The following is a 56,475-nucleotide window of genomic DNA, read 5'->3' on the forward strand; positions in this document are numbered from 1 at the left end:
GGCGACAACGTGACCATGGACGTGGTGCTGATCGTGCCGGTGGCCATGGAAGAGAAGCTGCGCTTCGCCATCCGCGAGGGCGGCCGCACCGTCGGCGCCGGCGTCGTCGCCGCCATCAACGACTGATCTTTTTTGAGATTCGGCGCACGGGCCTCGCTCGTGCGCCTGCCTCGAACGATCGAAGCGAAGGGCCGGCGCGATGCCGGCCCTTTTTTCGTGCCGCTATCGATCCGGGGTTTTCCGAACGACGCGCCGCCATGCGATGATCGCGTCCGCGGAGTTCGATCGACATGCACGACACCGGCGACGGCCACATCCATCCCCCTGAGGCCCACGATCACGACGGGGAAGCGGCCGGGCGTTGGAAGCACGACGGGGTGCGGGTGATTCCCGGCGACCGGCTCGACCCCAACACCGCCCAGACGCCCGGCATGTTCCGGCAGGCGGCGGTCAATGCCGCCCGTGTGGGTGCCCAGAAAATCTGGGCGGGCACGGTGGCGATCGAGCCCGACGCGAAGACCGGCGTCCATCACCACGGCGCCCTTGAGAGCGTGATCTACATCGTCTCCGGCCGCGCCCGGATGCGCTGGGGCGAACGCCTCGAATACGTCGCCGAGGCGGGGCCCGGCGACTTCATCTTCGTGCCGCCTTACGTCCCGCACCAGGAGATCAACGCCTCGACCGACGAGCCCCTGCACTGCGTGCTGGTACGCTCCGACAACGAGGCGGTGGTGGTCAACCTGCCCGACGTCGAGGCGGCCGAGCGGCCCGAGACCGTCCACTGGATCGATCCGATCCACAAGCGACCGTGAGGCGTCGCCGCGGTGACCGGCCGGCGATAAGCGCTCCCCGCTGATGGGGGAGAGCGCGCGGTCCGAGCGGGTCGCCGCGGTGCCCGACGGCCTCATCCCGATGCCGCTGCGAAGGGATTGCGCCGGCGTCAGGCGCCAGTGCATGTTCCGTCGCACCCGAGCGAGCGCACTCGCAGCCCGCCCCTTCGACGCCCTCCATCCACGGCCCCGCGTCGGAGGGAGGCGATCCGGTCGCTGGGGACGTCGCCGACCGCGTTCCCCGTCGCGTCGGGCCAGCGATCCCGGCGCCTCCGGCTTCTCGTCGCGCGGATGCCCGGAACATGAGCACGGAGCGCGCGTTCACTGCGCAATTCTTCAACAATCACTCGCCAACAAGGCAGTCACATGCGCGACCTCAACAAGTCGAACGGCCGTGCTATGCTCAATCGACGCAAGCGTAGCGGCGAAACGGCCTCCGCGATGGGCGTTACGGGACGGGCGCCATCACGGCCCGTCGAGACCGCCACCCACACGCCGCACGGGCCGTCGTGCTCGCCCGTCAAACGGATCGCGCCGACGAGCGATTTCGAGGGTTTCGGCTCATTTTCGAGCTGAACGCCCGTCATCCGCAGCCATGCGGCACGGGACGCACCCCATCAGGACACCGGATCGAAACAATTCTATAGAACAAGAAAAATCCCGCACCTTTCGAAAAGGTACGGGATGGAAACTTTAGAAGACCAACGATCTCACCTATTCGGAGATCAATTGGTGCCCAGGAAAGGACTCGAACCTTCACCTCTTGCGAGACTGGTACCTGAAACCAGCGCGTCTACCAATTCCGCCACCTGGGCGCCGGGCCGTTTCCGGCTGGCGATGGGGTTCGTTTAGGGGGCGGCGGCCAAGGCGTCAATCGCTGTTTCGCCGCCGCCCGCCAAAAATCCCGAAGCGGGCTGGTCGCGCGGCGCGGGCGCAACATGCCCGTGCCGCGGATCAGGCGCGATCGCCTCAGCCGCGCCACTCGCGGATGTCGACGAAGCGTCCAGCCACCGCGGCGGCGGCGGCCATCGCCGGGGAGACGAGGTGGGTGCGGCCGCGCGGGCCCTGGCGGCCCTCGAAGTTGCGGTTCGAGGTCGAGGCGCAGCGCTCGCCGGGCCGCAGCTTGTCCGGGTTCATGCCCAGGCACATCGAGCAGCCGGGCTCGCGCCAGTCGAAGCCCGCATCCTTCAGGATGCGGTCGATCCCCTCGGCTTCCGCCTGCGCCTTCACGAGGCCGGAGCCCGGCACGACCATCGCCGAGACGCCCTCATGGACCTTGCGGCCCTCGACCATCCGGGCGACGATCCGCAGATCCTCGATCCGGCCGTTGGTGCAGGAGCCGATGAACACCCGGTCGAGGGTGATGTCGGTCATCCGCATGCCCGGCGTCAGGCCCATATAGGCCAGCGCCTTCTCCTTGGACTGGCGCTTGTTCTCGTCGGCGATCTGCGCCGGGTCGGGCACGGTGCCGAGAATCGAGACGATGTCCTCCGGGCTCGTGCCCCAGGAGACCAGCGGGGGAAGGTTGGCCGCATCGAGCCGGATCTCGCGGTCGAAATGCGCGCCCTCGTCGCTGACGAGGCTCTCCCAGTAGCGGCGGGCGGCGTCGAACGCCGCGCCCTTGGGCGCCTTCGGGCGGTCCTTGACGTAGGCGTAGGTCGTCTCGTCGGGCGCGACCATGCCGGCGCGCGCGCCGCCCTCGATCGACATGTTGCAGATCGTCATCCGGCCCTCCATCGAGATGGAGCGGATCGCCTCGCCGGCATACTCGATGACATGTCCGGTGCCGCCGGCAGTGCCGATCTCGCCGATGATCGCGAGCACGATGTCCTTGGCGCTGACGCCCGGCGGCAGAGTGCCGTCCACGGTGACGCGCATGTTCTTGGCCTTACGCTGGATCAGCGTCTGCGTAGCGAGCACGTGCTCGACCTCGGAGGTGCCGATGCCGTGGGCCAGCGCGCCGAAAGCGCCGTGGGTCGAGGTGTGGGAGTCGCCGCACACGATCGTCTGGCCGGGCAGGGTGAAGCCCTGCTCCGGTCCGATGATGTGGACGATGCCCTGGCGCCGGTCGAGCGCGTCGTAGAACTCGATGCCGAAGTCGCGCACGTTCTCGGCGAGCGCCTCCAGCTGGGTGCGGCTCTCGGGATCCTCGATGCCCTTGGAGCGGTCGGAGGTCTGGACGTTGTGGTCGACCACCGCCAGCGTCTTGTGCGGGGCGCGCACCTTGCGGCCGGCGACGCGAAGCCCCTCGAACGCCTGGGGGCTCGTCACCTCGTGCACGAGGTGGCGGTCGATGTAGAGGAGGGCAGAGCCATCCGGCCCAACATCGACGACGTGGTCGTCCCAGATCTTGTCGTAGAGGGTGCGCGGCGCGGTCATGATGCGACTATTCTGACGGGTTGAAGGCTCCATCGCGGAAAACGCCCCGATCGGGCCGCGAGACACCGTGCGGCCGGATCGCGGGGAATATCCGGAAGAGGCTCCTGTGTAATGCTCCTCGGGCGATTTCGGAAGGGCGGCAGCGCACATGCGGGACGCATGACACTTCTGCCACGGGCTCGCCCCGCCGGCCGGCCGCGGCTGGACCGGGGCGCGGCGCGGCATTACTCCCGATCCAACCTTTGTTGACCGCTCCTCCATCGACCTTCGGGAGGCCGTGAGCCGGTGCCATCCCAGACGCCCGAGATCCTGCTGATCCGGCAGACCCGTCCCGACGTGGCCGGACGGCTCGCCGAGCGCTTCCGCCTGCACCGTATCGAGGAGGCGCCCGACCGCGAGGCGCTGCTCGACGCGGTGGGGCCGCGCATCCGGGCGCTCGCGGTCGGCGCGATGTGCCCGGTCGACGCCACCCTGTTCGACCGGCTGCCCCGGCTGGAGATCGTGGCGAGCTTCGGGGTGGGCTACGACACGATCGACGTCACGGAGGCGGCGCGCCGCGGCATCGTCGTCACCCACACGCCGGACGTGCTCTCCGACGAGGTGGCCGACCTCGCGCTCGGCCTGCTGCTCGCCACCCTCCGCCGGATCCCGCAGGCAGACCGCTACCTGCGCGCCGGGCGGTGGCGGGAGGGGAGCTTCCCGCTCACCACGAGCCTGCGGGAGCGCCGGGTCGGAATTCTCGGGCTCGGGCGGATCGGACGGGCCATCGCCCGGCGCCTCGAAGGGTTCGGGGTCGCGATCGCCTATCACGGCCGGACGCCCCAGGGGGACGTGCCCTACGCCTACCACGACAGCCTTCTCGGATTGGCGCGGGCCGTCGATACGCTGATCGTGGCCGCCCCCGGCGGGCCGGGCACCACCGGAATCGTCGATGCCGGGGTGCTGGCGGCGCTCGGGGCGGACGGCATCGTGGTCAACATCGCCCGCGGCAGCGTCATCGACGAGGCGGCGCTGATTGCAGCGCTCCAGTCCGGGACGATCCTCGGCGCGGGTCTCGACGTGTTCGAGAACGAGCCGCAGGTGCCGCAGGCGCTGATCGATCTCGATCAGACGGTGCTGCTGCCGCATGTCGGCTCGGGCTCGCACCACACCCGTGCGGCGATGGGCCGGCTGCTCACCGACAATCTGTTCTCCTGGTTCGACGGCGGGGGACCGGTGACGCCGGTGCCGGAAACGCCCTGGAAGGGCCGTCGATGAAAGGCCCGGCGATGACGCGCACGGCATGGGCCGGGATTTTCGCCGGAACTTTGGCCGCGGCCCTGACCGCGCTGGCGGCGAGCGCGGCCCCGGCGCAGGAGAGCCCGCCCGTCCCGGAGCCGCCCGCGACGGCACCGGCGGAGAACGGCGGAGCGCCGGCGGGGCTCGCGCCCTCGAGCACGACCTTGCCCACGACCTTGCCAACCACCCTGGCGGGCGCAGGGGGCACCTGGGATCTCTCGCTCGAAGGCGGGCGGCGGCGCTGCGTGCTGACGCTCGCCATGGAGACCGGTCCGAGCGGGCGCGCGGCACGTTTTCCCGCCGGCTGCCGCCGGGCCCTGCCGCTCCTGGCCGGCATCGGCGGCTGGCTGTTCACCGACGAGGGGCTGCGCCTCGTGGACCGGAACCTGCGGCCGGTGCTGGCCTTCGCCCGAAGCCCTGACGGGATGAGCCTCGGCGCCACGGCGGAGAACGGCGAGCACTACAACCTCGTGCCGCTGCAGATCGCGGCGATGCAGCCGCCCGCCGCCCCCGGCACGGCCACCGCCGCCGCGGCGCAGGGCGATCCTTCCCCGGCCGCCGCGACGGAGAAGCCGAACGAGCCGCCGGCTCCGGGCCCGGCCCCCGGCCTCTACGCCCTCGACCGCGCCGAGCAGAAGGACCTCTGCCGCCTCGAATTCGCGCTGTCCCTCGAGGCCGGGAAGGACACGGCTCCGGTGCGGGTGCTGCCGGATTGCCGCGACAGCGGCATCACGGTGTTCGATCCGGTGAGCTGGCGCTTCGCCAACGGCCACCTGACGCTGAAGGCCCGGCGCGGCCACGCGGTGAACCTCGTCGCGATCGGGGAGGGCCGCTGGCGGCGCGACCCGGAGATCGGCGCGCCCCTGATGCTCAGGAAGGTCGAGCCGTAGGGCGCTTGCTTCAGAACAGCGGCCGCAGAACCAGGTGCAGCCCGAGGCCCAGCAGGCCGACGAAGAAGCAGCGCCGGAACACCCGCTCGCTCACCCGGCCCCGGACCCAGCCGCCCAGCGCCATCCCGAGCAGGGCCGGCACGAGGGCGATGAGGGACGTGCCGGCGACGCCGAGCGAGAGCGCGCCGCCGCCGGCCAGGGCGACGGCCAGCGCCACGGTGGAGACGGTGAAGGAAAGCCCGAGCGCCTGGATCAGGTCGTCCTTGGTCAGCCCGAGCGCGCCGAGATAGGGCGCGGAGGGGAAGGAGGAGACGGCGGTCGCCGCCGTCACCAGCCCGGTCGCGGCGCCGACGAGCGGCCCGAGCCAGCGCTCCGCCGCCGGCGGAACGTGAAGCCGCAGGGCGGCCAGCCCGACCACGGCGTAGGCGATCAGGGCCAGGCCGAGGAAGACGGTGGCCTCGGCGCCGTAGTTCCCGTGCAGGATCCCCGCCGCGACCAGGGTGCCGACCACGCTCGCCGCCAGCATCGGCCAGAGCCGGCGCAGCAGCGTGCCGAAGCGCGGGCCCGCGGCGAGTTGCCAGACATTGGTAACGAAGGCGGGCACGACCAGCAGGGCCGCGGCCTGGACCGGCGCCATGACGAGGCTGAGCAGGCCCATGGCGACGGGGGGCAGACCGAGCCCGACCATGCCCTTGACGAAGCCGGCGAGCAGGAAGGCCGACGCCGCCACGGCAAGGGAGAGGGGATCCATGGAAAAGGACATGGGCCTGTACGGATGAGGGGAGGGCGCGGGTCAATCGTGGAGCAGCATGTCGCGCAGGATCGCCTGCCGGGCGGCCTCCGCCTCGTCAACCTGCGCCGGCGCCGCGACGGGCGCGGCGGCGGAGACCGGGCGCGGGGTTGCCGACGGCCTGTCGTGCTCCCGCGCAGCGCCGTCGGAGCGGGCGATGGCGACCACGGCCGTCAAAGCCGCGAGGAGGAGGGCGACCGTCTCGAGCCGGGCGTCGCCCGGGCGGGTCCTGGTTCGTGCGTCCCATGCCATGGGCCGAATGTGACAGCCTGAGCGCGCGCGACAATGCGGAACTGGCCCGTGCCAGCCTTCGGCTGAGACGAAGCCTTTGCCGACAGAAGACCCTTGCCGACAGGAGCCCGTCCGCCGACGATGCCGCCATGCGCTTCGACCTGACCGACCTGCGTCTGTTCCTCCACGTCGTCGAGGCGGAGAGCATCACCCGGGGCGCCGAGCGCGCGGGGCTGGCGCTCGCCTCGGCGAGCGAGCGGATCCGCGGCATGGAGGCGGATGGCGGCGTGCCGCTGCTGGAGCGCCACGCCCGCGGCGTGCGCCCGACGCCGGCGGGGCTCGCGGTGACGCATCACGCCCGGCTGGTGATCGGCCAGCTCGAGCAGATGCGCGGCGAACTCGGCCAGTACGCCCACGGCCTGCGCGGCCATGTCCGGCTGCTGTCGATCACCGCGGCGGTCGCCGCCTTCCTGCCCGACGCGCTGTCCGGCTTCCTCGCCGCGTATCCGAGCGTCGACATAGATCTGGAGGAGCGCACCAGTCGCGAGACCGTCGATGCCCTGGCCGGAGGGCTGGCCGATATCGGCATCGTTGCCGACACGACCGATCTCGGTGCGCTCGAAACCGTGCCGCTCCACCTCGATCGGATCGTGCTCGTGGTGCCGGCGGGGCACGCCCTGGCCCGGCGCAGCGGGGTCGCGTTCCGGGAGGTGCTGGACGAGCCCCTGGTCGGCCTCGGCCATGGCCGGGCGCTGCAGGCGCATCTGGCGACCCACGCCGCCCGCGCAGGCCGGCCGTTCAAGCTCCGGGTCCGCCTCAACGGTCTCGACGCGGTCTGCCGCATGGTCGAGCGCGGCGTCGGCGTGGCGATCGTGCCCGAGGCGGCGGCGCGGCGCGCGGCCGAGACGCTGGCGATCCGCGCGATCGCGATCGACGAGCCCTGGGCGCTACGCCGCCTGAGCCTCTGCGCCCGCAGCTTCGCGGCGCTCCCACCGCACGCCCGTCAACTGGTCGAGCACCTCGTCGCGCATCTCAGCGCGACCGAGGATTCAGGTTTCGAAAGGACGAGTCCTTTCGCGGGTCCAGGGCAGAGCCCTGGTTGAAGGGCAGCCGGGGTTCCACCCCGGCGCCCCGCCAAAGGGATGATCCCTTTGGGATCCCCTGATCGACGTCGCCTCAGCGTGCAGCGACGGTCTTGGGCAGGCGGAAGGCCCAGAAGCTTCCGCCCTGGTTGATGCCGGCGGTGGTCTTGGCGACCTCGCCGCCCCACAGCGGCACCGCGCCGCCCCAACCGGCCGCGACGCCGATCCACTGCTCGCCGTCCTGCTCCCAGGTGATGGGCGAGGCGACGACGCCGGTGCCGACCTGGAACTTCCAGACTTCCTCGCCGGTCTTGGCGTCGAAGGCCTTCAGGAAGCCCTCGGGCGTGCCGGTGAAGACGAGGTTGCCCGCGGTGGTGAGCACGCCGGCCCAGAGCGGGGCCTTGTTCTTGTACTCCCACACGACCTTCTTGGTCGCCGGATCGATCGCCTTCAGCGAGCCGATATGGGTGTCGAAGGTCGGCTTGATGGTGAAGCCCGCGCCGAGATAGGCGGCGCCCTTCTTGTAGTTCACCGGCTCGTTCCAGATGTCCATGCCCCACTCGTTGGAGGGGACGTAGAACAGCCGGGTGTCGGGGCTGTAGGCGATCGGGTTCCAGTTCTTGCCGCCGAGGAAGCCCGGCGTCGCGTAGACCGACTTGCCCTTCTTGCCGTCCTCGGACTTGGCCGGATCGCCGGGGCGGTTGGCATCGTCGTAGATCGGGCGACCGTTCTCATCGATGCCCTTGGCCCAGTTGATGTTGGACACGAACGGCGTGGCCGACATGAACTTCCCGTTGGTCCGGTCGAGGACGTAGAAGAAGCCGTTGCGGTCGGCGGTGGCGCCGGCCTTCACGGTCTTGCCGTCCTTCTGCATGTCGAAGGGCACGAACTCGTTGACGCCGTCGTAGTCCCAGCCGTCATGCGGCGTGGTCTGGAAGCCCCACACGATCTCGCCGTTGTCGGGGTTGATGGCGAGCCGCGAGGCCGACCACTTGTTGTCACCCGGGCGCAGGGCCGAGTTCCACGGACCCGGATTGCCGGTGCCGAAATAGATCAGGTTCAGTTCCGGGTCGTAGGTACCGCCGAGCCAGGTAGCGCCACCGCCGAACTTCCAGGTATCGCCGGGCCAGGTCTCGTTGACCTTGCCGGTCATGGTCGAGGGCTTGCCGTTCAGCTCGCCCATATGCCCCTCGATGACGGGGCGCTTCCACACGATCTCGCCGGTCTCGGCATCGCGCGCCTCGACGCGGCCGACCACGCCGAACTCGCCGCCCGACACGCCGGTGATGATCTTGCCCTTCACGATCATCGGCGCGGCGGTGTAGCTGTAGCCGGACTTGAAGTCGTCGATGTCCTTGCGCCAGACGACCTTGCCGGTCTTCTGGTCGAGCGCGACGAGCTTGGCGTCGAGCGTGCCGAAATAGACCTTGTCCTTGTAGAGGGCGGCGCCGCGGTTCACCACGTCGCAGCAGGGCAGGATGCCCTCGGGCAGGCGGGCGTTGTACTCCCACTTCTTCTCGCCGGTGCGGGCATCGACGGCGTAGAGGCGCGAGTAGGAGCCGGTGACGTAGAGCACGCCGTCCTTGACGAGCGCTTGGCTCTCCTGGCCGCGCTGCTTCTCGCCGCCGAAGGAGAACGACCAGGCCGGGACGAGGCCCTTGATGTTGTCACGGTTGAGCGTCTTGATCGGGCTGAAGCGCTGCGCCTGCGGGCCGAGGCCGTAGGTGACGACGTCGCCGGGCGTCTTGGCGTCGTTGAGGATGTCCTGCTCGGTCACTTCGGCGATTGCGGGAAGGGCGAGGCCGACACTGAGGGCGGCGAGCCCCACCGCCGTCAGGAACTGGTTCCGCACTCTCATGGCATGTCCTCCGTGGTGCCGGACCCGGTTTTCCGTGGCCCGCGGGGTTCACCATCCGGTCGGATCGAGCGACTACCCCTTGGAACCGGAGCCTAGAGTGCTTCTCAGGAGAGTCTTATTCGCCTTTGGTCGAATGCGGGCTGCGACGGCCCGGCCGGGACCTCCGAAGCAAAGCGAATTCGGGCGCCGTCGGCTCGATCAGCGAAGAAAGAGTTGAGGAAACCGGAGTTGAGGTTCGGCACCCCGTCTGAAAATCTCTGATGAGCGAGCACTGGCGTCTTCAGGCGATCCGTTCCTCGGGGCGCCTCGACGAAGGCACCGTGAAGGCCCCGGCGAATCTCGATCGCCGAGGCCCTCCGACTTCACGCCACGGCCGCGAAGTCGAGGTTCGTCGGCGCCGACCGCCGCGGCACGGCGTGATCCGTCACGGGTCTCGACGCGTCCACTTCCGTGAACCGGAAGCGCCGGGCCCAGGCGCTGCCGCTCCCTCTCAGGAAGAACCCGAAGTGGATCGACTGCGCCTCGGGCGGCACGTCCATCACGATGGACCGTTCCTGCCAACCGACCGTGCCGACGAGGGGGCCCTCGCTGGTGCGGCCATCCATGGTGTCGAAGGCCAGCATGCGGCCCCGTTCGCCGTCGATACGCATCCAGAGCGCGGCAGCCCCCGTGACCTCGTGCGCCTTGAGCTGCGCGCTGAGTTCCAGACGCTTGCCGCGGTAGTCTTCGGCCCGGAAGTTCTGCTCCAGCGCACCGTAACCCGATCTCAGGTTGGCCGGCATCGGCTCGATCAGCGCGATCCGATAGCGAATGAGCGCACACCCCTCTGCGGGATCGACGCCCATCTCGTAATCGTCCCGGTGCGTGCCGCCGGCGGTCCACCCCTCCGGCAGGGTCAGGGCAGGCCGGTCGAGTTGCGCGGCCAGCGTATTCCAGTCCCGCCAGCCCAACTGGCGGGCGACACATTCCAGGCTGTCGCTGTGGGAGATGTCGACGCGGCGCTCGGCCAGCGTCTGACGAAGGCTTTTCGCCATCGCCTTGGGATCACGAGGATTCTGCATGCGTCCGATCCTTGAACCGGGCGATCGCTCGTAACGGGGCTCGCACTGCCGAAAGGACCGCCCAGAAGGTCAGACCTGTTCAGGGAACGCGTGCATTCACCAAGCCTTGCGGCGCGAGCGGCAGGCTGCACAAGCCATGGCCAAGAGAGCAGCCGGCGGATGTCGTTGTCAAGGCAAATCGAGGCGAGTCCAGGGCGCCGGACTTGGGTTGAGGCTCGTTGGTTCATCACAACCGTCATTCCGGGGCGCTGACAAGCGAACCCGGAATCCATGACGGGGCACCGCCCCCTGCGTCAGCGGCGCATCATCGGTGGATTCCGGGTTCCGCTGCGCGGCCCCGGAATGACGACGGGGAGAATGGCTCTGCCCTTCTCCCGCCGCTCAATACCCCTGCGGCGGCGTATACGTGACGCCGTAGGCCGCGCAGATCGCCTTGAGGCGGCCCTCCTGGGCCAGGGCGGAGAGCGCGTCGCCCACCGCGTAGGCGAGGTCGCGGGAATCGCTGCGCACTGCGCCGCCGATCTCCCAGCGTGTCCGCACGAGGCCCGGAATCGGCATCTCGACCACGGGATTGTCCTCTCCCGCGGCGCCGGCCGCCTTGAGCGCCGCCTCGATGCCCGCGCGGGTGCCGGCCAGGATCGGGGTCTCGCCCGCGAGATAGGCCTTGGCCGCCTCGTCGAAGCTGCGGAAATGCCGGATGGTGCCGCGGAAGCGACCGCCCTCGGCGTTCATCAGCAGGCTGTCGGAAGCGCTCGTGCCCTCGACCGCGACGGCGTGGCCCTCCAGATCGCGCACCCCCTCGAACCCCTCGATCCGGCCGCGATGATAGGCGAAGGCGAGGCGCTGCTCGAAATAGGGATTGGTCAGGAAGATCTGCTCGTTGCGGGTGGCGAGGATGCGGTCGTGGGGCACGTGCAACATCAGGTCGGCGAGCGGGGTACCGGCGAGGTCGCCGCGCCACAGATTCAGCCGGAAGTCGCCGTCCACGTTCTCGCCGGCATCCACCACCCGCAGGTCGAGCTTGAGCTTGAGCCGCTCGGCGATGGCCCGGGCGAGATCCGCGTCGATGCCGCGCGGACCCGCTGTCCCCGCTTCGGAGAAGGGGCGGTTGTCGTCGTAGATCGCCACGCGCAGGACGCCCGAGGCCGTCACCTCGTCGAGCGGGCGCGCGGCGGCGGGCCTGCCGGTGATCACCCCGGCGGCGACGAGGCAGGCGAGGAGGGCGCGGGCGACGGCGCGGCGGCGGGGGAGGGCGCGCATGGGCGGCCTTCCTACTCCTCGTGCTTGGCTTCGATGTAGGTGCGGATCGCCCACAGGGCCTCCTGCGACAGCACGCCCTCGAAGGCCGGCATCTTCATCACGCCGTTGGTGGTCGCGCCGTGGCGGACGCGCTCCACGAAGTACTCGTCACCCTCCTTGCCGAGGGGCAGGTAGCGCAGGTCCGGCGCCAGCCCGCCCGAGATGACCTGCAGGCCGTGGCAGCGGGCGCAGTTCTGATTGAAGCCGGAATCGCCGATGGCGATCGCCTTGGCGTCGCCGCGATAGGGATTCTCCTCGCGCCACGCGTCGCCCAGCGGCGCCAGGCCGGTCGTGTCCACGGGCTGCGGCTGCACGTCGCCATGGCCGAAGGCGGCGGACACGGACAGGACGAGCCCGACGGCGAGGAGCCCGCCCTTGAGGGGTGCAGCCTTCATTTTCATTCCTCCCATTCTTGAGAGGACGGTTAGCAAGCGCGCCCGGCCGAACCCATTGTGCTTTGGTACGGGGGCGCTGGGGAGGTGAAGGAGGAGGTGAGGGGGAGACCTTGGTCCAATACCGGGGGCCCCTCGATCGAACGTATCCTCGGCTCCAACAACAATCGGGAGGCGAGCAGGGCGCGATGCTGGCGCGGCTCGGGAAACGGCAGGGCGGCCCTCTCCGGGCGATGCCGCGGCGCAAGGCGTGCGGCGTCGGGCTGAGCCTGCACGGCCTGCTGTGGCTTGCGCTGCTGTCGCCGGCGCGGGCCGAGCCGCTGGCGATCCACTACCTCGAGCGGCGCGTCGAGCGGCCCACGCCCCTCAACAACGAGGATCCGATCCCCGACGACGAGGGGCTGAAGGGCGCCGAACTCGGCCTCAAGGATTCGAACGCCACCGGCCGCTTCGTCTCCCTGGACTTCACCCTCGACAGTCGTGTCGTCGCCGCCGGCGAGGACATCCGCGCGGCGTTTCGCGCACTCGGCGAGAGGCCGCGCTTCGTCGTGCTGAACGCACCCGCCGAGGACGTGCTGGCGCTCGCCGACATGCCCGAGGCCAAGGGCACCGTGTTCCTCAATGTCGGCGCGCCGGATTCGCGCCTGCGCGAGGCCGATTGCCGGCCGCGCCTGCTTCACGTCCTGCCCTCGCGGGCGATGCTCGCCGACGCGCTGGTGCAGTTCCTCGCCTACAAGCGCTGGACCCGCATCCTGCTGCTCTCCGGCCCGGCCCCGGCGGATGCGCTCTATGCCGAGGCGGTCAAGAAGAGCGCCAAAAAATTCGGCGCGCGGATCGTGGCCGAATCCCGCTACGATCCGCAGGGCGGCGACACCCGCGACACGGCGCTCCGCGAGTTCGTGCTGCCCACCCGCGGCCCCGAGCACGACGTGGTCGCGGTCGCCGACGAGGCCGGGGCGTTCGGGGCGAACCTCGTCTACAACACCGCCGCGGCCCGGCCCGTGGTCGGCACGCAGGGGCTCACCCCGGCGGCCTGGGGGCGCCCGGTCGAGGCCTGGGCGGCGGTGCAGCTCCAGACCCGGTTCCGCCGCCTCGCCGGACGGGCGATGCGGCCGATCGACTATGCCGGCTGGATGGCGGTGCACGCGCTCGGCGAAGCGGCGGTGCAGGCGCGCAGCACCGATCCCGACACCGTGGCGAGGCTCGTACTGTCGCCGCGCTTCGAGGTCGGCGGCTTCAAGGGGCGCCCCTTGAGCTTCCGCGCCTGGGACGGGCAATTGCGCCAGCCGGTCTTCCTGCTCTGGCCGGGCGCGGTGACCGCCACCGCCCCGATCGAGGGCTTCCAGCACCACCGCACCGAACTCGACACGCTCGGCCCCGACGAGCCGGAGAGCGCGTGCCGGGCTTTTCGGAAGCCGGGCTGATGCGGGCCCCAACCGCCGAGCCGCCGACGAGAACGGGATCCGCCTCATGAGCCGCGCCGCGACCCTCCGCCTCCTCCTCTGCGCCGGCCTGCTCGGGCTCGCAGGCTCGGCCGCGGCGGAAGAGATCTTCGTCTCGAACGAGCGCGACAACACCGTCTCGGTGATCGACGGGGCCACCCTCGAGGTCACGCGCAGCTTCCCCGTCGGCCGCCGCCCGCGCGGGCTCACCTTCTCCCGCGACGGCCGCACGCTCTACGTCTGCGCCAGCGATTCCGACGCGGTGCAGGTGATCGACCCCGATACGGGCGCGTTGCGCCACAACCTGCCCTCCGGAGAGGATCCGGAGCAGTTCGCGCTGGCCCCCGACGACCGCACCCTGTTCATCGCCAACGAGGAGAACGCCACCACCACCGTGGTGGATGCGCAGACCCGCAAGGTGCTGGCGCAGATCGATGTCGGCATCGAGCCCGAGGGCATGGCGGTGAGCCCGGACGGGAAGACCGCGGTCACGACCTCCGAGACCACCAACATGGTCCACTGGATCGACGTCCCGACGCTCAGGGCCATCGACGCGACGCCGGTGGGCCAGCGCCCGCGCGCCGCCGCCTTCTCCGCGGACGGGCGGATGCTGTGGGCCTCCTCCGAGATCGGCGGCACGGTCGCGGTGATCGACGCCGCCACCCGCAAGGTGGTCGAGACCATCGAATTCGCGGTGAAGGGCATTGCCGCCGACCGGCTTCAGCCGGTGGGCATCACCCTGACCGGGGACGGGCGCTTGGCCTTCGTTGCGCTCGGCCCCTCCGACCGGGTCGCGGTGATCGACGCCAAGACCTACAAGGTGCTCAACTACATCCTCGTCGGTCGCCGGGTCTGGCAGCTCGCCATGACGCCCGACGAGACGCGGCTCTTCACCACCAATGGCGTGTCCGGCGACGTCACCGTGATCGACGTGGCGACCCAGCGGCCGATCCGCAGCGTCAAGGTCGGCCGCTTCCCCTGGGGGGTCGCCGTGCGCCCCGCTTCCGGCACGTCCGAGCGCTCGGCGGGCGCCGCCCCGTGACGCGGGTCGGACGCGGCCGCACCGCATCGAACGCCCTGCGGTCGGCCCTGCTCGCGCTGCTGGCCCTGGTCCTGGCCGCCCCGCTCGCCGCGGCGGGCAGCCTCGACCGGGCCGCGATGGAACGCCACTTCCCCGCCCCCCTCGTGGTCGGCGAGCGCGACGCGACGCTGCCGGTCTGGCCGATCCTGAAGCAGGAGGCCGGCAGCTACGAGGTCTTTGCCTACGCCTTCGAGTCGATCGACCTCGCGCCGATCCCGGGCTTCGGCGGCACGCCCCCCGACCTCCTGATCGCACTCGCGCCCGACGGGACCTTCCGCGACGTGAAGGTGATCGCCCACCACGAGCCGGTCTTTCTGGAGGGGCTCGGCTCGGAGCCGCTCTTCGCCTTCGTCGAGCAGTATGTCGGCCTGTCGGCCCGTCAGCCGATCCGGGTCGGGCGCCCGAACGCCCGCGGCTCGGGCGCCGCGCCGCAGACCACGGTCGACGGCATCTCGATGGCCACCGCCTCGACGCGGGTGATCAACGAATCGATCCTCGCCGCCTCCCTCGCGGTGGCGCGGGCGAAGCTCGGGTTCGGGGCCGCCAATCTCGGTCTGAGGGTCGAGGCACGGCCCGAGACCGGGGACGCCCCGACGGTGACCGAACTGGCCGCGCGGGGCTGGCTCCGGCGCCTGACCGTCACCCACGGGCGGGCCGAGGCGGCCTTCCGCGATGCGGGCGTGACGGTCGCCGGTGACGGCCCGGCCGAGGCGCCGCTGGTCGAGCTGACCTTCGCCTATCTCAACGTGCCGGCGATCGGCCGGACCCTGCTCGGACCGGAGCGGTTCGCCGCCCTGACCCGCGAGCTCGGGCCCGGCGATCACGCAGTGCTGGTGGTGAGCCACGGCCCCGAGAACCCCCTCGGCGACGAGTTCGTGCTCGGCTCGATACCCGACCGGCTGACGGTGACGCAGGGGGGCCTCGCCGTGAACGCCCGCGACATGGCGATCGAGCGGCGCGGAGCCGCCCCCGGCCTGCCGGACGGGCCCTGGACGATCCTGCGGATCGCAGGCGCGGCGGGCTTCGATCCCTCCGCGCCTTGGACATTGAGCGCGAAGATCGTGCGCGAGCGCGGCCAGATCTTTCCGGAACGCATCGCGCGTGAGTTCTCCGCCGACTACGCGCTTCCCGCCGCTCTCTTCATCCGCGAGGCGGCGGAGGCGGGTCCGAGCTGGACCGATCCGTGGCGCGCGCGCGCCATCGAACTCGGCGTGATCGCGCTGGCGCTCGCCGGGCTGCTCCCGGTGCTGGCGCACCAGCGCGGCCTCGTGGCCGACCGCCGCCGCTTTCCCCTGTTCCGTCTCGCCTACCTCGCGTTCACGCTTCTCTTCGTCGGCTGGTACGCCCAGGCGCAGCTCTCCATCGTCACCCTCGTCGGCCTCGTGCGCGCCGCGACCGTGACGCACGACCTCACCTTCCTGCTGTACGACCCGCCCTCGCTGCTGCTCTGGGCCTTCGTGATCGCCACGCTCGTCGTGTGGGGCCGGGGCACCTTCTGCGGCTGGCTCTGCCCGTTCGGCGCGCTGCAGGAATTTTTCGCATTCCTGGCCAAGCCCCTGCGCATCCGGCCGCGCACGGTGCCGCCCAGGCTCGACCGTGCATTGCGGCAGGTAAAGTACGTCCTGCTCGCCGGCATCCTCGGTGCCGCCGCCCTGGGCTCGCCGCTCGCCGACAGCCTGTCCGAGGCCGAGCCGTTCAAGACGGCGATCACCCTGTACTTCGTCCGCGCCTGGCCGTTCGTGGCCTACGCCCTCGGCCTGCTCGTGCTCAACCTGTTCGTCTACAAGGGGTTCTGCCGCTACCTGTGCCCGCTCGGCGCGAGCCTCGCCGTCCTCGGCCGCCTGCGGCTGCTCGACTGGATTCCGCGCAGGGCCGAGTGCGGCAGCCCGTGCCAGCTCTGCAAGGTGCGCTGCCGCTACGGCGCGATCCGGCCTTCCGGACGGGTCGACTATCCCGAGTGCTTCCAGTGCATGGATTGCGTCACGATCATCCACGATCCCGGCCAATGCGTGCCGGAGGTGGTGGCGCGCCGGCGCGGGAAGCGGATCGTGCCGCAGCCGGTCGCGGCGGAGTGACAGGGATGCCGATGCCGCAACACCCGTCCCGGCGCCGATTCCTCCTCGGCATGGCCGGGCTCGCCGGCCTGGCAGGCCTCGGCGGTCCCGCCGCGTTCCGGGCGCTGGCCGCCGCGCGGGGGCTCGCGAGCCGCACCCGCGCCGGCCTCGCCTTCGGCACCACGGTGGCGCTCACCGCGGCCGGCCCCGACCCGGCGGCCCTCGATGCGGGGCTGTCCGAGGGCTTTGCCGCTTTGCGCACGGTCGAGGCCGCCGCGAGCCTGTTTCGCGCCGACAGTGCCCTGTCGCGGCTCAACCGCGACGGGTGGCTCGACGCGCCGCCCGCCGACCTCACGACGATGCTCGGCTTCGCCCTCGATCTCGCGGATCGGACCGACGGGGCGTTCGACCCGACCGTGCAGCCGCTCTGGCCGGTCTGGGCCGAGGCCGCGGCCCGGGGGGACAAGCCGGATCCGAACCGCCTGCGCGAGGCCGTCGCCCGGGTCGGCTGGCGCCGCGTCGCGCTCGGGCCCGAGCGCATCGTGCTGGAGTCCGGCACGGCGCTGACGCTGAATGCCCTGATCCAGGGCCACGCCGCCGATCGGGTGATGGCCGCCCTGCGGGGGCGCGGCATCACGGACGCCTTCGTCGATACCGGCGAGTTCGGCGCCATGGGCGCGCATCCCGACGGCACACCGTGGCAGCTCGGCATCGCCGACCCGCGCCGGCCGGAGGCGATGGCGGCGGTGATCGCCCCGTTCTCGGGCTTTGCCGCGACCTCGGGGGATTACGGCACGAGTTTCTCGCCCGACCGGGCCGACCACCACATCTTCGACCCCACAACCGGACGCTCGCCGCGCGGCCTCGCCTCGGTCACCGTCACGGCCGGGACGGGCCTCCTGGCGGACGGCCTGTCGACCGCCTGCATGGTTCTCGGCCCCGAGAAGGGCGGCCGGCTCGTGGCGCAGTGGCCGGGCTGCTCCGTCCGCTTCCTCGGCAAAGCCTGAGCCCGAACCTCGACCATGTCGCTCCTCCCTCTCGACCGCCGCAGCCCCCCCGCACGAGCGCTTCGTCGCGTCACCGGGTTCGGCCTCACGGCCGCCGCGGCGCTCCTCACGGCGGTCCTGACCGGAGCGGCCGCCGGCGGCGCCCGCGCCGAGCCGGCGGGCGCGGCCTCGGTCGCCCTCGTCGTCTCCGTCGACGTGTCGCAATCGGTCGATGACAGCCGCTTCGTCCTGCAGATGGAGGGCATCGCCGAGGCGCTGGAGGATCCGGGCGTGATCGCGGCGATGACGGGCAATCCCGGCGGCACCCTCTTCGCCATGGTCACCTGGGCCGACCGCGCGGGCCTCGCCGTAGGCTGGCGGCGGATCGCCAGCCGTGCCGACGCCCTCGCGGTGGCGGCCCAGGTCCGTGCCACGCCCCGGCAATCGGGCGAGTTCACCTGTCTCGGCCAGATGTTTCGAACCGTGGCAGGGACCATTCTTCCGGCGATGCCGGTTCCGGCCGAGCGGATCGTTGTCGACGTCTCGGGCGACGGCATCGACAACTGCACCGATCCGGAGGATCTCGAGGCGGAGCGGACGGCGCTGCTGGCCACCGGCGCCACGATCAACGGCCTGCCGATCCTGGTACCGGGCGAGAACGACGTCGTCGGCGCCGGCGCCTACCGAGCTCCGGGATACGGGCTTCGCGCCACGCCGCTCCCGCAGGAGCGGACGGATCTGGTGCAATGGTACCGGGCCCACGTCGTGGCCGGTCCCGGGTCCTTCCTCCTGAAGGCGGCAGGCTACGGCGACTTCTCGCGGGCCCTGCGGCGGAAGTTCATCATCGAGGTCAGCCGCCTGGCGCCGGGACGCCACGAGGATTGATCCGACGCGGCTAAACAAACCCCTCCGCGACCCGGCGGCTTCCCCGCGAGGTGATCTCGTGCCGCTGCCCGGAGCCGCCGACGACGCGGCACCAGCTCTCGGCGACGAGCACGGCCTCGACGCCGTCGGTTCGAAGGCGGTAGGCGAAGCCACCGTACATGCCGGGCACGGCAAACCAGATCGTTTCGTCGGCCGGAATTTCCAGCAGCGGACCGAGCTCGGGGAGCCGGAGGCCGGATTTGCGGACGAGGTCGTCGGCGCGGCCACGGATGACGGCGTGAAAGTGGGTCTGGACCACCGCAAGGACGCCCGCCGGAACGCGGCGGAGCAGCACCGGGCGCAGGATCTCGGCGGCGCGCCGATGGCCGCAACGCTCCGCCACGTCGACCGGCCGCTCGCCGCGCGCGTTCGGGAGCATCCGCCAGGCACCCAGCCGGATCAGCTCGTCCAAGATGCCCGGCGGCGCGTTCCCGTGCGCAGCCTGATGGAGCGGCGCGAACAGTGACGAGCCGCCGGGCCGCGTCGTGTTCACGAGTTCGGGGCGCTCGCGCAGCAGAGCCAGCACCTTCGTCCAGACGTAGGCCTTGGCGGCATCGGCCAGCCGATGCCGATCCGACGCACTTGCCTCGCTCACCACGCCGCCGGTGATGATGCCGTCCCAGACCCGCGACATGGTTCGCCCCCGCCCGTTCGAAGCCGTCATGGTGCCGGCCGGACGGCGAGCGGGCGACCCCGGCCGGTTCGGCTCCGCCATGGCACCAAAATGGCACCAAGATGGTACCGGCCACACGACGCCTCGAAACCGGTCCGCGTTCCGCCGGCGTCAGAGACCGAGGGCGAGGCCGTCGCTGCGCGGATCGTGGGCGCCGACGAGGCCGTCAGGCTCGATGCGGATCGCGCCCGGATGACCGGCGAGCGGGCTCTGTGCGGGGATGGGGCTGATCTCGTGCCCCCGCGCCTTGAGTTCCGCGAAAACCGCTTCGCCGGCATCGAGTTCGAGTTTCAGGCTGTCGCGGCTGTCCGAGAACGTCCTGCCCAGAAGGAACCGGGGCCGCGCGAGGGCGGTGAGCGGGTCCATGCCGTAATCGATCAGGCGCGTCAGCACCGCCGCGAGGGTCTGCGGCTGCCCGTCCGCGCCCTGCGTTCCGTAGAGCAGCCGTGGACGGCCATCCTTGAAGTACATCCCGGGATTGAGGGTGTGGAACGGGCGCTTTCCCGGACGCAGCACGTTGATGCTGCCGTCGTCCGTGCTGAAGGCCGCACCGCGATTGTGCCAGAGGATGCCGGTATCGCCCGCCACGACGCCGCTGCCCCAGTCGAAATAGATCGTCTGCAGGAGGCTGACGCAATTGCCCTCCCGGTCGGCCGCTCCGATGAAGACGGTGTCGCCGGTCTTGAAGACGTGCGGCCAGGGCGCCGCCTTGCGCGGATCGATGCGGCGGGCCAGCGCATCGAGATGGGCGGGCGACAAGAGTCGCTCGACGGGAACCTCGACGAAATCGGGATCGGCGATGAAGCGGTTGCGGTCGACGAAGGCCAGCTTCACCGCCTCGACGAGGAGGTGGTAGTAGTCGGCGCTGCCCTCGGGGAGGGCGGCCACGTCGAAGCGGTCGAGGACGCCCATGATCTCGAGGGTGGTCAGCCCCTGCGTCGGCGGGCGCAGGCTGACGAGCTCTCCGCCCCGGTAGGGTACGCGCAGCGCGCTCTCGTTGCGCGCCCGGCAGCGGGCGAGGTCGTCCGCCGTCAGAGGCGAGCCCGCCTTCTCCAGCCCCTGCACGATCCGGCGAGCGAGCTCGCCCTCGTAGAAGTCGCGTCCGCCATTCTCCGCGAGCGTCGTGAGCGTGCGGGCGAGATCGGGCTGGCGAAACGTCTCGCCGGCCTCCGGGATGCGGCCTTCGGCGGTGAAGACGCGCACGATATCGGGCCAGTCGCCGATCTCCTTGGCGCGGAAATTCGACCAGAAGCGTTGCGACGGCGTCAGGGGAAAGCCATCCGTCGCGTAGGCGATGGCGCGCTGGAACAGATCCTTCCAGGATTGCCGCCCACCGAGAGCCCGCTGGCTGTAGGTGAAGGCCTGGTCCCAGGTATCGACGGCCGCCGCCGCCGTGATCGCCGAGCCGGGGCCGCGGACGGGAATCGTCCGTCCCTCGTTCGGCAGCTTCGCCGCCGCCTGACCGATGCCGGACAGGGTGAAGCTCGCGCCGTTGCGGTCGCTCACGATCATGAACGCGTCGCCGCCCAGGCCGCAGAAATGCGGATAGGTCACGCAGAGGGTGGCGTTGATGGCGATCGCCGCCTCGATGGCATTGCCCCCCGCCCGCAGGACCTCCCGTCCCGCCTCGCTGGCGAGTTCGTGCGGGCTCGTCACCATGCCCTGGCTGGACTGGGCGAGGGCGCCGCGGGCAGCGCCCGCTTCGGCGAAGAGTCGGGTCGGCATCGTCGTCGCCCCCAGGGCAGAAGCGGAGGTCAGGAGAAGCGCGCGCCGCGAAGGGTGCGGGCCGACAGGTCGACGGTCTTCGCTACGATCCATGGTTCAAATCCATCACGGCGTCTCCGGAGATGGGGCGGAACGGGAGCCTGCCGCCGCGCAATGCGCGGGGCCGGACCGCACGGGGCCGCTAGATCGCCCGCTCGGCGGCGTGCGCCGCGATCGCGCCCGCGGTGGTGAACCAGACCGCGTCGCGATGCCGGGCGATGCGTTCGAGCGCCTGACGCAGGGGGCGTAAGCGGTGCCGCTGGCCGACGATGTAGGGGTGGAGCGCGATGCCCATCACCAGCGGCGCGCGGCGCGACTGTTGGAGCATCTCCTCGAAGGCATCCGTGATCGCCTCGGCGAAGGCCCGCCCCGTCTCCTTGCGCGCGACGATGGCCGGGATGTCGTTCAGCTCCTGCGGATAGGGGACCGAGAGGATGCGTCCGCCGTTGCGGGTCGCGAACCAGGTCGGCTGGTCGTCGTGACACCAGTCGAGCAGGTAGCGGTAGCCCGCCTCCGCCAGCAGGTCCGGCGTGACCCGCGACTGGGAGATCCAGGGCCCGAGCCAGCCGGCCGGCGCCCGGCCCTCCTCGCGCGTCAGCACCGCGGTCGCCTCGGCGATCAGCGCCCGCTCCTCGTCCTCGGAAAGGGTGCCCTGCCGCTCGGCATTGGTGCGGCCGTGCCCGACGATCTCGTCGCCGCGGGCGCGAAAGGCTTCGATCAGGCCCGGGCAGTCCCGGTAGATCCGGCTGTTGACGAGGATGCTCGCCGGCAGGTCCAAGGCGTCGAGCATGTCGCGGATGCGCCACGCGCCGACCCGGTTGCCCCAATCGCGCCAGGCGAAGTTCAGCACGTCCGGCTGCGGCCCGCCCGGCGCCAGCTCGGCGCCCAGGCCCGCGCCGAAATCGAAGGTCTCGAGGTTGAGCGCGAGATAGACCGCGAGGCGCTTCCCCTCCGGCCAATCGTAGACCGGCCGGTCCGGCAGGGCGGAATAGGCGTAGCGGCCATGGCTCGACACTGTCGGCTCCGATGTCGTCACGGGGAAGGTCTCGATCCTGTCGTGGAGGGATAGCGCGCGGTCTCACGCGGCGCCGAGATAGGCCGCCTCGAGCGCCGCGTCCGCCTTGAGCTCCGCCGCCGTGCCGGAGGCGGCGACGCGCCCCTGCTCCAGAACGTAGCCCCGGTCGGCCACGGTGAGCGCGAGCGCGGCCATCTGATCGACGATCAGGATGGTCGTGCCCTGATCCCGCAGCTCGGCGACGGTGGCGTAGAGGCTGTTGATGATCGCCGGCGCGAGCCCGAGGGAGGGCTCGTCGAGCAGTAGGATGCGCGGATGCGCCATCATCCCGCGGGCGATCGCCAGCATCTGCTGCTCCCCGCCCGAGAGCAGGCCGGCGCGGCTGCCCGCCCGCTCGCGCAGGCGCGGGAATCGGTCGAGCAGGGCCTCGACCTCGGCCGGATCGACCCGGCCGCCGCGGCTCCAGGCGCCCAGGCGGATGTTCTCGACGACGGTGAGTTCGGGAAAGACCTGCCGTCCCTCCGGCACCAGGGCGAGACCGAGCCGCGCGATGCGATGCGCCGGCAACGCGGCGATCGGAGCGTCCGCCAGCACCACCGACCCCTCGACCGGGCGCAGCAGGCCGGCGAGCGCCCGCATCGCCGTCGACTTGCCGGCGCCGTTCGAGCCGAGCAGGGCCACGGTCTCGCCGGGCCGCACCGCGAGGGCGAGGCGGTCGAGGACGGGCGCGGCGCCGTAGCCCGCGCTGAGGCCGTGGGCGGCCAGCACCGCGTCGGCCGGACCGTTCCAGGGCGCGGCCCGCGGCCGGGCCGGGGTCTCGGCGGCCCCGAGATAGGCCCGGAGCACGGCGGGGTCGCGGCGCACCTCGGCGGGCGTGCCGCGGGCGATCGGGCGGCCCGCATCCATGACGAGGATGCGGTCGGACACGCCCATCACCAGGGGCATGTCGTGCTCGACGAGGATCACGGCGATGCCGCAGCCCGCGATCCGCCGCAGCAGCGCGCCGAGGCGGTCGGTCTCGGCGCGGGCGAGGCCGGCGGCCGGCTCGTCGAGGAGCAGGACGCGCGGGGACCCGGCGAGCGCGCGGGCGATCTCCACCAGCCGCCGGTCGACGTGGGGCAGCTCGCTCGCCGGCCGATCGAGGGCGCCGGCATAGCCGACGAAGGCCAGCAACGCCGCCGCCTCCTGCCGGTCCCGCGCCCGCGCCCGGCGCAGCAGGCGCCCGGGCGCACGGGCGAGGATCACGTTCTCGACGACGCTGAGCGAGCCGAACAGCCGCGTCGTCTGGTAGGTGCGGGCGATCCCGGCGCGGGCGATGGCGTGGGCCGGCCGTCCGCCGAGCTCGCGCGCGCCGAGGCGGATCGTGCCGGCGCTCGGGCGGTAGAAGCCCGAGATCATGTTGAGGACGGTGGTCTTGCCGGCCCCGTTCGGCCCGATCACGCTGGTGATCGCGCCGGGCAGCGCCTCGAAGGCCACGCCTTCCGCCGCCCTGATGCCGCCGAAGGCGATCCCGAGACCCTCGACGGCGAGCGGCTCGCCCGCGTCCCGTTGCAGGAAGTCCGGCGCCTCGGCCTGCGCCTCCGGGTGCGCCTCGCCGCCCCGCGGCAGCAGGCGCGCGAGGCTGCCGACGAGCCCCGCCGGCACGAGCCAGAGCACCACCAGGGTGGTCAGGCCGAAGAACAGCAGCCGGTACTCGGCCAGCCCCGACAGCGCCTCGGGCAGGAGCACCGTCACCAGCGCGCCGAACAGCGGCCCGAGCACGGTACCGGACCCGCCGACCACCACCGCGAGGACGAACAGGATCGACTGCGTGAACGGGAACGAACTCGGCGCGATGAACAGCATCAGGGGCGGCAGCACCGCGCCCGCGAGCCCGGTCAGCGCCGCCGAGATCGCGAAGGCGGCGGTCTTCACCCGGACCGGATCGAAGCCGAGCGAGGCGGCGGCGACATCCGCGTCCCGCACCGCCCGCAGCGCCTGGCCGAGGCGGGCATGGCGGAGCCGGTGGAAGCCGTAGAGGCTGAGGCCCGCCATGATCACTGCGAGAAGCGCAAGGTCGCGCTCGCCGAGGGGGAGGCCGAACAGGCTTGGGCCGATCGCGACCACGAGGCCGTTCTGCCCGCCGGTGAGCTCGCCGCCCTCGATCAGCGCGTGCTCGACGAGGAAGCCGAAGGCGATCGTCACCATGGCGAGGTAGGGCCCGCGCACCCGCATCGCCGGCACGGCGAGCGCCGCGCCGACGACGGCGGAGATCCCTGCGGCGGCGGGAAGCGCCAGCCAGAAGCTCGCGCCCTTCAGCGTCAGGATCGCGCTCGCATAGGCGCCCAGCGCGTAGAACCCGGCATGGCCGAAGGAGATCAGCCCGCCGAGTCCGAGGAGGACGTTGAGGCCGGTGCCGGCCACCACCGTCAGCGCGACGAGCGCGATGACGAAGTGGCTGTAGCCGCTCGTCACCGCGATGAGCCCGAGGCCCGCGAGCGTCAGGGCCAGGATGGCGAGCGGCATCGCGGCCGGCGCCCGGAGAGGCGAGCGCATGGTCTTCAGACCTTGTTGACGGCGGCCCGGCCGAGGAGGCCGTTCGGGCGCAGGGCAAGTGCCAGGATGATGACGGAGAAGACGACGATCTGGGTCGCGCCGGAGCCGAGCGTCGCGGTGACGCCGGCCTCCACGAGACCGTAGAGCAGGCCCGCCAGCACCACGCCGGTGGCCGAGCCGATCCCTCCGAGGATCGCCACGGCGAAGGCCTTGATGCCGAACAGCGCGCCCATCTCGGCCGAGACGGAGAAGAGCGGCGCGATGAGCAGGCCCGCCGCGCCCGCCAGCACCGCCGAGAGCGCGAAGGCGCAGGCCACGGTGCGGGCGACGTCGATGCCCATCAGCCGCGCGGCCTCGGCGTTCTGCGCCACCGCCAGCAGCACACGGCCGAGTTCCGTCCCGCGGAACACGGCGCGGATCGCCACCGCGGCGGCGATGCCGACCACCGGAATCAGGAGCTGAAGCGGATAGATGCCCGCGCCCAGGATCTGGACCGGAGCCGAGACCAGGGGGGAGGGCAGGCTGCGCGGCTCCTTGCCGAAGGTGAACAGGAGGACGTTGTCGAGGATGATGCCGCCGGCCACCGTCGCCAGGAGCCACGCGTCGGAGCCGCGGGCCACGAAGGGCCGCACCAGCAGGCGCTCCACGGCGAGCCCGAGCAGGGCGCAGCCGGACAGAGCCGCGGCGGCCGCCAGCGGCATCGGCCAGCCGAGCTGAACCCCGAAGGCGTAGCCCAGCACCGCGCCCAGGGTGACGGCGCTCCCCTGCGCGAAGTTGACGGTGCCGGAGACGGCGAAGGTGATGTGGAAACCGAGCGCCACCAGCCCGTACATGCTGCCGAGGCCGAGCCCGCTGACGAGGGTTCCGGTCAGCATGGACGCCTCCCCGCGCCTCGGCTCGAACCGCGCCTCACTTGGACACCGCGACGATCTCGCCGTTGCGGAAGCTGGCGAAGATGTAGTCCTCCGGCTTCAGAGCGTCGTGCCGGTCCGGGGCGAAGGGCGCCTCGTAGGTCTTGATCAGGCCGGCATAGGCCGGGACCTTGTAGAAGCCGTCGCGGACCTTCGGTCCTTCCGTGGCGCCGGCGGCCTGGATCGCCAGGGCGATCAGGTGGGTGGCATCGTAGGCGTTGGCGATGCCCACGGCGGGCGTGACGTCGGCCATGGACTTGATCGCCGGGTACTTCGCCTTCAGGGCGTCGAGCACCGCCTTCGCCTTCGGGCTGTCGTTGCCCGCGAAGGTGAAGGTCTGGACGAAGTGGACCCGCGCCGCGCTCGGGCCGGCCAGTTCGTCGAAGCGCCCGCCGGCCGGCCCCCAGTGGGAGATCACCGGCACCGTCCAGCCCATGCGGTCGAGGGACTTCACCACCTGGGCCGAGGGACCGACATTGCCGACGAGGAACAGCGCGTCGGCCCCCGCCTCCCGCAGGCGGGACAGCTGCGGCACCATATCGATGTCGTTGGCCTCGTACTTCTCGATGCCGGCGCTGGGGAGCCCCGCGGCCTTCAGGGCCGCGACGAGCCCCTGCTGGTTCGATTCGCCCCAGGCATTGTTGACGAGGATCGCGCCGGGCTTCTTGGCGCCGTAGGTCTTCACCGCATAGGCGACGATGGCCTCGTCCACGAGCGCGTCGACCGCGGAGACCCGGAACACGTAGTTGTCGGCCGCCCCGTTGCGGGTGATCCCGGTCCCGGCCGCCCAGGGCCCGACGAAGGGCACCTTCATCTGATTGGCGATCGGGACGATCGCCATCGAGACCGGCGTGTCGAGCCCGCCGATCAGCGCCACGACCCCGGCGCGCTGGATCAGTTCGCGGGCGGCGAGCACGCCCTTCGACGGGTTGGCCTCGTCGTCGCGGGCGACGAGTTCCAGGGGCCGCCCGAGGACGCCGCCGTTGCGGTTGATCTCCTCGATCGCCAGCCCGATGCCGCGGGAGATCGCCTCGCCGGACTTCGCGGATTGGCCGCTGAGCGCGGTGACGAGACCGATCCGGACCGGCTCGGCGGCCTTGACCGGTCCCAGGCTGGCGAAACCCGCCAAGAGGGCACCGAAGGCGAGGCGCCGCGTCAGGGAGCGGGCGGCAGTGAGGCGGTGAGGCATGGCGATCCGGTCCCCCGTATGTGGTCGACCGACGACCGCAACAGCCGTGCCAGTCGATGCGCCGTTGATTTTCCTCACTTTTCCCGAATCGGGCAGCGGCTGCCGGTAAAGTGTGCACAAAGTCACGTCAAAGTGCATACACTTTCTGCATGCAGGCATTCGCCGACTCCGTCATGGTCGATCGGTGTCGCCGAGCGGGATGGAGGATTCGGGCATGGACGCGAGGGAAACGGCGGCCGCGCGCGACGCGGCGGCGGTAACGGCCTATCTGGAAGCCTCGATGGTTCCCGACCCCGAGACCGCCGCGCGCTACATGAAGCCCGACATCGCGATCGTCTTCACCGGCGGCCGGGTGTTCCGGCATCCGCGCGAGGTCACGGCCTTCAATGCCGGCCGCTATGCCTGGGTGAAGAAGCGGATGGAGCGGCTCGACGTGGTGCCCGGCGAGGGCAGCACCACCGTCTACAGTCTCGGCACGCTCTACGGCGCCTGGCCGGACGGCACCGCATTCGAGGGCAACCGCTACGTCGACCGCTTCACCGTTCAGGATGGCCTCATCGTCTCCATGGAGGTGTGGAACGACAGCGCCGAGCGGCTTCTCGAGCGGCAGGGCGCGTCGGCCTGACCGGTCGTACAAAATTCGGTCGTTCGTTTCGCAAGGTGGATCTCGTGCGCCGCTCAGGCGCCGCGCGGGCTCGCTGATCCGGGCTGGCTGCGCTTCGATCGAGCGGAGACCGGATCAGCCCTCGACGTAGGGCGCGAGCAGGCGGATGAGGTCGCGCTCGCGCCGGGGCTCGGTGAGGATGCGCGCCCGCTCGGCCACCGCATCGAGATGGTGATCCATCAACGCGACCGCCCGACCGGCGTCGCCGGCGACCAGCGCCGCCACGATTTCCCGGTGCTCGCTCACCGCGCAATCCGACGAGTGCGGCCGGCTGTAGAGCGACAGGATCAGGGCGCAGCGATAGCCGAGTTCGGCGACGTAGCGGCCGAGCACCGGGCTTCCGGTCATCTCGGCGAGCAGCAGGTGGAACTCCGTGGCGAGCCGGATCGAGGCCGCCTCCGGGCCGCCGCTCGCCCGCTCCTCACCGGCGATATGGTCCGCGAGCGCGGCCTGCTGCTCGGCGCTCAGGCGGCCGGCGAGCCGCTGAACCACGAGGCGCTCCAGGCTGATGCGCACGTCGAAGGTGTCGCGCGCCTCTTCCCAGCTCGGGCTCGCCACCACGGCTATGCGGTTGCGGCGCAACTCGACCAGCCCCTCGCCCGCGAGTTGAACGAGCGCCTGGCGCGCGATGGTGCGGCTGACGCTGAACCGCTCGCCGAGCGCGTCCTCGGGCAGCCGGTCCCCGGGCGTCAGGGCCCGCTCCACGATGGCCCGGCGAAGGGATCGGCAGATCGTTCCAACACGGTCGGTCGGGGAGCTCGTCTCGCCCTGTCTCATCGTCGACGCACATCCTGTTGCGGAGCGCGGGCGCTCCCGACCGAAACACCGCATCGGTTCCGTGGAACGCGACGCCGCCGGTTCATGGCATGGGCTCCGCGGCATGGGCTCCGTGGCAAGGGCTCTCGGCCCCAGCGCATGGCCCAGCCTATGGCACCGGCTCGCGTCAGATGCATGATTGACGCCGAGGCGTTCCGCTCCGGCCAGGCTCGCATCCGCCACGCCTCAGTCCATGTCGGACGCGACGGCACCGCGAGGACGGTCGCGTCGCAAGCGGAGCCGTCTGGACGGCAAGGCGGGAAACGAAAGATGCTTTCGCGCAGGAGGCCGGTCGCAACCACGGCGCGCTCCCGGCGCCCGACTGGACGACGTTCGCAGCGTACCCACGCAGCGTGATGACTGCGAGAGACGTGAAACGAACTGGTTGGCTAAGAAATCTGAGTGGCTGGGGGACCTGGATTCGAACCAGGACTAGCGGAGTCAGAGTCCGCGGTTCTACCGTTAAACTATCCCCCACCGGAGCCGTCGCGCGCCCGTCCGGTCGGAGGGGCGCGTTCGGGGAAGCGTTGGCCGTATCCCCGCGCTCGGTGCTGGCGTCAGATAGGCTGTGACGGCCGTCGCGTCAACCTGGCTGCACGCATCGTCGGCGCGGTGAGGCCTGACGGCCACGGTCGTCCGCTCTCGTCCCGCTGCGATCGCATGGCCCATGGGCCCGGACGCGCCGATCAGTTCATCGAAGGCTGCCGCTGGCCGGGTTCGGCTTTGACGAGCGCCTCCCCCGCGGACGGGGGAGCGTGCCGGGCGACCGGCCCTAGCGCCAGCGTCTCCTTGATGACGTAACGGGCCAGCGCGTCGAAGGTGTAGACCCGCTCGACCAGAGCCTGGGCCGCGGCCGTCATCCGATCGACCTGTGCGTCGTCGGTGCGCAGAATGAGGTCGAGGGCGCGCTCCAGATCCTCCTGCGGGTCGAGATAGAACCCCTCGCGGCCGTGCAGGAAGGGCTCGATGCCGGTCAGCGGGCGGGTATCGAAGACCGGGACGCTGCCCAGCGAGGCGACCTCGTAATGGCGGTAGCAATCCCAACCGACGCCGCCGGGCGACAGGCAGAACCGGCTCTGGCCGATGGCCTCCACGAACGCGTCCCGGCTCAGGCGGCGCGCGGGGGCGTGGATGCGCCAGCCCCGGGCGGCCAATCGCGGCAGGACGCCGTTCACGGCCTCGCGGAACGCAATTCCCTGCGCCGAGCCGACGTAGAACAGGTCATGGCTGCGGGCGGAGGCCGGGATCGGCGGCTTCACGGCCGCAGTCTCGATCCCGAGAGCGAAGGGACGCAGCTTGGCCCGGAGCGCGAGGCAGCCCGGGTCCTGCCGGGCATGGCCGGCGCAGGCCCCGCGGGGCAGCACCGTCTCCAGCGTGTTCCACCGGTTGGCCGCGAGCTCCCGCTTGAAGAACAGGTCGCAGCGGCGAAGGAAGGCGCGATCGCGGGGATGGATCGTGAGGTGATCCGTGACATCGAGGACGACGAGCCGGACCCGGCGGCCGCGGGCGGCGAACAGGACGAGCCCGCGGAAGGCGAGGCCGATCAGGCTCAGGGCGACGTGGACGGGCAGCGCGCGTCCGGCGCTGTTCACGGGGCCGACGCAGCGGGCCACGACGATGTCGTAGTCTTGGACGAAGCAGGCGCGGCCGATTCCGGCGACCCGCCGCGCCAGACCCAGCAACCGCATGGGCAAGCTGCCGGAACCGGGCGCGCGGGTTCTGACGTCGGCCCAGCGCAGCCGCGTGTCGAGGAAAGTCGTACGCTCGGGAAAGGCAGCGGTCACGAGCGGCATCAGGCCGAATTCGAGGATCCGCGGTGCATCCGCGGGACCCTCCGATGCCCCCGGGCGGGCTCGCTCGGTCATCGTCTGCATGACGGCTCCGGGGACGGACCTGCGACGCGCTCGCGACGATCCCCGCTCCCCCCGACGGGATCGATGCGAGGCCGCGCTGAACATCAGAAGTGGGCGTGCGGCTGAAGCTTCAATCGGCTGCGGCCGAGATCGAGCTGCTTGCTGACCAGCCAGTCCGGGTTGCGGGCGTTGAAGTAGCCCTTCAGCGCGTAGCGCCAGAACCGCTCCTCCATGCGCGAGGACGGCCCGTGGACCGCCTTCACCCGGGCGACCTCGCCCAGCGCCCGCGCCTTGTGGGCGAGATTGGCGCTGTTGTTCTGCCCGGTGCGGCGGAAGCAGGCCACCGGGCGAGCGACGCGCGCGTAGGGCTCCCGTGCCAGGGCACGGCAGAACATCTCGTAATCGCCGCAATCCTTGAACGCGTGATCGAAGCCGCCGAGTTCGGCGTAGAAGTCGCGCGATATGTAGGTCGCCATGTGCATGACCGGGTTCCAGCCGAGGCACACGAGCATGCGCGGCGTCATCCAGTTGGGCGGAGCGGCGAGGCCGCCGAGGCCGCGACCGCGACCGTCGATCCACCGGATCCCGCCGACGACCCACCGCCTCCCGCCGCTCCGATAGGCCTCGACCACGGCTTCCAGCCCGCCTTCGAGCAGGACGTCGTCGGCGCCGAGAAAGCCGAGCAACTCCCCGGAGGCGGCGAAGGAACCCTTGTTGATGGCATCGAAAATGCCGCGATCCTTGCCCTGGAGCACGGTGGCGCCGAGGCTTTGCGCCAGTTCCACGGTGCCGTCGGTGCTGCCCGCATCGACGATCACGTGCTCGACCTCGATGCCGTTGCGGGCGCTGGCGCGCGAGGATTCGATGCATTCGCGCAGGTATTCGACGCCGTTCAGCGTCGGGGTGACCACGGACACCTTCATGGCCGGCTTCCTCGTCTCTGGCGTGGCTCGCGCTTGGATCGCGCGGGTGGCGGGTGCGTTGGGGGCGGGCGGCACCGGGCCCTCACGGTGCCGCGCGAGTCGTCAGGCGACGGCCGCCAGGGTGCCGGAGGTGAACCCGTCGCGGCCGGAGACGAGGGGGAGAGGGGACAGAAGGCTTCCGAACCGCTCGGCGGGCGCGGCGCCGCTCGTCACGATGCCCCTGTTCATCGCCCAGACCGCGGCCTGCGTCCGGTTCTTGACCCGGACCTTGCGCAGGATCGCCTTGACGTGGACCTTGACGGTGGCCTCGGCGATATCGAGGTTGCGGGCGATGACCTTGTTGGACTCGCCGAGCGCCAGGCCTTCTAGGATGTTGACCTCGCGGCTCGACAGGCTGGAGAGGGAGGTTCCGTCCGCCCGCTGAAGTCCGGTCAGGGGAGCGACCGGGCCGGGCGCCCGCACGGGGTCGGCCGCCAGGCACAGACGCCCGAGAAAGCTCATCGGCAGCACCGCGCAATCGGCGATCACGACCTCCAGGGTCTTCAGCAGATCGGAGGGCGAGACATCCTCGGTCAGGTAGGCCGAGGCGCCGAGTTGAAGGCTGCGCAGCATCAGACCTTCGGTGTCGCGCAGCGCCAGCGCCACGATCTTGACCTCGGGCAGCGCCTCGGCGACCTGCCCGACGATGCAGGCCGCCTCCTCGTCGATGACGACGAGCGCCAAGCGCGCCGCCTCGAGGTCGGCCAGGTGCAGCCCAGGACTCGCCGCGACCTGTCGCACCGTGAAGCGGGTACCGGACAGGAGCGCGACCAAACTTTCTCTAACCATGCGATTGTCGCTGACAATCAGCGTATCGATGTGTTCCATCGGAGCTACTCCCCTGATCTGCAGGAAACCTCCCGCGCCCGATTCTCCTGAACGCCGCTTCTATTCGGGCCATTCGCACAGAGGTATTGTGCGTCGCAGGATGTTAGGCACAAATTAACTAGACCGAATGGGATCTTTCCTGTCATGTCAGAAAAAACTTGGACACCCCAACAGGGCCTATCCAGTTCGTACTAGATTTTGCCCTTGAGGATTGTCGGAGCGAGGAGCGCAGCCTCGGTCCGATTTCTGACTCCGAGCATCCGGATCACGGCGGAGACGTGGATCTTCACCGTCGCTTCGGCGATGTTCAGCGCGAACGCGATCTCTCGATTGGACAGCCCCTTGCCGATGAGAGCCAGAACTTCGCGCTGACGCAGGGTCAACCCGATCGTTCGCACGTTGCGCTCCGGCGGCCGTATCACCGGGGTGGCCTCGGGCGGCTTCGCGGCCAGGATCGCGTTGGGAGCGTAGAGCCGGCCGTCGAGCGTCGTGCGGATCGCCTCGACCATCTCCTCGGGACGCTGCCGCCGGATGATCAACCCGTGAAAGCCGAGGCTCAGCGCATCCTGAAACAGGTCGGCGGAGGCATGCGGGACAACGAGCAGGAGGCGTGCGACGCCGGCCGCCCGCTTCAGTGCCCCGAGATAGGTCGGATCGCCGGCGGGAAGGAGGCGGGATCCGACGATGATGAGGTCCGTCTTCATCGGCGAGCGGACGTTGTTGAGCAGATCGGACGCTCCGGCCACATCGACGATGATCACGCCGCTCAAGCTGGCTTCCAGGGCCCTTCGCAGGCCGAGCCGGAAGCTCTTCTGCTCATCTGCGATGATGATCCGCCACATGATTGAGCATTTACTCCACTGGCGGCGAATATTGTTCGGATGAGACCCGACTTGATCTGGCTGTCGCGCTCCGAGCACGAGGGAATCGCGCCGATTGCGCGCAAAGGCTTTGCCGCCGAGTTGTACAACGGCAAGCGCGCCCTGATCCGGCGGTCAAACCTCTGGTTACATGTAAAATTGCAAGCTCGCTACGCCACAGCAAAGCTCAACACCGCCGATTTTTAGCACTCGGCCCATGGACATCAAGCTTTCTTCAAGAGGCTACCCTCTATGGTCGAATAATATTTTAAATCGTCGCCCAAACGGCAGATGGCAGCCAGGATACGCCCACTTGGGCCAGAATCCGTCACTGAATACGTCCTTTGGACTATCAACAATGAGGTAACGTCGAATCTCTTTTGTTATATACCGCGCTGCAACGGAGGCATATCGTGCAACCCTACGGTCGTCTCGGCGACGCTGATCCAATGTTCACGCCGTAACCCGAATGGATCATGCCGCGACGGCCGCCGTGCACAGTTGGGGGGCTCCGATGACGTCAGTAATCGCGGCAGGCGATGACCGCTCGCCCACGACTTCGACGGCCAAGCGGCCGAGCGCCCCTTCGTGGGCGACGCCGCGGGCACGCTCTGCGCCATGCCGTCCGTGCGACGGACCGACCCGGCCCCGCACGCTCAGACACTTCAGCCACTGACGAGCCGAGAGGGGGGCCTCGTCGATGGACCAGGACATGGTGTCGGCAGCGGTCGGCCCGGGTCCGCTGAGCCCGGAGGACGTGCGGGCCCTGGAAGCGATCGGCGACCCCGTTCTGGTCGTCGCCCGCTCCGGCGGCGTCGCCTTCGCCAACGAGTCCGCCCGCCTGCTGCTGCCGCGGGAGGACCGGTCCCGGATCCATCTCACCGGCAAGGCCTCGACGGCCTTCCTGGCGCGGGCCCGGGCCGCGCGGAGACCGCTTCCCGGCGTCATCGCGCTCAAGCGGGGCACGGGACTGCGCCGCTACCGCTGTCACGGCTGCCGCCTGAGCCGTGAGAGTCGGGATCCCCTCGTTCTTGTCCGGCTGCTGTCGGTGCGCGACGCGCGCTTCAGCCTGCTGGCGAGCGAGGCCGTCATGTTGCGGCGTGAACTCGCCGAGCGCGAGCGCTATCAGAGCCGCCTTCAGGCGCTGCTGCGCGAGCGTGATCTTCTTCTGGCCGACCTTCGCAGCACCGACCAAGCCCGTACCCGGGCCGAGCGCGACAGGGATGCGGTGCTGGCCCAGCTCTACCGGGCCCATCAGGCCGAGCGGGAACGTCTCGCCCGCGAGCTTCACGACGAGGCCGGACAGCAGCTCGCATGGCTGAAGCTGCGGCTCGACCGCCTGCGGCGCGAGCCCTCGCCCGAGGAGGTCGGGGCGATGCTGAAGCAGGTCGATGCGATTTCCGCCAGCCTGCGACAGGTGGTTCGGGAGCTGCGCCCGGTCGCGCTGGCCGAACTCGGCCTCATCCTCGCCCTGAACAGCCTCGTGCGCGAATGGTCCGACCGATGCGGGGTCCCGATCGAGTTCCAGCTTTCCGGAACCACAGTGCCGCTCACGCCTGAGATCGAGGTGACGATTTTCCGCCTCGTTCAGGAGGCGCTGACCAACGTCATCAAGCACGCGCCGGGGGCGGGCCACGTTTCCGTGACCCTTCAATACAACCGCGACGGCGTCACGCTGGCGATCGAGGATGACGGACCAGGTCTCGGACCGGAACGCGAGCCGGGATCCGCGAGCGAGCCGGGGCCGGCGGAGCGTCGCGCGGGGAACGGGTTCGGACTCGCGGGGATGCGCGAGCGGCTGATGCTGCTCGGAGGGAAGCTCATGATCGAATCGCCTCCCGGCGGCGGGACGACGATTCTTGCGCGTTTGCCGATGACAGGGGGATGATGTGCGCATGGCGAAAGCACGGATCAGGGTCGCCCTGATCGATGACCACCCGATCTTCAGGAGCGGCGTCCGCGGCCTGCTCGGCGAGACCGCCGGCATCGAGGTCGTCGGAGAGGCCAGCGACGGCCGGCACGCTCTCGACCTCGTCGGCCGAACGCTGCCCGACGTCGTCGTCATGGACATCACCATGACGGGCATGAGCGGCCTCGCGGTCGCACGGGCACTCCGCCAGGCCGGCTCGGCGGTCTACATCGTCTTCCTGACGGTCAACGAGGATCTCGCCTTCGTCGACGAGGCGCTGACCGCAGGCGCACAAGGCTACGTCCTGAAGCGCTCCGCCGGCGCCAGCCTGCTGGAGGCCATCGAGGCCGTCGTCTCCGGCGGCCGCTACATCGACAACGAGATGCGCTCGCCGCCGTCCCTGCCCGGCCGCACGGAAGCCGGACCGACCGTCCCCCATGCCGGCGAGGAGGGCGGACTCACTGTGCGGGAACGCGAAGTGCTCCGGCTGATCGCCCTCGGCATGACCATGAAGGAGGTCAGCCTCGCGATCTCGATCTCGGTGGCCTCGGTCGATACCTATAAGATCCGCGGCTGTAAGAAGCTCGGCCTGCGCTCCCGCGCCAGCATCGTCCGCTACGCCCTCGGGCAGGGCTGGCTTGAGACAGAGAGTAAACGACATCCGTCGGATCGGCCATCATCCGTCATGTGAGCTTTTCGAAAACATCCTTTCGTCCGTTGGGAGTAGGCTACCCCTTCAGGACTAGACTGTCCCTCGAACCCGCTCGGCGGCGCCCATCCGGCCGGATCGAGCCCGTCCCCGCAGCTCCGTTTCCACCGAGCCCGATTTCTCCCGCCCCGATGCCACGCCACGCAGGGCGGGATGAGCGAGCCGATCGGCCGAAGCGCTTCAGGCGAGTTCCCGCGCCGCACGCTCCAGCGCCCCCAGAAGCGGTTCGATCTGCGCGGCGCTCAGGTCATGGAAGCCGAGGGTGCGGCCCATCACGAGACCGAGCAGCGCGAAGAACAGCGCCGCCCCGACCCCCGCCGGCCCCTCCGCAGCCTCGAACCGGGTGAGCCGCTCGGCCACGAAGGCGCGGTAGCCGGCGAGCGCGTCCGGATTCTCGGCCGAGGCGAGGAGCAGGGCGCGGCTGAACTCGTCCTCGTCGCAGTAGCTGCGGCGCAGGTGCTCGATCATCCCGAGCGCGAGCCCCGCCGCTCCCCCCGCCTGCTCGGCTTCGCAGGCGGCGATCCCGGCGCGCAGGTGCTGCAGCTTGCGCTCGACCAGGGCGAGGATCAGCGCATCCTTCGAGGCGTAATGGTGCAGGACCCCGCCCTTGCTCAGCTCGGCCTGCGCCGCCACGGCATCGATGGTCAGAGCCCGCGCCCCGCCGCGGCGCAACACCGAGCCCGCCGCCTCAAGAATCACTTCCGCGCGATCGTCGCGGCGGCTGCGCGTCCTCTGCGACATGATCGACTCCGAACTCCACTCCCGTACGCCATATCCGGATCGCCAAACTAAATCGCTGTGAAATATTGCTTTTTCGAAGCGATCAGATCGGTTTCTCGGACCGGCCGCGATAAAAACCGTCTGGACGGTCGGTAAGATACGCGATAAGCCTGCGCCGCGAAAGCCGACTCGTCGGAACCGGTCGCCGGACCTTCCCGGGTCCGGATCCCGACCCAAGTCCGGCTCAAGTCCCGGTCCAAACCGCGCAGCATCCCACCGCGTCCCGTCTCAAGCCCCATTCCCTGCCCGGAAGCTCGGCCGATGTTCTCAGGGCGACGCCCCATCCTCACCGCAACGGCGCGCGCCGCCGCCGTGTCGGCCCTCCTCGCGACCGCGGCGCTCCCGACACCGGCTTTCGCCCTCTCGGAGGCGGAGAACCCGTCCGTGGCGATGGTGCGGGTAGTGACGGCGAAGAAGGAGACCGTCACCTCGGACGTGGTGCTCACCGGCGACATCCAGGCCCAGGCTCAGACCAACGTCGCCTTCCGCACCAACGGCAAGGTCGCCGAGCGCCGGGTCGAGGTCGGCGACCACGTCACCGCCGATCAGGTGCTCGCGGTGCTGGAGCCGCTGGTGCAGCGGGCCAATCTCGACAACGCCCGCGCCGCCCTGGTCTCGGCGGAGGCGCAGCTCACCCAGGCCAAAGTGACCTTCGAGCGGCAGAAGCAGCTCATCAGCGGCGGCTACACCACGCGCCCGGCCTACGACAACGCCGAGCAGCAATTGCGCACCGCCCAGGCCGCGGTCGATTCGGCCAAGGCGGCGCTCGGCACCGCCGAGGAGCAGCTCTCCTACACGGAGCTGCGCGCGGGCGTGTCCGGCATCGTCATGAGCCGCACCTTCGAGGTCGGGCAGGTGGTGCAATCGGGACAGGCGGTGATGGTGCTGGCCCAGGACGGACCGCGCGACGCGGTGTTCAACGTCTACGAGGCACTGACCGCCCACCCGCCCGGCGACAAGACGATTCAGGTCACCCTTCAGTCGGACCCCGCGGTGGCGGCGAAGGGGCACGTGCGCGAAATCTCGCCGACGGTGGACGCGGCGAGCGGCACGGTGCGGGTCAAGGTCGGGCTGGAACAGACCCCGCCCGCCATGTCGCTCGGCGCCGTGGTGATCGGCCGGGGCCGATTCGCCTCGGACGAGGCGGTGGTGCTGCCCTGGTCGGCGCTCTACCGCTTCGACGACCGCCCGGCGGTGTGGATCTACGAGGCCAAGACCGGCACGGTCGCGGTCCGCACGATCGAGATCGACCGCTACGGCTTCGACGACATCGTGCTCAAGGGCGGCGTCGAGCCCGGCGAGGCGGTGGTGACCGCCGGCATCCAGTTCCTGCGTCCCGGACAGCACGTCGCGCTGGCGGGGCAGGAGCGCGCGCGAGACACCAGGAGATCCGCGGCGGGGGAGGACGGGCCATGAAGTGGGCGCCCCTCGTCGGTACCCTCGTCGTCGGCGCCTCTCTGCTCACCGCCTGCCAGCCGTCACAGGAGGCGCCTGCGCCGCCGCCCGTGCGGCCGGTCCTGACGACCGTGGCACAGCCCACCGACAGCGTGATCTTCGGGCCCTTCGCCGGCACGGTCGAGCCGCGCTACCAGTCGCAGCTCGGCTTTCAGATCGGTGGCCGGGTGGTGGCCCGCGACGTCACCGTCGGCGATGTCGTGAAGAAGGACCAGCGGCTCGCGGCCCTCGACCCGATCGTCTCACGGTTCGACCTCAGCCGGGCCGAGGCGGAACTGGCCGACGCGAAGGCCCAGGCCGAGAACGCGACGGCCACCGAGGCGCGCACCCGGCGCCTGATGGAGGGCGGCAACGTCACCCAGGCCCAGCTCGACGCGGCGGTCGCCCGGCGCGACACCGCCCAGGCGCGCCTCGCCCAGGCCGGGGCCAGCCTGCAGAAGGCCCGCGACCAGATCGGCTACACCGAGCTGCACGCCGATTTCGATGGTGTCGTCACCCAGCGGCTCGCCGAGATCGGGCAGGTGGTGAGCCCGGGCCAGGGGATCGTCACGCTCGCCCGGCCCGAGACCCGCGAGGCGGTGGTCGACATTCCCGAGACGCTGACCGGCGCCATGCCCAAGGACGGCCTGTTCACGGTGGTGCTCCAGAGCGCGCCGGAGATCACCGCCCGCGGCCGGGTGCGCGAGGTCGCCCCCTTCGCCGAGTCCGGCACCCGGACCCGCCGCGTCCGCCTGACCCTGGAGGAGCCCGGTCCCGCCTTCCGGCTCGGGGCCACCATCACCGTCGCGCTGGAGCGCAGCACCGAGCGCCGCTTTATCCTGCCGGCCACCGCGCTCCTCGACGCCGACGGGCGCCGCTCGGTCTGGATCGTGCCGGAGGCCGGCAAGCCGGGCGAGGAGAAGGCCGATGACCGAGCCGGCGACCGGGCGGACAGGCCGGGCGAGCGGCATGGCGAGCGGCATGTCGAGCGCCGCGACGTCACCCTCGACGGCACCGGGCCGGACCGACACGGGCGCGTCTCCGTGCGCACGGGGCTGAAACCCGGCGAGCGGGTCGTGGTGGCGGGCGTCCACTCCCTGCGCGACGGCCAGACCGTCCGGCTGGCCGACGACCGCAACTGAGCCGGAACCCGGCGAGAGAGTCCGCAAAGGTTTTTCGCGCGTGAAGGACTTCAACCTTTCCGACTGGGCGCTCGGCCACCGTTCGCTGGTCTGGTTCCTGATGCTCGTCTGCCTGGTCGCCGGCGTGATGGCCTATTCGCGGCTCGGACGCGAGGAGGATCCGCCGTTCGCCATCAAGACCATGGTGGTCCAGGCGAGCTGGCCCGGCGCCACGATCAAGGACACCCTCGATCAGGTCACCGACCGGATCGAGAAGGAGCTGCAGCAGATCAATGCGCTCGATTACGTGAGGAGCTACACCACGCCGGGGCAGGCGACGGTGTTCGTGCAGTTCCGCGACACGACGCGCAAGGAGGAGATTCAGCCCGCCTTCTACCAGGTGCGCAAGCGCTTAGGCGACATCCAGCACACCTTTCCGCAGGGCGTGCAGGGCCCGGCCTTCAACGACGAATTCGGCGACGTCTACGGCAACGTCTACGCCTTCACTGCCGACGGCCTGACCCACCGGCAATTGCGCGACTACGTCGAGGGGGTGCGCACCGAGATCCTCAAGGTGCCCAATATCGGCAAGACCCTGCTGATGGGCGTGCAGGGCGAGACGATCTATCTCGATTTCTCGACCCGCAAGCTCGCGGGCTACGGCATCGACATCCAGGCCCTGATCAAGGCGCTGCAATCGCAGAACGCGGTGGCCGCCTCCGGCGTGGTCCAGGCGGGGCCGGAGCGGGTGAGCCTCCGCGTCAGCGGCCAGTTCAGCTCCGAGGAGTCGCTGCGAAACGTCAACCTGCGCTTCAACGACCGGTTCTTCCGCCTCGCCGACGTCGCCGAGATCTCCCGCGGCTACGAGGACCCGCCGGCCGCCCTGTTCCGCGTCGATGGAAAGCCGGCGATCGGGCTCGCCATCGCCATGCGCCCGAACGCCAACCTCCTGAAGTTCGGCGAGGATCTGAAGGAGCGCATGCACGTCGTCGAGGGCAAGCTGCCCATCGGCGTCGGCATCCACCTCGTCTCGGACCAGCCCAAGATCGTGGAAGAGGCGGTCGGCGGTTTCACCAAGGCGCTGGTCGAGGCGGTCGTCATCGTGCTCGTGGTGAGCTTCGTCAGCCTCGGCCTGCGCGCCGGGCTCGTCGTGGCGGTCTCGATCCCGCTCGTGCTCGCCATCGTCTTCGTCATCATGCAGGTCATGGGCGTGACGCTGCAGCGCATCTCGCTCGGTGCGCTCATCATCGCGCTGGGGCTCCTCGTCGACGACGCGATGATCACCGTCGAGATGATGGTGGCCCGCCTCGAACTCGGCGACAACCTGAAGAAGGCGGCGACCTACGCCTACACCTCCACCGCCTTCCCGATGCTCACCGGCACGCTGGTGACGGTGGCCGGCTTCCTGCCGATCGGCTTCAACGGCTCGTCGGCGGGCGAATACACCTACTCGCTGTTCGTGGTGATCGCCGCCTCGCTGCTGGTCTCCTGGGTGGTCGCGGTGCTGTTCGCGCCGCTGCTCGGCGTGACCATTCTCCCGAAGACCATGAAGCACCATTCGGAGAAGCAGGGGCTGTTCACTCGCGCCTTCATGGCGGTGCTGCGGGTCGCGATGCGGCTTCGCTGGATCACTGTGATCGTCTGCGTCGCCCTGATGGGGCTGGCCGTGGTCGGGATGGGCCACGTGCAGCAGCAGTTCTTCCCGTCCTCCGACCGCTCCGAGGTGCTGGTCGACCTGACCCTGCCGCAGAACGCCACCATCACCGAGACGCGGGCGCAGATGGACCGCTTCGAGGCCCATCTGAAGGACGACCCCGACATCGAGCGCTGGTCCTCCTATGTCGGCCAGGGCGCGGTGCGCTTCTACCTGCCGCTCGACCAGCAGCTCGCCAACGCCTTCTACGGGCAGATCGTGATCGTCACGAAGTCGCTGGCGGTGCGCGATGACGTCATCCGGCGGCTGCAGAAGTTCGGCCGGCGCGATTTCGTCGGCACCGACGTGCTGGTGCAGCCGCTCAATCTCGGCCCCCCCGTCGGACGCCCGATCCAGTACCGCCTGTCCGGCCCCGACGTGCAGGAGGTGCGCCGCCTCGCGCTCAAACTCGCCGACGTGGTGGCCACCGACACGCGTCTGGCGGTGCCGACCTTCGACTGGAACGAGCCGGGGAAGGTGCTGCGCGTCGAGATCCTGCAGGACAAGGCGCGCCAGCTCGGCGTCACCAGCCAGGACATCGCCGGCATCCTCAACGGCATCGTCGGCGGCCAGGCGATCACGCAGGTGCGCGACTCGATCTACCTCGTGAACGTGGTCGGCCGGGCGCGCACCGTCGAGCGGACCTCGCTCGACACGCTCCAGAGCCTTCAGGTCGCCCTCTCCAACGGCTCGGTCGTGCCGATCCTGGCATTCGCCAAGATCGACTACGATCTGGAGCAGCCGATCGTCTGGCGCCGCGACCGCGTGCCGACGCTCACGGTCCGCGCCACGATCAACGACGCGACCCAGCCCCCCACCGTCGTCGCCGCGCTCCAGCCCGCCATCGACGCCTACGTGAAGGCGCTGCCGGAGGGCTACACGCTGGCGACCGGCGGCGCGGTCGAGGAGGCGGGCAAGGGACAGGGACCGATCGCCGCCGTGGTGCCGGTGATGCTGCTGGCGATGGCCTTCTTCCTGATGATCCAGCTCCAGAGCTTCCAGAAGCTGTTCCTGGTGTTCTCCGTGGCGCCGCTCGGGCTGATCGGCGTGGTGCCGGCCCTTCTCCTGTTCGACAAGCCCATGGGCTTCGTGGCGATCCTCGGCATCCTGGCGCTCATCGGCATCATCGTGCGCAATGCCGTGATCCTCGTGAGCCAGATCGAGGAATGCGAGGCGGAGGGGATGGCGCCCTGGGACGCCGTGGTCGAGGCCACCCGCCACCGCATGCGGCCGATCCTGCTGACGGCCGCCGCGGCGAGCCTCGGCCTGATCCCGATTGCCCGCGAGGTGTTCTGGGGTCCCATGGCCTACGCGATGATCGGCGGCATCCTGGCGGCGACGGGGCTGACGCTGCTGTTCCTGCCGGCGCTCTATGTCGGCTGGTACCGGATCAAGGCGCCGCCGCGCGGCGCGGTGACCGAAAGCCGCGCCGCCTGACACGGACGGCGGCGGCCGGACCAAGCGGTCCGGCGCTCGACCGAATTCGGTGGCTTCAGTGCGTCGGCGGGAGGATGCGTCCCCTCGGCGGGGCCAAATCCTGATCTATTATGCAGTTTACGCGCATGACATCGTCACAAGTGCGCGTAAACTGCACATCCCTGTTCTGCTTGCATAGCCGTCCTGTGCGGCTGGTTGCGACGCCAAAATCTCTTTTCGGATGTCAACCCATCCGCTAGGCACGTGCCGAACGCCGCGGCAAGGCGGCTTCGATCGTACCTTCAGGCGAGCCGGCTGCCCGCGATGACCCCCGACCACGCCACGGCCAATTCCCAACCGCTCGAGCGCGACGCGCAGGTGGCCATGAGCCACCACGACGTCAGCCCGAACGACATCGCGCTCGGCGTGGTGATCGGGCGCGCCTCGGAGTATTTCGACTTCTTCGTGTTCGGCATCGCCTCGGTGCTGGTGTTCCCGAAGGTGTTCTTCCCCTTCGCCGATCCCCTGACGGGCACGCTCTACTCCTTCGCCATCTTCGCGCTCGCCTTCGTCGCCCGCCCGCTCGGGTCGATCTTCTTCATGTGGGTCCACAAGCGGCACGGGCGCGGGGTGAAGCTCACCGCCGCCCTGTTCCTGCTCGGCGGCTCGACCGCGGCGATCAGCTTCCTGCCGAGCTACAACTCGATCGGTGTCCTCGCCATCGAGCTGCTCGCGATTCTGCGCGTGGCGCAGGGTTTCGCCCTGGGCGGCGCCTGGGACGGGATGGCCTCGCTGCTCGCCCTCAACGCGCCGCGGGAGCGCCGCGGCTGGTACGCGATGATTCCGCAGCTCGGCGCGCCGTTCGGCTTCATGGTGGCGAGCGCCCTGTTCGCGTTCTTCGCGGTCAACCTGACCCCGGAGGACTTCACCGACTGGGGCTGGCGCTTCCCGTTCTTCTGCGCCTTCACCATCAACGTCGTGGCGCTGTTCGCCCGGCTCCGGCTCGTCGCCACCCCCGAATTCACCCGCCTGCTCGACAAGGGCCGGCTCGAACCCGTCAGCGTCGTCGATCTCGCCCGCCATCACGCCCTCGACGTGTGGATCGGCGCCTTCGTTCCGCTGGCGAGCTTCGCCCTGTTCCACCTCGTGACGATCTTCCCGATCGCGTGGCTCGCCCTGTCGAGCGACCGCTCCGCCGGCGACTTCCTGATGGTGCAGTTCTCCGGCGCCCTGATCTGCGCCGGCGCCGTCGCCGCCTCGGGACTGATCGCCGACCAGATCGGGCGCCGCAACGTGCTGCTCATCAGCGCCGGGCTGATCGCCGTGTTCGCCTGCGGCAGCATCCTGGCGCCGCTGATCTTCGGCGAGAACGCCATCGGCCAGACGATCTACGTCAATATCGGCTTCATGCTGCTCGGCCTGTCCTACGGCCAGACCGCCGGCGCCGTGACCTCGCGGCTCGGCGCGCGCTACCGCTACACCGGCGCGGCGCTGACCTCCGACCTCGCCTGGCTGTTCGGCGCCGGCTTCGCCCCCCTCGTGGTGCTCTACCTCTCCACCGCGTACGGGCTCGCCATGGTCGGCGTGTACCTGCTGTCCGGCGCGCTGGCGACGCTGCTCGCACTCTCGCTCGACCGCTCCGAGATGCGCCAGATGTGATGGGTTCGGCCCGCGGGCGGAGTGCGCCTCTCGCCCCGCGGAGCCTTGTGAGAAACGAACCGTCGCCGCGCGGGAACACGCCCGCGCGGCCCTTGCGATGGAACGAAGATTCGTGGCCATGACCGCCGACCGTTCAATGAGAGCCCGTGCCGGGGCTGGTTCCGCGCGCCGGATCCTGCAGGGTCTCGTCCTGCTGCCCCTGTTCAGTCTGCTCGCCGGCTGCAACTTCGTGGTGATGCAGCCCTCCGGCGACATCGCGGTGCAGCAGCGCAATCTCATCCTCGCCTCGACGGGGCTGATGCTGCTCATCATCGTCCCGGTGATCGCGCTGACCCTTCTGTTCGCGTGGCGCTACCGCGCCTCGAACACGGCGGCCCGCCACGATCCGGACTGGGACCACTCGACCGGGCTCGAAGTGGTGATCTGGACCGCGCCGCTGCTGATCATCATCGCGCTGGGCGCGCTGACCTGGATCAGCACCCACACCCTCGACCCGTTCCGGCCGCTCTCGCGCATCGAGCCCGGCAAGCCGATCGCGGCGGATGTAAAGCCGCTCGAGGTGCAGGTCGTCGCCCTCGATTGGAAGTGGCTGTTCTTCTATCCCGAGTACAACGTCGCGACCGTCAACGAGTTGGCCGCGCCGGTGAACCGGCCGATCCAGTTCAAGCTCACCGCCTCCTCGGTGATGAACGCCTTCTACATCCCGGCCCTGGCCGGCATGATCTACGCCATGCCCGGCATGCAGACGCAGCTGCACGCGGTGATCAACAAGGCCGGCGAGTATGGCGGTCTGGCCTCGCAGTACAGCGGCAGCGGCTTCTCGCGCATGACGTTCAAGTTCCACGGTCTCGACGGCGACGGCTTCGACCAGTGGATTGCCAAAGTGAAGCAGCAGGGTTCGGAACTGAGCCGCGATGCTTATCTCGAACTCGAGCGCCCGAGCGAGCAGGTGCCCGTCACCTACTATTCCTCCTTCGCCGACGGGCTCTTCGGCAAGATCGTCGGCATGTGCGCCGTTCCCGGCAAGATGTGCATGAACGAGATGATGACCATCGACGCCAAGGGCGGCGCCGGCAAGGAGAGCCGCGAGAACGCCGACCGGCTCCAGTACGACAACCGCCACACGCAGCGCGGCGACGAGGCACCGGGGGCGACGACGCCGGCCTCTCACCGCGCGCCCAAGAGCGAGTCGCCCGACGCCGACAAGACCCACGAGGGCAGCGGCCAGGGCAAGCCGGCCCCCGACCAGACCAACAACTGATCCGTCGCCGCCTCAGGATTCACGGACGAGTTTCGATCCATGTTCGCAAACACGGACCTGCAGCACCTGCTGTTCGGGCGCCTCTCGCTGGAGGACATCCCGTACCACGAACCGATCCTGCAAGTGACCTTCGCAGGCGTCGCCGTGGCCGGGATCGCGGTGCTCGCCGCAATCACCTATTTCCGGTTCTGGGGCCCGCTCTGGCGCGACTGGCTGACCTCGGTCGACCATAAGAAGATCGGCATCATGTACGTGGTGCTGGCGCTGGTGATGCTGCTGCGCGGCTTCGCCGACGCGTTGCTGATGCGCTCGCAGCAGGCGATCGCCTTCGGCGCCAACGAGGGCTACCTGCCCCCGCACCACTACGATCAGATCTTCACCGCCCACGGCGTGATCATGATCTTCTTCGTGGCGATGCCCTTCGTCACCGGCCTGATGAACTACGTCGTGCCGCTGCAGATCGGTGCGCGCGACGTCGCCTTCCCGTTCCTGAACAACTTCTCGTTCTGGATGACGGTCTCGGGCGCCGTCACGATCATGATCTCGCTGTTCGTCGGCGAGTTCGCCCGCACGGGCTGGCTCGCCTATCCGCCGCTGTCGGGCGCGGACATGAGTCCGGGCGTCGGCGTCGACTACTACATCTGGGGCCTGCAGATCGCGGGCATCGGCACGACGCTGTCGGGCATCAACCTGATCGCGACCATCGTGAAGATGCGCGCGCCCGGCATGTCGATGATGAAGCTGCCGATCTTCACCTGGACCTCGCTGTGCACCAACGTGCTCATCGTGGCCGCCTTCCCGATCCTCGCCGCCGTTCTCGCGCTGCTGACCCTCGACCGCTACGTCGGCACGCACTTCTTCACGAACGACCTCGGCGGCAACCCGATGATGTACTTCAACCTCATCTGGATCTGGGGCCATCCGGAGGTCTACATCCTCATCCTGCCCGCCTTCGGCGTGTTCTCGGAGGTCACCTCGGCCTTCTGCGGCAAGCGCCTGTTCGGCTACACCTCGATGGTCTACGCGACCGTCGTCATCACGATCCTGTCCTACCTCGTGTGGCTGCATCACTTCTTCACGATGGGCTCGGGCGCGAGCGTGAACTCGTTCTTCGGCATCACGACGATGATCATCTCGATCCCGACGGGTGCGAAGATCTTCAACTGGCTGTTCACGATGTACCGCGGCCGCATCCGGTTCGACGTGCCGATGCTGTGGACCGTCAGCTTCATGGTCACCTTCGTGATCGGCGGCATGACCGGCGTGCTGCTCGCCGTGCCCCCGGCCGACTTCGTGCTCCACAACTCGCTGTTCCTGATCGCGCACTTCCACAACGTGATCATCGGCGGCGTGCTGTTCGGCATGTTCGCCGGCGTGAACTACTGGTTCCCGAAGGCCTTCGGCTTCCGGCTCGACGAGTTCTGGGGCAAGGTCAGCTTCTGGTTCTGGACCATCGGCTTCTACGTCGCCTTCATGCCGCTCTACGTGCTGGGGCTGATGGGCGTGACCCGCCGCGCCCAGCACTTCGACGATCCCTCGCTGCAGCCGTGGTTCGTCGTCGCCGCCATCGGCGCCGGCCTGATCGCGATCGGCATCGGCGCGATGATCGTGCAGTTCGCGGTCTCGATCAAAAACCGCGAGGCTCTGCGCGACGTCACGGGCGACCCGTGGGAAGGCCGGACGCTGGAATGGTCCACCTCCTCGCCGCCGCCGGACTACAACTTCGCCTTCACGCCCGTGGTGCATAACCTCGACGCGTGGTGGGAGATGAAGGCCCGCGGCTTCCAGCGCCCGGTCCAGGGCTACAAGCCGATCCACATGCCCAAGAACACCGCCACCGGCGTGATCCTGGGCGTGGTCAGCATCGCCTTCTCCTTCGCGATGATCTGGTACATCTGGTGGCTGGCGGCGCTGACCTTCGTGGCGGCCCTGGCGATCGCGATCGGCCACACCTTCAACTACGACCGCGACTTCTACATCCCCGCCGAAACGGTCCGCCGCACGGAGCAGCAGCGGACCGAGGCCCTGGCGGCGGTGCGGGCCTGAGGACACCATGGCATCCCACGCAAACCCCGCCATGAACCCGGCCATTGCCGGGGCGACCGCCGCCGACGTGCCGGACTTCCTCGATCTCGAGGGCGAGCATCACCCGGAAGGGAGCACGATGCTCGGCTTCTGGATCTACCTGATGAGCGACTGCCTCATCTTCGCGGTCCTGTTCGCCACCTACGCCGTGCTCGGCCGCAGCTACGCGGCCGGGCCCTCGCCCAAGGACCTGTTCGACCTGCCGATCGTGGCGGTGAACACGTCGATGCTCCTGTTCTCCTCCATCACCTACGGCTTCGCCATGTTGGCGATGGAGCGGGACGACCTCGCCAAGACCCAACTCTGGCTGGCGGTCACCGGCCTGTTCGGCGCGGCCTTCGTCGGGCTCGAACTCTACGAGTTCGCGCACCTGATCCACGAGGGCGCCACGCCCCAGCGCAGCGGCTTCCTGTCGGCGTTCTTCACCCTCGTCGGCACCCACGGCCTGCACGTCACCTTCGGCCTGATCTGGCTCGTCACGCTGATGATCCAGACCCGGATCAGGGGCCTCGTGCCGGAGAACAGGCGCCGGCTGATGTGCCTGTCGATGTTCTGGCACTTCCTCGACGTCATCTGGATCGGCGTCTTCACCTTCGTGTACCTGATGGGAGTCCTGCAATGAGCGGGGCAGCGCACGCCGACGATCACGCCCACGGGCATGGGGTCCACGGGCATGGGGGCCACGGGCAGGACGCCCACGGCCACGGCTCGTTCAAGGATTACGTGACGGGCTTCGTGCTCTCCGTCATCCTGACGGCGATCCCGTTCTGGCTGGTGATGGGCAACGTCATCGAGGACAAGCTCGTCACCGGCGTCGTCATCCTCGGGCTGGCCGTGGTGCAGATCGTGGTCCACATGATCTACTTCCTGCACATGAACACGAAGTCGGAGGGCGGCTGGACCTTCCTGGCGCTGATCTTCACGATCACGCTGGTGGTCATCACGCTGTTCGGCTCGATCTGGGTCATGCACCACCTCAACGCCAACATGATGCCGGTTTCGGCCGAGGAGATGCGTCACGCCCCCTGACGCCTCCCCGCAATCCGGCGCTCCAGGGCCCGCCGCTCCGGCGGAGGGCCGGCGGCGCCCGCTTCTCGCCCGGATCGTGCTGGTCCTGGCGGGCCTGGCCGTAACGGGCGTGTTCCTCGGCCTCGGCACGTGGCAGGTCGAGCGCCGGACCTGGAAACTCGACCTGATCGACCGGGTCGAGGCCCGCATCCGGGCCGAGCCGGTGCCCGCACCGGGGCCGGAGGACTGGGCCGGCCTCACGGCGGCCTCGGCCGAGTACCGCCGGGTCCGGCTCACCGGGCGTTTCGCCCACGACCGCGCCACCCTGGTCCAGGCGGTGACCGGGCGCGGCGCCGGCTTCTGGGTGCTGGTGCCGCTCGCGACCGACCGCGGTTTCACCGTCCTCGTCAACCGCGGCTTCGTGCCGATGGAATCCCGCGAGCGCGCGGCCCGTGAAGCGGGTGAACCGGGCGGGGAGGTGACGGTCACGGGCCTGCTGCGCCTGACCGAGCCCGGCGGCGGCTTCCTGCGCCGCAATGATCCGGCGGCCGACCGCTGGTATTCCCGCGACGTCGCGGCCATCGCCGCCGCCCGCGGGCTCGACCGGGCGCCGTCCGCCGTCGCGCCCTACTTCGTGGATGCCGACGCCGCGCCCAATCCCGGCGGCCTGCCGGTCGGCGGCCTCACCGTGGTGGCCTTCCACAACAACCATCTCGTCTACGCGCTGACGTGGTACGCCCTTGCGCTGATGAGCGCCGCCGCCCTCGTCTACGCGCTCCGGGGATCCCGCCGGATGCCGGGGTCTGCGAACGCCTGACGCCGGGGCCGCGCGGGCATGGCCAGCGTGGGCATGGGCAGCGTGGGCATGGGCAGCGCGCATCCGCCTCCTAAAAAAGTTTTTTTACCGCTGGGATTACGCAACTGTATCGATTTGACCGCTGAGGTTGTTAACCCTCCTCACGCCGGGTGCCGCCGCGATTCGCGCCAGCCCCGCGCCTTCGAACGACGTCTTCGGATGAAGTGAAGGAAATCGTCATGGGAGTCGCCCTGCACGGGCTTGCACGCGAGGGGCTCGGCCGCCGGGGCGACGAGCCGTCCCGTCGCGTGCCCGAGCCTCTGGCGGGTCTCATCGTCTCCATGGAGCGGACCCTCGCCACGCTGGCGGGGGAGGGCGGCGGCCGCAACGAGCTGCATGCCCTGCGCAACTATCTCTCCGACCTCTGCGTGCTGACCGAGGAGACGCCGCGGATCCGGCGGGCGGTGGATCGCCTGGTCGTCGCCGGCGACCGCCTCGGCGAGGCGGTGATCGCGCCGCGCGGCTACGAGCGGCGGTGGCGCACCCCTCGCCTGGGCCGGGCCCGGCAGGCGCTCGCCTCCCTCGAACGGACGCTGGCGGGGGCACGTCCGAGCCGGATCGCGGTGCGCCTCGACCGCGACTGGTGAGCCGAGCCGAGGGCGGTACGGTCGGGGTCGCAGACGAAAACGGCCGAGCTTGGCGGGAACAGTTGCGCCGGCCAACGGTTTGCGGACGCGGGCATCAGCCGCACCGTTCCCCCTTCGAGCCACCGAATGGATAAACCCAGCCGCTCGGCCCAGACCTGGGCAGCCACGGCCGGCGCCGCCGCGCTGGCAGTCGGTGCATGGTACCTCCTGCCCGTCGAGCAGTGGCTGCGCGCCTTCTCGGACTGGGCGAACGGCCTCGGACCCTACGGCCTCCTGGCCTTCGGAGTGCTGTTCTTCTTCGCGACCCTTCTCGTGGTGCCGGGCACCCCGCTCACCATCGCCGGGGCGGTCGCCTTCGGCTGGGCGGTGATGCCCGTGGTGCTGCTCTCGGCCACTCTCGGCTCCTGGCTCGCCTTCGTAGCGGCCCGATACCTCATCCGCGACCGGGTCAGGGGGCTGATCGAGCGCCGGCCGGCGCTGAACGCCACCGTGGAGGCGGTCGGCGACGGCGGCTGGCGGCTCATGACCCTGATGCGGCTCAGCCCCTTCGTGCCGTTCAACGCCCAGAACTACGTGTTCGGGGTGACGGATGTCCGCACCTCCGCCTATCTGATCTCCACGGTGATCGGCATGCTGCCGGGCACCGTGGTCTGCGTCTATCTCGGCGTGATCGGCCGCCATGCCGGCAGCGACGAGCCGACCCATTGGATCACCCTCGGCCTCGGCCTTGTCGCCACCGTCGCGGCGGTGGAGCTGACCCGGCGGCGGGTGCGGGCCAAGCTTGAAACGGGCAGGCCGGCACGCGCATGAGGATGGATCTCGGAGTGGGCAAAGGATCGGGCGAGAGCTGGCTGAGGCCCGGGCTCACCTGCTGGCGGCAGGAGCGGGCGGGGCGCGTCGCGGTGCTGCATGACGGAGCGGCCTATTTCGCCGCCGCCCACGCGGCACTGACGAAGGCGCGCCGCTCGATCACCCTGATCGGCTGGAGCTTCGACCCGCGGGCGCGCCTGCTGCCGGGGGATTCGCCCGATGCGGGCGAGTCCCTGGCCGAGCTGCTGCGCCGCCTCAAGGCCGCGCGGCCGGAACTGGCTATCCGCATCCTGATCTGGGACATGCCCTGGCCGATCTCGGCGGGCAACGACCACACGCCCGACAGCGTCCGGGCGAGCCTCGGGCCCGACATCGACTTCCGCATCGACGGCACGCTGCCCTTCGGCGCCTGCCAGCACCAGAAGATCCTCGTGATCGATGACCGGATCGCGTTCTGCGGCGGCAGCGATTTCGAGGTGAACCGCTGGGACACGCCCGCCCACCGCGACCGCGATCCCCGTCGACGCCTGCCCTCCGGCGAGGACTACCCGCCGCGCCACGACGTGATGATGCTGGTCGATCGCTCCGCCGCGCGGGCGCTGGCCGAACTCGCCCGCGAGCGCTGGCGCCGCGCCACCGGCGAGACCGTCCCGCTCGCCGCCCCCGAGACCGATCCTTCCTATGATCCGTGGCCCGAAACCCTGGCGCCGCACCTGAGCGACGTGACGGTGGGACTGAGCCGCACCGATCCGCCGTTCGCCGGCCGTCCGGCGGTCACGGAGAGCGCCGCCCTGTACCGCGCCTCGATCCGGGCGGCGGAGCGCTTCATCTATCTGGAGAACCAGTACCTCGCCTCGCCGGTCGTGGCGGCGGCGCTGGCCGCGCGCCTCGCCGAGCCGGAGGGACCGGAGATCGTGATCGTGCTGTCCGAGCGCAGCCCGAGCGGCTTCGACCGCCTGACCATGGACAGCGCCCGCCGCGGCCTGATCCGCTCCTTGCGCCGGGCGGACCGCTTCGACCGCCTGCGGATCGTGGCGCCGCACACGGAGAAGCGCCGGCCGATCCTGGTTCACGCCAAGGTCGCGATCATCGACGAGCGCCTGCTCAGGATCGGCTCGACCAACCTCAACAACCGCTCCTTCGGCTACGACACCGAGTGCGACCTCGCCGTCGAGGTGCCGGCCGGGGATGCGGAGTCCCGTGCGGCGGTGCGACGGCTGCTCGTGCGGCTGCTCGCCCATCACGGCGGCTGCCCGCCCGACGTGTTCGCGGAAGCCTTCGAGGCCCGCGGCTCCCTGCGGGCCGTGCTCGACGATCCCCGTCTGATGCCGAGCCCGCGGGTCTGTCCGCTCGTTCCCTCGCGCCGCGGCCCGGTGGCGCGCCTCGTCGAGGCGTTCCATCTCGGCGACCCGGTGAGCCCCGCCGATGCGTGGCGCCCCTGGCGGCGGCGGGCTCTTCTGCGCCAGGCCCGCGGGGAGGCCGCCTCGGAAGTCGAGGCGGCCGCGCGGCGAGAGGTGCTGGAGCCATCCTGACGGCTACTTGTCGAAGACGCGCTGCAGCGCCGCCTGATCCTTGCGGGCGTCCTTGTCCGCAGGCAGGGCGAGCAGGGTGAGGATGCGCGCCTTGTCCGGCGTGAGATCGCCCGCGAAGACGGCGCCCGCCTTGCGCAGGGTGTTGCCGCCGCCCTTGAAGCCGTAGACCGGCAGCGCCCGGCCGTCGTGGACCCTGGTCGCCACGACCACCGGCACGCCCCTGGCGATGACCTCGGCGATGGCGTCGTGCATCTCGGCATTGACGTTGCCCCAGCCATAGGCCTCGACCACGATCGCCTCGGCCCCGCTCTCGGCCGCGTGCCGCACCTGCGAGCCGTCCGCCCCGGCATACATCGCCACGAGATCAACCCGCGGCAGCCGCTCCGGCAGCGGCAGGGTCTGGCGGCGGAGGGAGCGGCGGCCGAACACGACGCGATCCTCGTCGACGTAGCCGAGGATGCCGGCCTCCCCCGAATTGAAGGTCTCGACGTTGCTGGTGTGGGTCTTGCGCACCTCGCGGGCGGCGTTGATGCGGTGGTTGAGCGTCACCGTCACGCCCTGGCCCACGGCGCCCTCGGCCAGGATCTGCCGGGCGGCGTTGAGGAGATTGCGCGGGCCATCCGCATCCGCGTCGGAGGCGTTGCGCTGGGCTCCCACCAGCACCACCGGCTTGTCGCTCTTCAGGGTCAGATCGAGGAAGTAGGCGGTCTGGTCGAGGGTGTCGGTCCCGTGCAGGACGATCGCCCCGCGGATGCCGGGATCGGCGAGGAGCGCGTCGATCCGGCGGGCCAGCGCCGGCCAGCGGTCCGGGCCCATGTAATCGCTCGGCACGTTGCTGAACTCGGTGACCTCGATGGTGGCGATGTCCTTGAGCTTGGGCACCGCCGCGACGAGATCCTCGCCGGACAGGGCCGGAACCGGCGCGTGGGTCGTCGGATCGAGCTTCATCGCGATGGTGCCGCCGGTCGCCACCACGGCGATCCGCGGCGGCTCGGCGAGAGCCGGCCCGGCGGAGAGCGCGATCAGGGCGGCGAAACCGAGAGCGGTCAGGTGTCCGGCGGTCCCAGCGGTCTTCGTCATCGTACGCGCGTCCTCTCCCGTACACGGCCGGTCGTCGGGCCGGCCTGGGGACGACCATGCGCGTACGCGGAAAAACCCTCAACCCGGCCCGATCCGGATCTCCGCCAGAACCGGCAGATGATCCGACGCCTGCCGCGCCAGCGGGGTGTCTACCACCGCGACGCGCTCGACGGCGACGTGCTCGCTCACGAAGACATGGTCGATGCGCAGCAGCGGGAAGCGGCTCGGGAAGCTCGCCCCGCCGCGCCGCCAGCGCCGCTCCCCGGTGAGCCGCCGTGCATCGGTCAGGCGTCGGCTCAGGCGGCGGTAGGCCCGCGACCAACCCGTGGCGTTGAAGTCGCCGAGCAGGACCGTCGGCGCGCGGCAGGCGGGATCGCCGAGCCAATCGGGCCCGAGCAGCGCCTCGGCCTGGGCGATGCGCTCCGCGCCGAGCAGCCCGAAATGCGTGGTGAGCACCTGGATCGCGGCCCCGCCCGCCGTCATCTCGACCCAGAGGGCGCCGCGCGGCTCCAGGCCGGGGCGCCGCAGCAGGCCGGGCAGGGGGCCGGCGCGCCTGAGCCGCGAGGGGAGGTGGGTGAGCAGGGCGTCGCCGTAGCGTTCCTCCTCGATGTGCAGGGCCGGGTGAAAATGCGAGAACATGCCGACGAGCCGAGCGATCTCCTCCGCCTGATCCAAGCCGCCGGTGCGCGGGCGCCCGACATCGACCTCCTGCAGGGCGACGATGTCGGGCTCCAGGGCAGCGATCACCCGCGCGACCCGCTCCGGCGCCACCCGCCCGTCGGTGCCGCGGCAATGGCGGACGTTGTAGGTGAGCAGGCGCAAGCGCCGCGCGGCCGCCGGGAGCGCCGCTTCCCCCGCCCTCAGCGACCGCTCTCGCGTCTGCCCTTCGATCTGTTCCGCCCGCACGCCCTCTCCCCCCGGCCGATTCCCGCGCAACTCCGTCCGCCAAGGATTGGAGAGGCGCGCCAACCGAACGCCGGGACCGGCCAACCGATCCCGGATCGCCCCGCCGCCCGCGCGGCAAAACCGCGCCGGCGGCCGTTTTCCGTGACCAACGGAACCGCATCGGGGATCACCTCTTTCGAATGGGCGAGGGTGCGCTGCGGCGCCGAAGGCGGGACCGGATGAAGGCGATGCGGACGAGAGAGGCGCGGCAAGGGGCGTGGCAACGGGCGCGGCAAGGCGCGCGCGAGGCATGAGGACCGAGGACGCCAGCGCCCGCTACGTCGACCTCGACGCCTGGGGCGGTCTCGACATCCTCCAGGCGCTCTGGGAGGGCCAGCTCGCGGCTGTCGCGGCGGTGGGGCCGGCCCTGCCGGCGATCGACGCGGCGGCGCGGGCCGCGGAGCCTGGCCTGCGCGAGGGCGGGCGGCTGGTCTATGCCGGAGCGGGAACCTCCGCGCGGATCGGCGTGCAGGACGGGGCGGAACTGCCGCCGACCTTCGACTGGCCGGAGGCGCAGCTCGGCTTCGCCATCGCCGGCGGGGAGGGCGCCCTGCTGCGCGCCGTGGAGGATGCGGAGGATTCCGCCGCCGACGCCGCCGCCTGGATCGACCGCGCCGGAATCGCCCCCCGCGACGTCGTGGTGGGGCTCGCCGCCAGCGGCTCGACGCCGTTCACCGTCGAGGCGCTGAAGGCCGCCCGCAGCCGCGGCGCCGTCACCGTCGGCATCAGCAACAACCCCGAGGCGCCGATCCTGCGCGAGGCCGCCCACGGCATCCTCGCCGCCACGGGCGCCGAGGTGCTGGCGGGCTCCACCCGCATGAAGGCGGGCACGGCGCAGAAGGTGATCCTCAACCTGTTCTCGACGCTGGTGATGATCCGGCTCGGCCGGGTCTATCGCGGGCGGATGGTGGCGATGCGCGCGACCAACCGGAAGCTGCGCGCCCGCGGCGTCGCCATGGTCTCCGAGCTCGCCGGCTGCCCGGCGGAGACCGCCGCCGACGCCCTGACGCGGGCTGAAGGCGACATCAAGCGCGCCGTGCTGATCGCCGGGGGGATGAGCGCGATGCGGGCCGACGACCTGCTCCTGCGCCACGACGGCAACCTGCGCCGGGCACTTCGCGAGGTGGGGCGATCATGAGTGCGACGACCTTCATGGCGCGAGAGATCGCCGAGATCCCCGCCGCCGCCGAAGCGGTACTGGCGGCGGGCGAAGCCGCCCGCATCGGCGCGACGCTCAGGGCCAGGACATTCCCGTTCGTGGTGGTGTGCGGGCGGGGCAGTTCGGGCCATGCCGGCGTGCATCTGCGCTACCTGATCGAGACGCGGCTCGCGCTGCCGGTCTCGGCGGCGGCGCCCTCGGTGGTGACGGGCTATGCCCGCCCGCCGCAGGTCGCCGGGGCGCTCTTCATCGTCGTCTCGCAATCGGGCCGCTCACCCGATCTCGTCGCGGCGACGCAGGCCGCACGGGCCGGCGGCGCGCTGACGCTCGCCCTCGTCAACGATCCCGATTCGCCGGCCGCGCGGGCGAGCGATCTCGTCCTGCCGATCCTCGCCGGACCGGAGCGGGCGGTCGCCGCCACCAAGACGGTGACGAATTCGGCCATCGCCGGTGCGGCGCTGGTGGCCGCCTGGGCCGGTGACCGCGAGCTGGACCAGGGGCTTTCCGCCCTGCCGGAGCGCCTGAACCGCGCCCGCGCCCTCGACTGGTCCGCCTGGAGCGACGATCTCGCCGCCGCGCCCGCGGCCTTCGTCACCGGGCGCGGCCACGGCCTCGGTCCCCTGCGCGAAATCGCCCTCAAGCTCGCCGAGACCCTGCGCCTGCCCGCGCTCGGCTACTCGGCGGCCGAACTGCGCCACGGTCCGCGCGCCTCCGTCTCCGCCGCGACGCCGGTCCTGGCGCTGCGCCAGGCCGATCCGCTGGCCGAGGGCGTGGACGACCTCGTGCGCGATCTGACCGAGGACGGCCTGCGGGTCCATGCCTGCGGCGGTCCCCGCGGCACGCTGCCCTGGCTCGGCGACGATCACCCGGCCTGCGATCCCATCGCCATGCTGGTGCCGGCCTACCACGCCATCGAGGCCGAGGCCCGCCGCCGCGGCCTCGACCCGGACAAGCCGGCCGGTCTCACCAAGGTCACGGAGACGCTGTGATGATTCCGGATTTCGAGATGGCGAGCCTTTTCGCGGGTCCAGGGCAGAGCCCTGGAATAGCATCGGGGCGCTGCCCCGATCCCCTGTCAAAGGGGTGACCCCTTTGGGATCCCGGGACGACCGAGCGATCGGTGCGGAGCGCATCTTCGATGGCGAGCGGATGCTCCGCGACCGCGTCGTCGTGCTGCGCGGCGGACAGATCGCCGACATCACCGCCGATCCACCCGCGGACCTGCCCCTCGTGCGGCTGCCGGCGGGCGCGGTCCTGGCGCCGGGCTTCATCGACCTTCAGGTCAATGGCGGCGGCGGTGTGCTCCTCAACGACGATTCCAGCGTCGCCGGCATCGCCCGCATCGCCGCCGCACACCGGCAGGGCGGCACCACCGCGCTGCTGCCGACCCTCATCACCGACACGCGGCCGGCGATCCGGGCGGCGATCGAGGGCGTCGCGGCGGCGATCGCGGCGGGCATTCCCGGCATCCTCGGCCTTCATCTCGAAGGGCCGTTCCTGAGCCCGCAGCGGATCGGCATCCACGATCCCGGCCGTCTCGCCGAATTCGGGCCCGGCGACGCCGACCTCATGACCGGATTGGGGACGCGCGGCCTCACCCTGGTGACGCTGGCGCCCGAGCGGGTGCCGGCCGGCGCGGTAGCCAGCCTCGTCGCCCGCGGCGCGCGGGTCTGCGCCGGGCACACGGCGGATGCGGGTCCCGCGATCCGTGCGGCGATGGCGGAGGGGCTCACCGGCTTCACCCACCTCTTCAACGCGATGTCGCAGATCGGCCCGCGCGAGAT

Annotated in this window: 51 protein-coding genes and 2 tRNA genes (1 of these 53 only partly in view); 30 read left to right on the plus strand and 23 right to left on the minus strand. The window is 70.5% G+C overall.

The window, feature by feature from the left end; genetic code table 11:
- The 3 genes from HNR01_RS24915 to HNR01_RS24925 all read left to right on the plus strand — a co-directional run.
- Positions 1–126, plus strand: a 126-nt coding sequence (locus HNR01_RS24915) for an EF-Tu C-terminal domain-related protein (RefSeq protein ID WP_446685698.1), incomplete at its 5' end; no start/stop codon positions are given.
- Between the two features lie 164 nt (positions 127–290).
- Positions 291–812 (plus strand): cupin domain-containing protein, encoded by a 522-nt coding sequence (locus HNR01_RS24920; protein ID WP_183670451.1) that lies wholly within the window; start codon positions 291–293, stop codon positions 810–812.
- A 384-nt stretch (positions 813–1,196) separates the two neighbouring features.
- Positions 1,197–1,406, plus strand: a complete 210-nt coding sequence (locus HNR01_RS24925; RefSeq protein WP_183670452.1) for a hypothetical protein — start codon at positions 1,197–1,199, stop codon at positions 1,404–1,406.
- 154 nt (positions 1,407–1,560) lie between these two features.
- Here HNR01_RS24925 and HNR01_RS24930 read toward each other — a convergent pair.
- Positions 1,561–1,645 (minus strand) — tRNA-Leu (locus HNR01_RS24930).
- Between the two features lie 154 nt (positions 1,646–1,799).
- Positions 1,800–3,209, minus strand: coding sequence for a 3-isopropylmalate dehydratase large subunit (leuC, locus tag HNR01_RS24935; protein ID WP_183670454.1), 1,410 nt, complete (start codon positions 3,207–3,209; stop codon positions 1,800–1,802).
- 285 nt (positions 3,210–3,494) lie between these two features.
- Here leuC and HNR01_RS24940 point away from each other — a divergent pair, with 285 nt between their 5' ends.
- On the plus strand, positions 3,495–4,466 hold the full coding sequence (locus HNR01_RS24940) for a 2-hydroxyacid dehydrogenase (protein ID WP_183670456.1): 972 nt from the start codon (positions 3,495–3,497) through the stop codon (positions 4,464–4,466).
- Positions 4,463–5,377, plus strand: coding sequence for an AprI/Inh family metalloprotease inhibitor (locus HNR01_RS24945; RefSeq protein WP_183670459.1), 915 nt, complete (start codon positions 4,463–4,465; stop codon positions 5,375–5,377). Before HNR01_RS24940 ends, HNR01_RS24945 begins: the two co-directional genes overlap by 4 nt.
- Before the next feature lie 10 nt (positions 5,378–5,387).
- Here the strand turns inward: HNR01_RS24945 and HNR01_RS24950 are convergent, their stop codons facing one another.
- Both HNR01_RS24950 and HNR01_RS24955 read right to left on the minus strand, forming a co-directional pair.
- Positions 5,388–6,140 carry a sulfite exporter TauE/SafE family protein gene (locus HNR01_RS24950; RefSeq protein ID WP_017483743.1) on the minus strand — a complete coding sequence of 251 codons (753 nt, stop codon included), beginning with the start codon at positions 6,138–6,140 and terminating at the stop codon, positions 5,388–5,390.
- Positions 6,141–6,170: 30 nt separating this feature from the next.
- The gene (locus HNR01_RS24955; RefSeq protein WP_183670461.1) at positions 6,171–6,419 is read right to left on the minus strand and encodes a hypothetical protein; all 249 of its coding nucleotides are present in this window, start codon (positions 6,417–6,419) and stop codon (positions 6,171–6,173) included.
- Between the two features lie 128 nt (positions 6,420–6,547).
- Here HNR01_RS24955 and HNR01_RS24960 point away from each other — a divergent pair, with 128 nt between their 5' ends.
- Positions 6,548–7,501: a LysR family transcriptional regulator gene (locus HNR01_RS24960; protein WP_183670463.1), complete on the plus strand. Its 954-nt coding sequence runs from the start codon at positions 6,548–6,550 to the stop codon at positions 7,499–7,501.
- A 73-nt stretch (positions 7,502–7,574) separates the two neighbouring features.
- On the opposite strand, the gene exaF is transcribed toward HNR01_RS24960, so the two are convergent.
- From exaF to pedF, 4 genes are all read right to left on the minus strand, one after another.
- Complete coding sequence (gene exaF / locus HNR01_RS24965) at positions 7,575–9,338, minus strand: lanthanide-dependent ethanol dehydrogenase ExaF (protein ID WP_183670465.1); 1,764 nt, start codon at positions 9,336–9,338, stop codon at positions 7,575–7,577.
- A 362-nt stretch (positions 9,339–9,700) separates the two neighbouring features.
- On the minus strand, positions 9,701–10,399 hold the full coding sequence (locus HNR01_RS24970; RefSeq protein ID WP_183670467.1) for a glyoxalase superfamily protein: 699 nt from the start codon (positions 10,397–10,399) through the stop codon (positions 9,701–9,703).
- Positions 10,400–10,780: 381 nt separating this feature from the next.
- The gene (locus HNR01_RS24975; RefSeq protein ID WP_183670469.1) at positions 10,781–11,659 is read right to left on the minus strand and encodes a substrate-binding periplasmic protein; all 879 of its coding nucleotides are present in this window, start codon (positions 11,657–11,659) and stop codon (positions 10,781–10,783) included.
- Positions 11,660–11,670: 11 nt separating this feature from the next.
- The gene (pedF, locus tag HNR01_RS24980; RefSeq protein WP_017483748.1) at positions 11,671–12,093 is read right to left on the minus strand and encodes a cytochrome c-550 PedF; all 423 of its coding nucleotides are present in this window, start codon (positions 12,091–12,093) and stop codon (positions 11,671–11,673) included.
- 185 nt (positions 12,094–12,278) lie between these two features.
- On the opposite strand from pedF, the gene pedA1 reads away from it, so the two are divergent.
- The 5 genes from pedA1 to HNR01_RS25005 are packed head-to-tail and all read left to right on the plus strand — an operon-like array spanning position 12,279 to position 18,538.
- A complete protein-coding gene (gene pedA1 / locus HNR01_RS24985; RefSeq protein ID WP_183670471.1) occupies positions 12,279–13,514 on the plus strand; it encodes a lanthanide ABC transporter ABC transporter substrate-binding protein PedA1 in 1,236 nt (411 codons plus the stop codon).
- Between the two features lie 46 nt (positions 13,515–13,560).
- Entirely contained in the window at positions 13,561–14,574 is a 1,014-nt protein-coding gene (locus HNR01_RS24990; RefSeq protein WP_183670473.1) for a YVTN family beta-propeller repeat protein, read from the plus strand.
- Entirely contained in the window at positions 14,571–16,688 is a 2,118-nt protein-coding gene (locus tag HNR01_RS24995; RefSeq protein ID WP_183670475.1) for a 4Fe-4S binding protein, read from the plus strand. The genes HNR01_RS24990 and HNR01_RS24995 overlap by 4 nt, the downstream gene beginning before the upstream one ends.
- Positions 16,689–16,693: 5 nt before the next feature.
- A complete protein-coding gene (locus tag HNR01_RS25000) occupies positions 16,694–17,674 on the plus strand; it encodes an FAD:protein FMN transferase (protein WP_017483752.1) in 981 nt (326 codons plus the stop codon).
- 15 nt (positions 17,675–17,689) lie between these two features.
- Positions 17,690–18,538: a DUF1194 domain-containing protein gene (locus HNR01_RS25005; protein WP_183670477.1), complete on the plus strand. Its 849-nt coding sequence runs from the start codon at positions 17,690–17,692 to the stop codon at positions 18,536–18,538.
- Between the two features lie 10 nt (positions 18,539–18,548).
- Here the strand turns inward: HNR01_RS25005 and HNR01_RS25010 are convergent, their stop codons facing one another.
- The 6 genes from HNR01_RS25010 to HNR01_RS25035 form a co-directional block, all read right to left on the minus strand.
- Positions 18,549–19,211, minus strand: a complete 663-nt coding sequence (locus tag HNR01_RS25010) for an ankyrin repeat domain-containing protein (protein ID WP_183670479.1) — start codon at positions 19,209–19,211, stop codon at positions 18,549–18,551.
- Between the two features lie 150 nt (positions 19,212–19,361).
- Entirely contained in the window at positions 19,362–21,068 is a 1,707-nt protein-coding gene (gene ggt, locus HNR01_RS25015; RefSeq protein WP_183670481.1) for a gamma-glutamyltransferase, read from the minus strand.
- 88 nt (positions 21,069–21,156) lie between these two features.
- The gene (locus tag HNR01_RS25020) at positions 21,157–22,029 is read right to left on the minus strand and encodes a polysaccharide deacetylase family protein (protein ID WP_183670535.1); all 873 of its coding nucleotides are present in this window, start codon (positions 22,027–22,029) and stop codon (positions 21,157–21,159) included.
- A gap of 63 nt (positions 22,030–22,092) precedes the next feature.
- Positions 22,093–24,564, minus strand: coding sequence for a branched-chain amino acid ABC transporter ATP-binding protein/permease (locus HNR01_RS25025; protein WP_183670489.1), 2,472 nt, complete (start codon positions 24,562–24,564; stop codon positions 22,093–22,095).
- Positions 24,565–24,569: 5 nt separating this feature from the next.
- Positions 24,570–25,439 carry a branched-chain amino acid ABC transporter permease gene (locus HNR01_RS25030; RefSeq protein ID WP_183670491.1) on the minus strand — a complete coding sequence of 290 codons (870 nt, stop codon included), beginning with the start codon at positions 25,437–25,439 and terminating at the stop codon, positions 24,570–24,572.
- 34 nt (positions 25,440–25,473) lie between these two features.
- Positions 25,474–26,664: an ABC transporter substrate-binding protein gene (locus HNR01_RS25035; RefSeq protein ID WP_183670493.1), complete on the minus strand. Its 1,191-nt coding sequence runs from the start codon at positions 26,662–26,664 to the stop codon at positions 25,474–25,476.
- 214 nt (positions 26,665–26,878) lie between these two features.
- Between HNR01_RS25035 and HNR01_RS25040 the strand changes: the two genes are divergently transcribed.
- Positions 26,879–27,289, plus strand: a complete 411-nt coding sequence (locus HNR01_RS25040) for a nuclear transport factor 2 family protein (protein WP_026105410.1) — start codon at positions 26,879–26,881, stop codon at positions 27,287–27,289.
- 114 nt (positions 27,290–27,403) lie between these two features.
- On the opposite strand, the gene HNR01_RS25045 is transcribed toward HNR01_RS25040, so the two are convergent.
- From HNR01_RS25045 to HNR01_RS25070, 6 genes are all read right to left on the minus strand, one after another.
- Positions 27,404–28,105, minus strand: coding sequence for a GntR family transcriptional regulator (locus HNR01_RS25045; protein ID WP_153875917.1), 702 nt, complete (start codon positions 28,103–28,105; stop codon positions 27,404–27,406).
- A 442-nt stretch (positions 28,106–28,547) separates the two neighbouring features.
- Positions 28,548–28,621 (minus strand) — tRNA-Gln (locus tag HNR01_RS25050).
- Between the two features lie 209 nt (positions 28,622–28,830).
- A complete protein-coding gene (locus HNR01_RS25055) occupies positions 28,831–30,018 on the minus strand; it encodes a CgeB family protein (protein ID WP_183670495.1) in 1,188 nt (395 codons plus the stop codon).
- 83 nt (positions 30,019–30,101) lie between these two features.
- Entirely contained in the window at positions 30,102–30,920 is an 819-nt protein-coding gene (locus HNR01_RS25060) for a glycosyltransferase family 2 protein (protein ID WP_017483763.1), read from the minus strand.
- A gap of 102 nt (positions 30,921–31,022) precedes the next feature.
- Positions 31,023–31,787, minus strand: coding sequence for a LuxR C-terminal-related transcriptional regulator (locus tag HNR01_RS25065; RefSeq protein WP_026105411.1), 765 nt, complete (start codon positions 31,785–31,787; stop codon positions 31,023–31,025).
- A 191-nt stretch (positions 31,788–31,978) separates the two neighbouring features.
- Positions 31,979–32,629 carry a response regulator transcription factor gene (locus HNR01_RS25070; RefSeq protein WP_017483765.1) on the minus strand — a complete coding sequence of 217 codons (651 nt, stop codon included), beginning with the start codon at positions 32,627–32,629 and terminating at the stop codon, positions 31,979–31,981.
- 51 nt (positions 32,630–32,680) lie between these two features.
- Here HNR01_RS25070 and HNR01_RS25075 point away from each other — a divergent pair, with 51 nt between their 5' ends.
- From HNR01_RS25075 to HNR01_RS25085, 3 genes are all read left to right on the plus strand, one after another.
- The gene (locus tag HNR01_RS25075) at positions 32,681–32,854 is read left to right on the plus strand and encodes a hypothetical protein (RefSeq protein WP_157228102.1); all 174 of its coding nucleotides are present in this window, start codon (positions 32,681–32,683) and stop codon (positions 32,852–32,854) included.
- Positions 32,855–33,359: 505 nt separating this feature from the next.
- Positions 33,360–34,535 carry a sensor histidine kinase gene (locus tag HNR01_RS25080; RefSeq protein WP_246417647.1) on the plus strand — a complete coding sequence of 392 codons (1,176 nt, stop codon included), beginning with the start codon at positions 33,360–33,362 and terminating at the stop codon, positions 34,533–34,535.
- Between the two features lie 7 nt (positions 34,536–34,542).
- Positions 34,543–35,247, plus strand: a complete 705-nt coding sequence (locus HNR01_RS25085) for a response regulator transcription factor (RefSeq protein ID WP_183670499.1) — start codon at positions 34,543–34,545, stop codon at positions 35,245–35,247.
- 198 nt (positions 35,248–35,445) lie between these two features.
- Here HNR01_RS25085 and HNR01_RS25090 read toward each other — a convergent pair whose 3' ends face one another.
- Positions 35,446–36,006, minus strand: coding sequence for a TetR family transcriptional regulator (locus tag HNR01_RS25090; protein ID WP_153875911.1), 561 nt, complete (start codon positions 36,004–36,006; stop codon positions 35,446–35,448).
- 300 nt (positions 36,007–36,306) lie between these two features.
- Between HNR01_RS25090 and HNR01_RS25095 the strand changes: the two genes are divergently transcribed.
- From HNR01_RS25095 to HNR01_RS25150, 12 genes are all read left to right on the plus strand, one after another.
- Positions 36,307–37,461: an efflux RND transporter periplasmic adaptor subunit gene (locus HNR01_RS25095; RefSeq protein WP_183670501.1), complete on the plus strand. Its 1,155-nt coding sequence runs from the start codon at positions 36,307–36,309 to the stop codon at positions 37,459–37,461.
- The gene (locus HNR01_RS25100; protein ID WP_183670504.1) at positions 37,458–38,621 is read left to right on the plus strand and encodes an efflux RND transporter periplasmic adaptor subunit; all 1,164 of its coding nucleotides are present in this window, start codon (positions 37,458–37,460) and stop codon (positions 38,619–38,621) included. Before HNR01_RS25095 ends, HNR01_RS25100 begins: the two co-directional genes overlap by 4 nt.
- Before the next feature lie 40 nt (positions 38,622–38,661).
- Positions 38,662–41,730 (plus strand): efflux RND transporter permease subunit, encoded by a 3,069-nt coding sequence (locus HNR01_RS25105; RefSeq protein WP_183670506.1) that lies wholly within the window; start codon positions 38,662–38,664, stop codon positions 41,728–41,730.
- A 303-nt stretch (positions 41,731–42,033) separates the two neighbouring features.
- Complete coding sequence (locus HNR01_RS25110) at positions 42,034–43,368, plus strand: MFS transporter (RefSeq protein ID WP_183670508.1); 1,335 nt, start codon at positions 42,034–42,036, stop codon at positions 43,366–43,368.
- Between the two features lie 136 nt (positions 43,369–43,504).
- A complete protein-coding gene (cyoA, locus tag HNR01_RS25115) occupies positions 43,505–44,629 on the plus strand; it encodes a ubiquinol oxidase subunit II (RefSeq protein WP_246417648.1) in 1,125 nt (374 codons plus the stop codon).
- Positions 44,630–44,668: 39 nt separating this feature from the next.
- Positions 44,669–46,675 (plus strand): cytochrome o ubiquinol oxidase subunit I, encoded by a 2,007-nt coding sequence (gene cyoB / locus HNR01_RS25120; RefSeq protein WP_017483774.1) that lies wholly within the window; start codon positions 44,669–44,671, stop codon positions 46,673–46,675.
- A gap of 31 nt (positions 46,676–46,706) precedes the next feature.
- The gene (gene cyoC / locus HNR01_RS25125; protein WP_017483775.1) at positions 46,707–47,336 is read left to right on the plus strand and encodes a cytochrome o ubiquinol oxidase subunit III; all 630 of its coding nucleotides are present in this window, start codon (positions 46,707–46,709) and stop codon (positions 47,334–47,336) included.
- Positions 47,333–47,743: a cytochrome o ubiquinol oxidase subunit IV gene (gene cyoD, locus HNR01_RS25130; protein WP_017483776.1), complete on the plus strand. Its 411-nt coding sequence runs from the start codon at positions 47,333–47,335 to the stop codon at positions 47,741–47,743. The genes cyoC and cyoD overlap by 4 nt, the downstream gene beginning before the upstream one ends.
- 76 nt (positions 47,744–47,819) lie before the next feature.
- Complete coding sequence (locus HNR01_RS25135) at positions 47,820–48,539, plus strand: SURF1 family protein (protein WP_017483777.1); 720 nt, start codon at positions 47,820–47,822, stop codon at positions 48,537–48,539.
- 218 nt (positions 48,540–48,757) lie between these two features.
- A complete protein-coding gene (locus HNR01_RS25140) occupies positions 48,758–49,165 on the plus strand; it encodes a hypothetical protein (protein ID WP_153875905.1) in 408 nt (135 codons plus the stop codon).
- Positions 49,166–49,291: 126 nt separating this feature from the next.
- Complete coding sequence (locus HNR01_RS25145) at positions 49,292–49,975, plus strand: TVP38/TMEM64 family protein (RefSeq protein ID WP_017483779.1); 684 nt, start codon at positions 49,292–49,294, stop codon at positions 49,973–49,975.
- Positions 49,972–51,507: a phospholipase D-like domain-containing protein gene (locus HNR01_RS25150; protein WP_026105413.1), complete on the plus strand. Its 1,536-nt coding sequence runs from the start codon at positions 49,972–49,974 to the stop codon at positions 51,505–51,507. Before HNR01_RS25145 ends, HNR01_RS25150 begins: the two co-directional genes overlap by 4 nt.
- A gap of 3 nt (positions 51,508–51,510) precedes the next feature.
- Here the strand turns inward: HNR01_RS25150 and HNR01_RS25155 are convergent, their stop codons facing one another.
- Together HNR01_RS25155 and HNR01_RS25160 are read right to left on the minus strand one after the other, a co-directional pair.
- Complete coding sequence (locus HNR01_RS25155; RefSeq protein ID WP_183670510.1) at positions 51,511–52,587, minus strand: asparaginase; 1,077 nt, start codon at positions 52,585–52,587, stop codon at positions 51,511–51,513.
- A 78-nt stretch (positions 52,588–52,665) separates the two neighbouring features.
- Complete coding sequence (locus tag HNR01_RS25160) at positions 52,666–53,493, minus strand: endonuclease/exonuclease/phosphatase family protein (RefSeq protein ID WP_017483782.1); 828 nt, start codon at positions 53,491–53,493, stop codon at positions 52,666–52,668.
- Positions 53,494–53,782: 289 nt separating this feature from the next.
- On the opposite strand from HNR01_RS25160, the gene HNR01_RS25165 reads away from it, so the two are divergent.
- From HNR01_RS25165 to nagA, 3 genes are all read left to right on the plus strand, one after another.
- Entirely contained in the window at positions 53,783–54,670 is an 888-nt protein-coding gene (locus HNR01_RS25165) for an N-acetylmuramic acid 6-phosphate etherase (protein ID WP_183670512.1), read from the plus strand.
- A complete protein-coding gene (locus HNR01_RS25170) occupies positions 54,667–55,680 on the plus strand; it encodes an SIS domain-containing protein (protein ID WP_183670514.1) in 1,014 nt (337 codons plus the stop codon). Before HNR01_RS25165 ends, HNR01_RS25170 begins: the two co-directional genes overlap by 4 nt.
- A gap of 103 nt (positions 55,681–55,783) precedes the next feature.
- Positions 55,784–56,475, plus strand: the 5' portion of a protein-coding gene (nagA, locus tag HNR01_RS25175) for an N-acetylglucosamine-6-phosphate deacetylase (RefSeq protein ID WP_183670537.1). 466 nt of this gene lie beyond the right edge of the window; 692 of the gene's 1,158 nt are visible here — the first part of the coding sequence; its start codon is at positions 55,784–55,786; its stop codon lies beyond the right edge, outside the window.

The organism is Methylorubrum rhodesianum (assembly GCF_014199985.1).
GTDB classification, from domain to species: domain Bacteria; phylum Pseudomonadota; class Alphaproteobacteria; order Rhizobiales; family Beijerinckiaceae; genus Methylobacterium; species Methylobacterium rhodesianum.

Bases quoted from the DNA above. Each gene is read 5' to 3' on its own strand.
- HNR01_RS24920 (WP_183670451.1), top strand. From the start codon at position 291: ATGCACGACACCGGCGACGGCCACATCCATCCCCCTGAGGCCCACGAT.
- HNR01_RS24925 (WP_183670452.1), top strand. From the start codon at position 1,197: ATGCGCGACCTCAACAAGTCGAACGGCCGTGCTATGCTCAATCGACGC.
- leuC (WP_183670454.1), bottom strand. From the start codon at position 3,209: ATGACCGCGCCGCGCACCCTCTACGACAAGATCTGGGACGACCACGTC.
- HNR01_RS24945 (WP_183670459.1), top strand. From the start codon at position 4,463: ATGAAAGGCCCGGCGATGACGCGCACGGCATGGGCCGGGATTTTCGCC.
- HNR01_RS24950 (WP_017483743.1), bottom strand. From the start codon at position 6,140: ATGTCCTTTTCCATGGATCCCCTCTCCCTTGCCGTGGCGGCGTCGGCC.
- HNR01_RS24955 (WP_183670461.1), bottom strand. From the start codon at position 6,419: ATGGCATGGGACGCACGAACCAGGACCCGCCCGGGCGACGCCCGGCTC.
- HNR01_RS24960 (WP_183670463.1), top strand. From the start codon at position 6,548: ATGCGCTTCGACCTGACCGACCTGCGTCTGTTCCTCCACGTCGTCGAG.
- exaF (WP_183670465.1), bottom strand. From the start codon at position 9,338: ATGAGAGTGCGGAACCAGTTCCTGACGGCGGTGGGGCTCGCCGCCCTC.
- HNR01_RS24970 (WP_183670467.1), bottom strand. From the start codon at position 10,399: ATGCAGAATCCTCGTGATCCCAAGGCGATGGCGAAAAGCCTTCGTCAG.
- HNR01_RS24975 (WP_183670469.1), bottom strand. From the start codon at position 11,659: ATGCGCGCCCTCCCCCGCCGCCGCGCCGTCGCCCGCGCCCTCCTCGCC.
- pedF (WP_017483748.1), bottom strand. From the start codon at position 12,093: ATGAAGGCTGCACCCCTCAAGGGCGGGCTCCTCGCCGTCGGGCTCGTC.
- pedA1 (WP_183670471.1), top strand. From the start codon at position 12,279: ATGCTGGCGCGGCTCGGGAAACGGCAGGGCGGCCCTCTCCGGGCGATG.
- HNR01_RS24990 (WP_183670473.1), top strand. From the start codon at position 13,561: ATGAGCCGCGCCGCGACCCTCCGCCTCCTCCTCTGCGCCGGCCTGCTC.
- HNR01_RS25000 (WP_017483752.1), top strand. From the start codon at position 16,694: ATGCCGATGCCGCAACACCCGTCCCGGCGCCGATTCCTCCTCGGCATG.
- HNR01_RS25005 (WP_183670477.1), top strand. From the start codon at position 17,690: ATGTCGCTCCTCCCTCTCGACCGCCGCAGCCCCCCCGCACGAGCGCTT.
- HNR01_RS25010 (WP_183670479.1), bottom strand. From the start codon at position 19,211: ATGTCGCGGGTCTGGGACGGCATCATCACCGGCGGCGTGGTGAGCGAG.
- ggt (WP_183670481.1), bottom strand. From the start codon at position 21,068: ATGGATCGTAGCGAAGACCGTCGACCTGTCGGCCCGCACCCTTCGCGG.
- HNR01_RS25025 (WP_183670489.1), bottom strand. From the start codon at position 24,564: ATGCGCTCGCCTCTCCGGGCGCCGGCCGCGATGCCGCTCGCCATCCTG.
- HNR01_RS25030 (WP_183670491.1), bottom strand. From the start codon at position 25,439: ATGCTGACCGGAACCCTCGTCAGCGGGCTCGGCCTCGGCAGCATGTAC.
- HNR01_RS25035 (WP_183670493.1), bottom strand. From the start codon at position 26,664: ATGCCTCACCGCCTCACTGCCGCCCGCTCCCTGACGCGGCGCCTCGCC.
- HNR01_RS25040 (WP_026105410.1), top strand. From the start codon at position 26,879: ATGGACGCGAGGGAAACGGCGGCCGCGCGCGACGCGGCGGCGGTAACG.
- HNR01_RS25045 (WP_153875917.1), bottom strand. From the start codon at position 28,105: ATGAGACAGGGCGAGACGAGCTCCCCGACCGACCGTGTTGGAACGATC.
- HNR01_RS25055 (WP_183670495.1), bottom strand. From the start codon at position 30,018: ATGCAGACGATGACCGAGCGAGCCCGCCCGGGGGCATCGGAGGGTCCC.
- HNR01_RS25060 (WP_017483763.1), bottom strand. From the start codon at position 30,920: ATGAAGGTGTCCGTGGTCACCCCGACGCTGAACGGCGTCGAATACCTG.
- HNR01_RS25065 (WP_026105411.1), bottom strand. From the start codon at position 31,787: ATGGAACACATCGATACGCTGATTGTCAGCGACAATCGCATGGTTAGA.
- HNR01_RS25070 (WP_017483765.1), bottom strand. From the start codon at position 32,629: ATGTGGCGGATCATCATCGCAGATGAGCAGAAGAGCTTCCGGCTCGGC.
- HNR01_RS25080 (WP_246417647.1), top strand. From the start codon at position 33,360: ATGGTGTCGGCAGCGGTCGGCCCGGGTCCGCTGAGCCCGGAGGACGTG.
- HNR01_RS25085 (WP_183670499.1), top strand. From the start codon at position 34,543: ATGGCGAAAGCACGGATCAGGGTCGCCCTGATCGATGACCACCCGATC.
- HNR01_RS25090 (WP_153875911.1), bottom strand. From the start codon at position 36,006: ATGTCGCAGAGGACGCGCAGCCGCCGCGACGATCGCGCGGAAGTGATT.
- HNR01_RS25095 (WP_183670501.1), top strand. From the start codon at position 36,307: ATGTTCTCAGGGCGACGCCCCATCCTCACCGCAACGGCGCGCGCCGCC.
- HNR01_RS25100 (WP_183670504.1), top strand. From the start codon at position 37,458: ATGAAGTGGGCGCCCCTCGTCGGTACCCTCGTCGTCGGCGCCTCTCTG.
- HNR01_RS25110 (WP_183670508.1), top strand. From the start codon at position 42,034: ATGACCCCCGACCACGCCACGGCCAATTCCCAACCGCTCGAGCGCGAC.
- cyoA (WP_246417648.1), top strand. From the start codon at position 43,505: ATGAGAGCCCGTGCCGGGGCTGGTTCCGCGCGCCGGATCCTGCAGGGT.
- cyoB (WP_017483774.1), top strand. From the start codon at position 44,669: ATGTTCGCAAACACGGACCTGCAGCACCTGCTGTTCGGGCGCCTCTCG.
- cyoC (WP_017483775.1), top strand. From the start codon at position 46,707: ATGAACCCGGCCATTGCCGGGGCGACCGCCGCCGACGTGCCGGACTTC.
- cyoD (WP_017483776.1), top strand. From the start codon at position 47,333: ATGAGCGGGGCAGCGCACGCCGACGATCACGCCCACGGGCATGGGGTC.
- HNR01_RS25140 (WP_153875905.1), top strand. From the start codon at position 48,758: ATGGGAGTCGCCCTGCACGGGCTTGCACGCGAGGGGCTCGGCCGCCGG.
- HNR01_RS25145 (WP_017483779.1), top strand. From the start codon at position 49,292: ATGGATAAACCCAGCCGCTCGGCCCAGACCTGGGCAGCCACGGCCGGC.
- HNR01_RS25150 (WP_026105413.1), top strand. From the start codon at position 49,972: ATGAGGATGGATCTCGGAGTGGGCAAAGGATCGGGCGAGAGCTGGCTG.
- HNR01_RS25155 (WP_183670510.1), bottom strand. From the start codon at position 52,587: ATGACGAAGACCGCTGGGACCGCCGGACACCTGACCGCTCTCGGTTTC.
- HNR01_RS25165 (WP_183670512.1), top strand. From the start codon at position 53,783: ATGAGGACCGAGGACGCCAGCGCCCGCTACGTCGACCTCGACGCCTGG.
- HNR01_RS25170 (WP_183670514.1), top strand. From the start codon at position 54,667: ATGAGTGCGACGACCTTCATGGCGCGAGAGATCGCCGAGATCCCCGCC.